Origin of the sequence: Xanthobacter sediminis (assembly GCF_043195015.1) — a bacterium.
GTDB lineage: Bacteria > Pseudomonadota > Alphaproteobacteria > Rhizobiales > Xanthobacteraceae > Xanthobacter.
Map to the genome: position 1 here is coordinate 343857 of NZ_JBAFWH010000002.1, position 54801 is coordinate 398657.

The 54801-nt window shown below is 68.4% G+C and carries 55 protein-coding genes, 2 tRNA genes and 1 riboswitch (1 of these 58 cut by a window edge); of the genes, 23 read left to right on the forward strand and 34 right to left on the reverse strand.

The features are described from left to right. Positions 1 to 51: 51 nt before the first annotated feature. Both V5F61_RS03505 and folB read right to left on the reverse strand, forming a co-directional pair. A complete protein-coding gene (locus V5F61_RS03505; protein ID WP_393987456.1) occupies positions 52 to 1044 on the reverse strand; it encodes a class 1 fructose-bisphosphatase in 993 nt (330 codons plus the stop codon). 98 nt (positions 1045 to 1142) lie between these two features. Continuing rightward, a complete protein-coding gene (folB, locus tag V5F61_RS03510; protein ID WP_393987374.1) occupies positions 1143 to 1583 on the reverse strand; it encodes a dihydroneopterin aldolase in 441 nt (146 codons plus the stop codon). A 292-nt stretch (positions 1584 to 1875) separates the two neighbouring features. On the opposite strand from folB, the gene V5F61_RS03515 reads away from it, so the two are divergent. Beyond that, the gene (locus tag V5F61_RS03515; RefSeq protein ID WP_393987375.1) at positions 1876 to 2568 is read left to right on the forward strand and encodes a HisA/HisF-related TIM barrel protein; all 693 of its coding nucleotides are present in this window, start codon (positions 1876 to 1878) and stop codon (positions 2566 to 2568) included. Positions 2569 to 2581: 13 nt separating this feature from the next. Here the strand turns inward: V5F61_RS03515 and V5F61_RS03520 are convergent, their stop codons facing one another. Together V5F61_RS03520 and V5F61_RS03525 are read right to left on the reverse strand one after the other, a co-directional pair. Next, positions 2582 to 3241 carry a hypothetical protein gene (locus V5F61_RS03520; RefSeq protein WP_394104002.1) on the reverse strand — a complete coding sequence of 220 codons (660 nt, stop codon included), beginning with the start codon at positions 3239 to 3241 and terminating at the stop codon, positions 2582 to 2584. Continuing rightward, a complete protein-coding gene (locus V5F61_RS03525) occupies positions 3238 to 4107 on the reverse strand; it encodes a ParA family protein (RefSeq protein WP_393987377.1) in 870 nt (289 codons plus the stop codon). The genes V5F61_RS03520 and V5F61_RS03525 overlap by 4 nt, the downstream gene beginning before the upstream one ends. Before the next feature lie 151 nt (positions 4108 to 4258). On the opposite strand from V5F61_RS03525, the gene fabD reads away from it, so the two are divergent. From fabD to gmk, 7 genes are all read left to right on the forward strand, one after another. Next, positions 4259 to 5242: an ACP S-malonyltransferase gene (gene fabD / locus V5F61_RS03530; protein ID WP_393987378.1), complete on the forward strand. Its 984-nt coding sequence runs from the start codon at positions 4259 to 4261 to the stop codon at positions 5240 to 5242. A 197-nt stretch (positions 5243 to 5439) separates the two neighbouring features. Next, a complete protein-coding gene (gene fabG / locus V5F61_RS03535; protein ID WP_393987379.1) occupies positions 5440 to 6183 on the forward strand; it encodes a 3-oxoacyl-[acyl-carrier-protein] reductase in 744 nt (247 codons plus the stop codon). Between the two features lie 285 nt (positions 6184 to 6468). Next, positions 6469 to 6705 (forward strand): acyl carrier protein, encoded by a 237-nt coding sequence (locus tag V5F61_RS03540; protein ID WP_234050244.1) that lies wholly within the window; start codon positions 6469 to 6471, stop codon positions 6703 to 6705. Positions 6706 to 6877: 172 nt separating this feature from the next. Then, on the forward strand, positions 6878 to 8140 hold the full coding sequence (fabF, locus tag V5F61_RS03545) for a beta-ketoacyl-ACP synthase II (RefSeq protein WP_393987380.1): 1263 nt from the start codon (positions 6878 to 6880) through the stop codon (positions 8138 to 8140). Between the two features lie 82 nt (positions 8141 to 8222). Continuing rightward, positions 8223 to 9386, forward strand: coding sequence for an endolytic transglycosylase MltG (gene mltG, locus V5F61_RS03550; protein WP_393987381.1), 1164 nt, complete (start codon positions 8223 to 8225; stop codon positions 9384 to 9386). Between the two features lie 38 nt (positions 9387 to 9424). Then, entirely contained in the window at positions 9425 to 10351 is a 927-nt protein-coding gene (locus V5F61_RS03555) for a YicC/YloC family endoribonuclease (protein ID WP_393987382.1), read from the forward strand. Positions 10352 to 10443: 92 nt separating this feature from the next. Further along, positions 10444 to 11049, forward strand: a complete 606-nt coding sequence (gene gmk, locus V5F61_RS03560) for a guanylate kinase (protein ID WP_393987457.1) — start codon at positions 10444 to 10446, stop codon at positions 11047 to 11049. Positions 11050 to 11391: 342 nt separating this feature from the next. On the opposite strand, the gene panB is transcribed toward gmk, so the two are convergent. Together panB and V5F61_RS03570 are read right to left on the reverse strand one after the other, a co-directional pair. Continuing rightward, on the reverse strand, positions 11392 to 12231 hold the full coding sequence (gene panB / locus V5F61_RS03565) for a 3-methyl-2-oxobutanoate hydroxymethyltransferase (protein WP_393987383.1): 840 nt from the start codon (positions 12229 to 12231) through the stop codon (positions 11392 to 11394). 83 nt (positions 12232 to 12314) lie between these two features. After that, positions 12315 to 12881: an NnrU family protein gene (locus tag V5F61_RS03570; RefSeq protein WP_393987384.1), complete on the reverse strand. Its 567-nt coding sequence runs from the start codon at positions 12879 to 12881 to the stop codon at positions 12315 to 12317. Between the two features lie 203 nt (positions 12882 to 13084). Between V5F61_RS03570 and V5F61_RS03575 the strand changes: the two genes are divergently transcribed. Then, entirely contained in the window at positions 13085 to 13573 is a 489-nt protein-coding gene (locus tag V5F61_RS03575; protein WP_393987385.1) for a L,D-transpeptidase, read from the forward strand. A gap of 263 nt (positions 13574 to 13836) precedes the next feature. Then, on the forward strand, positions 13837 to 15348 hold the full coding sequence (gene guaB, locus V5F61_RS03580; RefSeq protein ID WP_393987386.1) for an IMP dehydrogenase: 1512 nt from the start codon (positions 13837 to 13839) through the stop codon (positions 15346 to 15348). Positions 15349 to 15436: 88 nt separating this feature from the next. On the opposite strand, the gene V5F61_RS03585 is transcribed toward guaB, so the two are convergent. The 4 genes from V5F61_RS03585 to V5F61_RS03600 all read right to left on the reverse strand — a co-directional run bounded on the left by V5F61_RS03585 (position 15437) and on the right by V5F61_RS03600 (position 17410). Then, positions 15437 to 16126 carry a hypothetical protein gene (locus V5F61_RS03585; protein WP_393987387.1) on the reverse strand — a complete coding sequence of 230 codons (690 nt, stop codon included), beginning with the start codon at positions 16124 to 16126 and terminating at the stop codon, positions 15437 to 15439. A 192-nt stretch (positions 16127 to 16318) separates the two neighbouring features. Next, entirely contained in the window at positions 16319 to 16801 is a 483-nt protein-coding gene (locus V5F61_RS03590) for an ion channel (RefSeq protein ID WP_393987388.1), read from the reverse strand. Between the two features lie 99 nt (positions 16802 to 16900). Continuing rightward, positions 16901 to 17200: a hypothetical protein gene (locus V5F61_RS03595; protein WP_393987389.1), complete on the reverse strand. Its 300-nt coding sequence runs from the start codon at positions 17198 to 17200 to the stop codon at positions 16901 to 16903. Positions 17201 to 17335: 135 nt separating this feature from the next. After that, a tRNA-Gly gene (locus V5F61_RS03600) sits at positions 17336 to 17410 on the reverse strand. Positions 17411 to 17717: 307 nt separating this feature from the next. Here V5F61_RS03600 and ettA point away from each other — a divergent pair. Then, positions 17718 to 19373, forward strand: a complete 1656-nt coding sequence (gene ettA / locus V5F61_RS03605) for an energy-dependent translational throttle protein EttA (protein WP_393987390.1) — start codon at positions 17718 to 17720, stop codon at positions 19371 to 19373. Between the two features lie 70 nt (positions 19374 to 19443). Here ettA and V5F61_RS03610 read toward each other — a convergent pair whose 3' ends face one another. The 3 genes from V5F61_RS03610 to V5F61_RS03620 form a co-directional block, all read right to left on the reverse strand. Then, positions 19444 to 20751, reverse strand: coding sequence for a sensor domain-containing diguanylate cyclase (locus tag V5F61_RS03610; protein ID WP_393987391.1), 1308 nt, complete (start codon positions 20749 to 20751; stop codon positions 19444 to 19446). 198 nt (positions 20752 to 20949) lie between these two features. Next, positions 20950 to 21873: a homoserine O-succinyltransferase gene (locus V5F61_RS03615; RefSeq protein ID WP_393987392.1), complete on the reverse strand. Its 924-nt coding sequence runs from the start codon at positions 21871 to 21873 to the stop codon at positions 20950 to 20952. A gap of 37 nt (positions 21874 to 21910) precedes the next feature. Further along, positions 21911 to 22023: riboswitch (SAM-I-IV-variant riboswitch) on the reverse strand. A 49-nt stretch (positions 22024 to 22072) separates the two neighbouring features. Then, positions 22073 to 23209 carry a M23 family metallopeptidase gene (locus V5F61_RS03620; RefSeq protein WP_393987393.1) on the reverse strand — a complete coding sequence of 379 codons (1137 nt, stop codon included), beginning with the start codon at positions 23207 to 23209 and terminating at the stop codon, positions 22073 to 22075. Positions 23210 to 23339: 130 nt separating this feature from the next. On the opposite strand from V5F61_RS03620, the gene tam reads away from it, so the two are divergent. Next, complete coding sequence (gene tam / locus V5F61_RS03625; protein WP_393987394.1) at positions 23340 to 24116, forward strand: trans-aconitate 2-methyltransferase; 777 nt, start codon at positions 23340 to 23342, stop codon at positions 24114 to 24116. Between the two features lie 3 nt (positions 24117 to 24119). Here the strand turns inward: tam and V5F61_RS03630 are convergent, their stop codons facing one another. The 12 genes from V5F61_RS03630 to V5F61_RS03685 form a co-directional block, all read right to left on the reverse strand. Then, positions 24120 to 24902, reverse strand: a complete 783-nt coding sequence (locus V5F61_RS03630) for a MetQ/NlpA family ABC transporter substrate-binding protein (protein ID WP_393987395.1) — start codon at positions 24900 to 24902, stop codon at positions 24120 to 24122. Between the two features lie 62 nt (positions 24903 to 24964). Next, complete coding sequence (locus V5F61_RS03635) at positions 24965 to 25651, reverse strand: methionine ABC transporter permease (RefSeq protein WP_393987396.1); 687 nt, start codon at positions 25649 to 25651, stop codon at positions 24965 to 24967. After that, entirely contained in the window at positions 25644 to 26804 is a 1161-nt protein-coding gene (locus tag V5F61_RS03640) for a methionine ABC transporter ATP-binding protein (protein WP_393987397.1), read from the reverse strand. The genes V5F61_RS03635 and V5F61_RS03640 overlap by 8 nt, the downstream gene beginning before the upstream one ends. Positions 26805 to 27101: 297 nt before the next feature. Beyond that, positions 27102 to 28040: a CDF family Co(II)/Ni(II) efflux transporter DmeF gene (gene dmeF / locus V5F61_RS03645; protein WP_393987398.1), complete on the reverse strand. Its 939-nt coding sequence runs from the start codon at positions 28038 to 28040 to the stop codon at positions 27102 to 27104. A 30-nt stretch (positions 28041 to 28070) separates the two neighbouring features. Further along, the gene (locus V5F61_RS03650) at positions 28071 to 28352 is read right to left on the reverse strand and encodes a metal/formaldehyde-sensitive transcriptional repressor (protein WP_393987399.1); all 282 of its coding nucleotides are present in this window, start codon (positions 28350 to 28352) and stop codon (positions 28071 to 28073) included. A 251-nt stretch (positions 28353 to 28603) separates the two neighbouring features. Next, positions 28604 to 29104, reverse strand: coding sequence for a MarR family winged helix-turn-helix transcriptional regulator (locus V5F61_RS03655; protein WP_394104003.1), 501 nt, complete (start codon positions 29102 to 29104; stop codon positions 28604 to 28606). Between the two features lie 86 nt (positions 29105 to 29190). Next, positions 29191 to 29445: a hypothetical protein gene (locus V5F61_RS03660; protein WP_393987401.1), complete on the reverse strand. Its 255-nt coding sequence runs from the start codon at positions 29443 to 29445 to the stop codon at positions 29191 to 29193. Between the two features lie 69 nt (positions 29446 to 29514). Next, positions 29515 to 30921, reverse strand: coding sequence for an LLM class flavin-dependent oxidoreductase (locus V5F61_RS03665; RefSeq protein ID WP_393987402.1), 1407 nt, complete (start codon positions 30919 to 30921; stop codon positions 29515 to 29517). 30 nt (positions 30922 to 30951) lie between these two features. Next, positions 30952 to 32160: an acyl-CoA dehydrogenase family protein gene (locus tag V5F61_RS03670; protein ID WP_393987403.1), complete on the reverse strand. Its 1209-nt coding sequence runs from the start codon at positions 32158 to 32160 to the stop codon at positions 30952 to 30954. A gap of 29 nt (positions 32161 to 32189) precedes the next feature. Continuing rightward, entirely contained in the window at positions 32190 to 33056 is an 867-nt protein-coding gene (locus tag V5F61_RS03675; protein WP_393987404.1) for a MetQ/NlpA family ABC transporter substrate-binding protein, read from the reverse strand. A 196-nt stretch (positions 33057 to 33252) separates the two neighbouring features. Continuing rightward, positions 33253 to 33855 (reverse strand): nitroreductase family protein, encoded by a 603-nt coding sequence (locus V5F61_RS03680; RefSeq protein WP_393987405.1) that lies wholly within the window; start codon positions 33853 to 33855, stop codon positions 33253 to 33255. A gap of 36 nt (positions 33856 to 33891) precedes the next feature. Beyond that, the gene (locus tag V5F61_RS03685; RefSeq protein ID WP_393987406.1) at positions 33892 to 35268 is read right to left on the reverse strand and encodes an LLM class flavin-dependent oxidoreductase; all 1377 of its coding nucleotides are present in this window, start codon (positions 35266 to 35268) and stop codon (positions 33892 to 33894) included. 203 nt (positions 35269 to 35471) lie between these two features. Here V5F61_RS03685 and V5F61_RS03690 point away from each other — a divergent pair, with 203 nt between their 5' ends. Beyond that, positions 35472 to 36443: a TauD/TfdA dioxygenase family protein gene (locus V5F61_RS03690; RefSeq protein ID WP_393987407.1), complete on the forward strand. Its 972-nt coding sequence runs from the start codon at positions 35472 to 35474 to the stop codon at positions 36441 to 36443. Positions 36444 to 36544: 101 nt separating this feature from the next. Here V5F61_RS03690 and V5F61_RS03695 read toward each other — a convergent pair whose 3' ends face one another. Together V5F61_RS03695 and V5F61_RS03700 are read right to left on the reverse strand one after the other, a co-directional pair. After that, a complete protein-coding gene (locus V5F61_RS03695; protein WP_393987408.1) occupies positions 36545 to 37636 on the reverse strand; it encodes a cytochrome-c peroxidase in 1092 nt (363 codons plus the stop codon). Continuing rightward, positions 37633 to 38469 (reverse strand): transporter substrate-binding domain-containing protein, encoded by an 837-nt coding sequence (locus V5F61_RS03700; protein ID WP_393987409.1) that lies wholly within the window; start codon positions 38467 to 38469, stop codon positions 37633 to 37635. The genes V5F61_RS03695 and V5F61_RS03700 overlap by 4 nt, the downstream gene beginning before the upstream one ends. Before the next feature lie 179 nt (positions 38470 to 38648). Here V5F61_RS03700 and V5F61_RS03705 point away from each other — a divergent pair, with 179 nt between their 5' ends. From V5F61_RS03705 to V5F61_RS03720, 4 genes are all read left to right on the forward strand, one after another. Beyond that, the gene (locus V5F61_RS03705) at positions 38649 to 39719 is read left to right on the forward strand and encodes an ABC transporter substrate-binding protein (RefSeq protein ID WP_393987410.1); all 1071 of its coding nucleotides are present in this window, start codon (positions 38649 to 38651) and stop codon (positions 39717 to 39719) included. Positions 39720 to 39801: 82 nt separating this feature from the next. Then, entirely contained in the window at positions 39802 to 40647 is an 846-nt protein-coding gene (locus V5F61_RS03710) for an ABC transporter permease (protein WP_393987411.1), read from the forward strand. Positions 40648 to 40671: 24 nt separating this feature from the next. Next, positions 40672 to 41457 carry an ABC transporter ATP-binding protein gene (locus V5F61_RS03715; protein ID WP_393987412.1) on the forward strand — a complete coding sequence of 262 codons (786 nt, stop codon included), beginning with the start codon at positions 40672 to 40674 and terminating at the stop codon, positions 41455 to 41457. After that, complete coding sequence (locus tag V5F61_RS03720) at positions 41454 to 41927, forward strand: tetratricopeptide repeat protein (protein WP_393987413.1); 474 nt, start codon at positions 41454 to 41456, stop codon at positions 41925 to 41927. Before V5F61_RS03715 ends, V5F61_RS03720 begins: the two co-directional genes overlap by 4 nt. Before the next feature lie 270 nt (positions 41928 to 42197). Here the strand turns inward: V5F61_RS03720 and V5F61_RS03725 are convergent, their stop codons facing one another. The 3 genes from V5F61_RS03725 to V5F61_RS03735 form a co-directional block, all read right to left on the reverse strand. Further along, on the reverse strand, positions 42198 to 43424 hold the full coding sequence (locus V5F61_RS03725) for an acyl-CoA dehydrogenase family protein (protein ID WP_393987414.1): 1227 nt from the start codon (positions 43422 to 43424) through the stop codon (positions 42198 to 42200). Positions 43425 to 44096: 672 nt separating this feature from the next. Continuing rightward, on the reverse strand, positions 44097 to 44768 hold the full coding sequence (locus V5F61_RS03730; protein ID WP_393987415.1) for an SGNH/GDSL hydrolase family protein: 672 nt from the start codon (positions 44766 to 44768) through the stop codon (positions 44097 to 44099). Positions 44769 to 44998: 230 nt separating this feature from the next. After that, positions 44999 to 45379, reverse strand: a complete 381-nt coding sequence (locus V5F61_RS03735) for a FlxA-like family protein (protein WP_393987416.1) — start codon at positions 45377 to 45379, stop codon at positions 44999 to 45001. A gap of 328 nt (positions 45380 to 45707) precedes the next feature. Here V5F61_RS03735 and V5F61_RS03740 point away from each other — a divergent pair, with 328 nt between their 5' ends. Next, a complete protein-coding gene (locus V5F61_RS03740) occupies positions 45708 to 46037 on the forward strand; it encodes a hypothetical protein (RefSeq protein ID WP_393987417.1) in 330 nt (109 codons plus the stop codon). A gap of 524 nt (positions 46038 to 46561) precedes the next feature. Then, positions 46562 to 46771, forward strand: coding sequence for a cold-shock protein (locus V5F61_RS03745; protein WP_393987418.1), 210 nt, complete (start codon positions 46562 to 46564; stop codon positions 46769 to 46771). A gap of 577 nt (positions 46772 to 47348) precedes the next feature. Here the strand turns inward: V5F61_RS03745 and V5F61_RS03750 are convergent. The 3 genes from V5F61_RS03750 to gph all read right to left on the reverse strand — a co-directional run bounded on the left by V5F61_RS03750 (position 47349) and on the right by gph (position 49352). Next, positions 47349 to 48005 (reverse strand): methyltransferase domain-containing protein, encoded by a 657-nt coding sequence (locus V5F61_RS03750; RefSeq protein WP_393987419.1) that lies wholly within the window; start codon positions 48003 to 48005, stop codon positions 47349 to 47351. A 336-nt stretch (positions 48006 to 48341) separates the two neighbouring features. Continuing rightward, positions 48342 to 48416 (reverse strand) — tRNA-Val (locus tag V5F61_RS03755). A 186-nt stretch (positions 48417 to 48602) separates the two neighbouring features. Continuing rightward, positions 48603 to 49352 carry a phosphoglycolate phosphatase gene (gene gph / locus V5F61_RS03760; RefSeq protein WP_393987420.1) on the reverse strand — a complete coding sequence of 250 codons (750 nt, stop codon included), beginning with the start codon at positions 49350 to 49352 and terminating at the stop codon, positions 48603 to 48605. 148 nt (positions 49353 to 49500) lie between these two features. On the opposite strand from gph, the gene V5F61_RS03765 reads away from it, so the two are divergent. The 3 genes from V5F61_RS03765 (at position 49501) to V5F61_RS03775 (ending at position 51376) form a co-directional block, all read left to right on the forward strand. Next, positions 49501 to 49962 (forward strand): hypothetical protein, encoded by a 462-nt coding sequence (locus V5F61_RS03765; protein ID WP_393987421.1) that lies wholly within the window; start codon positions 49501 to 49503, stop codon positions 49960 to 49962. A 137-nt stretch (positions 49963 to 50099) separates the two neighbouring features. Beyond that, positions 50100 to 50804: a ribose-5-phosphate isomerase RpiA gene (rpiA, locus tag V5F61_RS03770; protein ID WP_393987422.1), complete on the forward strand. Its 705-nt coding sequence runs from the start codon at positions 50100 to 50102 to the stop codon at positions 50802 to 50804. Positions 50805 to 50833: 29 nt separating this feature from the next. Next, complete coding sequence (locus V5F61_RS03775) at positions 50834 to 51376, forward strand: DUF2059 domain-containing protein (RefSeq protein WP_394104004.1); 543 nt, start codon at positions 50834 to 50836, stop codon at positions 51374 to 51376. 238 nt (positions 51377 to 51614) lie between these two features. Here V5F61_RS03775 and V5F61_RS03780 read toward each other — a convergent pair whose 3' ends face one another. Then, a complete protein-coding gene (locus tag V5F61_RS03780; RefSeq protein ID WP_393987424.1) occupies positions 51615 to 53789 on the reverse strand; it encodes a glycosyltransferase family 2 protein in 2175 nt (724 codons plus the stop codon). A 175-nt stretch (positions 53790 to 53964) separates the two neighbouring features. On the opposite strand from V5F61_RS03780, the gene gor reads away from it, so the two are divergent. Beyond that, a protein-coding gene (gene gor / locus V5F61_RS03785) for a glutathione-disulfide reductase (protein WP_393987425.1) crosses the window boundary here: on the forward strand, positions 53965 to 54801 show its 5' portion. Its footprint extends 537 nt past the window's final position; the window shows 837 of its 1374 coding nt (coding positions 1-837); the start codon lies at positions 53965 to 53967; its stop codon lies beyond the right edge, outside the window.

Consider the following 54801-nt stretch of genomic DNA (forward strand, 5'->3'; position numbering starts at 1 on the left):
GGCGCCGCGCGACATGACGGAAGAGGAGGGGGCGCGAAAGCCCGCCCCGGCTCAGTAATAGGACGCGATCTTCTCCACCTCGGCGCGGGAGCCGAACACCAGCGGAATACGCTGGTGGATGTGGTGGGGCACGATGTCGAGGATGCGGGTCTTGCCGTCGGTGGCGGCGCCCTTGGCCTGCTCGGTGAGGAAGGCTACCGGGTTCGCCTCATAGATCAGGCGCAGGCGACCGTTCTCGTAGCCCTTGCGCTTGTCAGAGGGGTAGATGTAGACGCCGCCGCGGGTGAAGATGCGGAAGGCGTCGGCCACCATGGAGCCCACCCAGCGCATGTTGAAGTCCTTGCCCCGCGGGCCTTCCTTGCCGGCGAGGCAATCGGCCAGATAGGCCTGCATCGGCGCGTGCCACTGGCGCACGTTGGACTGGTTGATCCCGTATTCCTTGGTCTCAGCCGGGATTTCCACCTGCTCGCGGGCCAGGAAGAACTCGCCCTTCTCCCGGTCGTGGACGAACACCTGCGTGCCCGCGCCCAGGGTCGAGACCAGGATGGTCGCCGGCCCGTAGGCCAGGAAGCCCGCCGCCACCTGGTGGCTGCCGGGACGCATCACCGCCGCCGCCGGGTTGGGGTGCTCGCCGGCCTCATAGGGCAGGATGGAATAGATGGTGCCGACGGACACGTTGGTGTCGATGTTGGAGGAGCCGTCGAGGGGGTCCACCGCCACCACCAGCCGGCCGCCTTCGTTCACCGCAATGAGCTCCTCGCTCTCCTCGGAGGCGAGGAACGCCACTTCCGTGCCCTTCAGGGCCGAGACGATGCGCTCCTCGGCGATGACGTCGAGCTCCTTCTGCGCGTCGCCGCCGGCATTGGGATCGGTGCCGCGGATCTTGGCGAGCCCCTCTTCCAGCGGCCCGCGCGCCACCAGGTCGGCGATGCCGACGCCGGTCGCCGCAATGGTGCGCACCGCGCCGGCGACGGCCTTGCGCCCCGCGTCCGCTCCCGCCCAGCGATCAAGATAGGCCTGAAGGGTCACGATCTCACTCACCATCATCTCCCTGGCACGACCGGCGGCCCGCGCCGCCGGCGCCCTTATGGCCCAAGGCGCGCCGCGCGGCAAAGCAATTACCGTCAAGCCGGCGGTTGCGCTCAGCGCCGGCGGACGATCTCGATGCCCACGTCGCCGAACACGCCCGTCACCGGCGCACCAGGCTTGTGCACCACCACGCGCACCTGCTCCAGCAGGGCGAAGTGGTCGAGCATCCGGGTGGCGATGCGCTCCGCCAGGGTCTCGATGAGGTGCACGGGGTCGTCGTTCACCACCGCCGCCACATGCTCGTACACCTGCTGGTAGGAGATGGTGAGCGCTTCGTCGTCGGCCCAGGCGGCGGGGCGGGTGTCGAGCCACCAGTCCACGTCGATCACGAATCGCTGGCCGAGCTCCCGTTCCGCCTCGTGCACGCCGTGGCGGGCGAAGAAGGGCAGGGCGCGCAGGAACAGCCGGCCGGACTGAGCCGGTTTGCCGGCGGGAAGCGCCTCCGTGGAGACGAAAGCGTCAGCCATCATTTCGGGATCGTCAGGTGGTGTCATTCACGCCTCGCGCGCGCAGCAGAACGCCGGATCGCGCGGAAGCTCGGCCGCAATGGGGGTCGTCATGCCCCACGCGCCTCGCGTGAGGCGGGGAGGGGCCGGCCCGGGGTGCCGCGCGCACCGTGGGTGTCGTGACTTCCTATTGTTTTCCGCTCCGGCTTTCAACGGATCAGCGTCGCCGTCCCGTGCTGCGCCGCACGCGTCCGCGGGAGGCGATGCCCTCCCGGCCGGCTGGCGCGAGGCACGGACGAAATGCGATGCTGCCATGCGTCTTCCGGCTCGGGTGAGGTGAATGCTGCTGATTCCGGTCATCGATCTCAAAGGCGGCATCGTGGTTCACGCCCGCCGCGGCGCGCGTGAGAGCTATGCGCCCCTCGCGAGCCCGCTCTGCGCTTCCTCGGGGGCTGTGGACGTGGCCGCCGGCTTCCTCGCGCTCGCGCCCTTTCGCGCTCTCTATGTGGCGGACATCGACGCCATCACCGGCGCCGGAGGCAACGCCCCCACGGTCGCTGCCCTGCGCCGCGCCTTCCCGCAGGTGGAGCTTTGGGTGGATGCCGGCGAGGCGCGCGCGGAGGCGGTACGCGCCCGCGCCGCGGCCGGGCTCGGCACCAGCGTGTTGGGTACGGAATCCATCAGTGAGGGCAGCGATGCGCGCGCGCTGCTGCGCTCGGGCGCCATCCTTTCCCTGGACCACGACGGCACCGGCCCCCTCGGCCCCCGCGCGGTGCACGAGGAGGCCTCCCTGTGGCCGGAGCGGGTCATCGTGATGACGCTGGCGCGGGTGGGCTCCGGCGAGGGACCGGACCTCGATGCCCTGCGCCGGGCCAGGGCGCTGCGTCCGGATGCGGCTGTGTTCGCCGCCGGCGGCGTGCGCGGGCCGCAGGACCTGGACGCCCTGGCGGCGGCGGGCGCCGCCGGCGTGCTGGTGGCGAGTGCCCTGCACGACGGGCGGATCGATGCCGCATGCGCGCGCAGGTGGGCGTGAGCCCGGAGCGCGATCACGCCCCGTCCGCGTCATCCTTCTTGCGCGCGACAGCGCCGATCCAGTCGCCGCGCACGCCCAGCTCGTCGCGAACCGCCGTCTGGATGCTTTTCAGCAGATCGTCCTTCTTGGCGCCGGCCTTGGGGGGCACCTTGAGGTTCTGGTCCGCGATGACGGCGCGCAGTTCCGCCACCTTCAGCGGCTTGATCGCCTTGTAAAGCGCTTCCGTGCCGCCGGACCGGTAGAGCGCGCGCGCGTCGGGCAGGGGGGCCTGGGGCTTCGGCTCGCGGCTGGGGGCGGTCTTCGGCGTCCGCGCGGCGGGCGCGGAGCGGGAGGGGCGGGGCTCCGGCGCGTAAGTGTCGCGCGCGCCTGAAGCAAGCTCATCCAGAAGGTTCCGGATCTCGACGCCCGACAGCGGCTTGATCGCGGCCTTCCCGCAGCCGCATGCCTCGAGAACCTTCCTGACCTTCGCATCGGCCATGCGCATCGCGTAGGCACGAAACGGCGCGGGGCCGAGCGCCTTGAAGCCGGCGCGAGCGGCATCGAGGCCGGAGATCGCCTCCAGCTTCGGAAGAATGAACTTCTGGATCAGGAGGTCGTTCAACTCGCGCTCGCCGTCGTGGACGGCGGCGGCCAGGGCGCGGGCGGCTTCCAGGGCGGACATGGGGCTGCTCATCTCTCACCGTCCACAAGGCTCATGACTTCCTCTCCGAAGGAGATGACGTCATCGATGGCGGTTCCGTACTTCTGCCTGAAGGACTGGAAAAGCTCACCCTCCTCAACGATCCGGCCGAGATCCGCACGGAGCTGGATGACCGTGCTCATGAGCGAGAAGTCTGCCGTTTCCTGGAACGTCGGATCGCTGAACTTTTCCATGCGGGGATAATGGACGCCGGAGCGGATCTTGGTGCGGCAGGCCCAGAGCGGCGGGCGCTCCTCGGGCCGCAGGCGCGGGATGATCTCGCGGCCGAGCAGGTCGAGGCCGATGGCGGAAAGATAATCGGGATTGACGGGCGCCACCACGATGTCGGAGGCCTTGAGGGCGGCCATGGCGAAGCCGGAGATGCCCGGCGGGGAATCCACCACCACATAGGTGCCCTTGCCGGTCAGGTCGGCGAAGCCACGCCGCAGGGCCGAGCCCGCGCGGCCTTCCAGCTCCTGGTCGAAGACGTTGAGGCGGGCCAGCTTGATGAGCAGCGAGCGCTCCACCATGCGCAGGCGCGGGTTCGACGGCACGAGGGAGACGCGCCCGCCCCCGTCCTCCAGCCGCGAGGCTTCGTCGAGAATGTAGTCGTCCAGGCTGTCGTCCTTGAAGGGCTTGCCCTGGTCGAGGAAGAAGCGGTCGATGGTCGCATTCTGCTCGATCAGAGCCTCGAAGCGCTCCTCGCCCAGCACGGCGTAGCTGGCGTTGGCCTGCGCATCGAGGTCCACCAGGCATACATTCTGCTGCAGCACGCAGCCGATGTAGTCGGTCAGCGCCACGGCCAGGGTCGTCTTTCCCACGCCGCCCTTCATGTTCACGATGGAGATGACTTTGGACACCCCTGCTACCCCCGCGATTCCACAACCTTGGATATATCGCACGGATTGCAGACGGTTTCGCAACAGCGCCCCGCCTTGACTCGCCCACATTCCCGGTGTCTCTGCGCTCCCCAATTTCAACCCTGCTTCCAGAGCACCGGAGGGCCGCCCCATGAGCGAGGGACAGCGCTTGACCTCTCAGACCGCCTTCATCTTTCCCGGCCAGGGCAGCCAGGCCGTGGGCATGGGCAAGGCGCTCGCCGAGAACTTCCCCGCCGCCAAGGCGGTGTTCGACGAGGTGGATGCCGCGCTCAACGAACACCTCACGCGCATCATGTGGGACGGCCCGGCCGAGACGCTGACCCTCACCGCCAACGCGCAGCCGGCGCTCATGGCCGTCTCCCTCGCTGCCATGCGCGTGCTGGAGGCCGAGGCGGGGCTCGACCTGGCGCGCGACGCGGCGTTCGTGGCCGGCCACTCGCTGGGCGAGTATTCAGCGCTGGCGGCGGCTGGCGCGCTCACCATTACCGAGGCGGCGCGCCTGCTGCGCATCCGCGGCCGCGCCATGCAGGATGCCGTGCCGGTGGGCGAGGGCGCCATGGCGGCGCTGCTCGGGCTCGATTACGAGCAGGCGGTGGCGGTGGCGGCGGAAGCCGCCGGCGACGACGTGTGCGAGGCGGCCAACGACAACGCCCCCGGCCAGGTGGTGGTGTCCGGCAGCAAGGCGGCGGTGGAGCGGGCCATCGTCATCGCCAAGGAGAAGGGCGCGCTGAAGGCGGTTCTGCTGCCGGTGTCCGCCCCCTTCCATTGCCGGCTGATGGCTCCCGCCGCGGAGGCGATGGAAGTCGCCCTTTCCGGCTCCACCGTGATGTCGCCGCGCGTGCCCGTCGTCTCCAACGTGCGCGCCTCGCCGGTGACAGACCCGGCCGAGATCGTCCGCCTGCTGGTGGAGCAGGTGACGGGCACGGTGCGCTGGCGCGAGAGCATCATCTACATGGCGGGCGCGGGCGTGAACCGCATGGTGGAGGTGGGCGCCGGCAAGGTGCTGTGCGGCCTCGTGAAGCGCATCGACAAGTCGATCGCCTGCTCCAACGTGGGCGCCGCCGAGGACGTGGCGGCCTTCATCGCCGCCCGCAGCGCGGCCCCGGTCGCCTGAGACACGCGGATATTTTGTCCCTTCCGGCCTCCCGCGCTTGCGGCGCGCGGCCGGGAGGGGGCAGAAGCTTCCCCAAGGTTTCGACGTGGACGCCGCGCGCCGGCGGCCACGGGCGCGCCCCGGCCCGGACGGGCGGGACACGTCGTCGTCAATGACCGGCCCGCAGCCGGAGCAATCCAACAGAGGACTGGGGTTTCATGTTCGATCTGACCGGCAAGACCGCGCTCGTCACCGGCGCCACCGGGGGCATCGGCGGCGCCATCGCCAAGGCGCTGCACGCCCGGGGCGCCACCGTCGCCGTCTCCGGCACCCGCCGCGAGGCGCTGGAGGCCCTGGCGGCCGAGCTCGGCGGGGCGCGCGTGGCGGTGCTGCCCTGCAATCTCGGCGACGCCGAAGAGGTGGAGAAGCTGGTGCCCGCCGCCGAGGAGGCGCTGGGCGGCCACATCGACATTCTGGTGAACAACGCAGGCATCACCCGCGACAACATCTTCATGCGCCTCTCCGACGAGGCCTGGGACCAGGTGATCGCGGTGAACCTCACGGCCGCCTTCCGCCTCTCGCGCGCGGCGGTGCGCACCATGATGCGCCGGCGCTCCGGCCGCATCATCTCCATCACCTCCATCGTCGGCGTCACCGGCAATGCGGGGCAGGGCAATTACGCGGCGGCCAAGGCGGGCATGATCGGCATGTCCAAGTCGCTGGCGCAGGAAGTGGCCTCGCGCGGGGTGACGGTGAACTGCGTCGCCCCCGGCTTCATCGCCACGCCCATGACCGACGCGCTCAACGAGAAGCAGCGCGAGAGCATCCTGAAGGCCGTGCCTGCCGCAAAGCTGGGGACGCCGGAGGATATCGCCGCCGCCTGCGTCTATCTCGCGTCCGATGAAGCCGCCTACGTGACGGGCCAGACCCTGCACGTGAACGGCGGCATGGCCATGATCTGAATGCTGCGATGCGACGCCTTTGCCCTCGCTGGTCAGGGCGTCGCGAGTATGGTACGAGCCGCACAGCCGGTCCGGATTCGGGAGCGCCGCCTGGCATTCCCGGTCCGTCACGCAACGTCAGGAGACGTGCGGTGCGGCGCCATGCCGGTGGGCTCAAGCGCCGGCGGCGCCGGCCCCATGCACCGGATGTGGACGAGGGGGCTGGGCACGGCGGAAAAAAGGCATTATGCCCACCTCCAGCCGCCGAACGGCAACGGGATTATCCGAACAACGAGGGTTGCATCGATGAGTGACATCGCCGAGCGGGTGAAGAAGATCGTCGCTGAGCATCTGGGCGTCGAACCTGAGAAGGTGACCGATGGCGCCTCCTTCATCGACGACCTCGGCGCCGACAGCCTCGACACCGTCGAGCTCGTGATGGCGTTCGAGGAAGCCTTCAACTGCGAGATCCCCGACGACGCCGCCGAGACCATTCTGACGGTCGGCGACGCCATCAAGTTCCTGGAGAAGAACGCGGCCTGAGCCGCGGCTCGAAGTTCAGGCTCCGGTCGCGTGGCGCCCTGCGCCCGCGGCCGTTCTTGTGATCGGCCCGTCGCGGCTGCTGCGATGGGTCCGGAAGCGGGCGTGGAAGGCACGGCATTGGCCTTCAGCCGGGATGTTTGCACGCTTTCGAGCGTCTGCCGGAGTTTTCCCCATGAGACGTGTCGTCGTCACCGGTCTCGGCATGGTGACGCCCCTCGGCTGCGGCGTGGAGCCCACGTGGCGGCGTCTGCTCGCTGGCGAAAGCGGCGTTACGGCCGTCACGCATTTCGATGTTTCCGATCTTGCCTGCAAGATCGCGGCGAACATTCCGCGCGGTGACGGCTCCGACGGCACCTACAATCCCGACCAGTGGATGGAGCCAAAGGAGCAGCGCAAGGTCGACGAGTTCATCGTCTTCGCCATGGCTGCCGCTTCCCAGGCGCTCGACGATGCCGGCTGGCATCCGTCCACCTATGAGGAGCAGATCACCACGGGCGTGCTGATCGGCTCCGGCATCGGCGGCATCGAGGGCATTGCGGAAGCCTCCCTCACCCTGAAGGAGCGCGGCCCGCGCCGCATCTCGCCCTTCTTCATTCCTGGCCGACTCATCAATCTGGCGGGCGGCTACGTCTCCATCGCGCACGGCCTGAAGGGGCCGAACCACGCGGTGGTCACGGCCTGCTCCACCGGCGCCCACGCCATCGGCGACGCCGGCCGCCTCATCGCCCTGGGCGATGCGGACGTGATGGTGGCCGGCGGCACCGAATCGCCCATCAACCGCCTTGCGCTTGCGGGCTTCGCCGCCTGCAAGGCGCTCTGCACCGCCTTCAACGACGAGCCCACCCGCGCCTCGCGCCCCTACGACAGGGATCGCGACGGCTTCGTGATGGGCGAGGGCTCGGGCGTGGTGGTGCTGGAGGAGCTGGAGCACGCCAAGGCGCGCGGGGCTCGCATCTATGCCGAGCTGGTGGGCTACGGCCTGTCCGGCGACGCCTACCATATCACCGCCCCGTCCATGGACGGCGACGGCGCCTATCGCTGCATGTCGGCCGCGCTGAAGCGGGCCGGCCTCTCGGCCGGCGATATCGACTATATCAATGCTCACGGCACCTCCACCATGGCGGACGAGATCGAGCTGAAGGCGGTGGAACGGCTTCTGGGCAACGCGGCGGGCAAGACCGCCATGTCGTCCACCAAGTCCTCCATCGGGCACCTGCTCGGGGCGGCGGGCGCGGTGGAGGCCATCTTCTCGGTGCTCGCCATCCGCGACCAGATTGCCCCGGCGACGCTTAATCTCGAGAATCCATCGGTGGAAACACCCATTGATCTGGTGCCCCTGAAGGCGCAGCCCCGCAAAATCGACACGGTGCTGTCCAATTCCTTTGGTTTCGGTGGCACCAATGCGTCGCTGATCTTCCGGCGCTACGCGGCCTGAGCCGGCGCGGCGCGGCCTGCGTCCACGGCGTGGCCGTGACAGCGGTCGCGCCAGATCGTCCGGCGCCGTGCGTGGGAGGCCCATGATGGAAACGCCAGAGAACGAGAATCCTGATCGCGGGGTCGCGCCCACCTATCACGTCCGGCGCCGCGACAAGGGCAAGGCCCGCAGGCCCTCTCAGGCCGCGCGCCACCCGGCGGTGACCATCGGCAGCGGCATCTTCACCTTCCTGCTGTTCGTGCTGCTCGGCGGCGGCCTCGCCCTCTGGTACGGCGAGCACGCCTATAACGGGCCGGGCCCACTGGCCGCGGAGAAGACCGTTCTTATCCCGCGCGGCGCGGGCGTGCGCGACATGGCGGAGACGCTGGAGCGCGAGGGCGTCATCGACAATTGGCTGGTGTTCATCCTGGGCCAGAAGATGACGCGCCCGGATGCCAGCATGAAGGCCGGCGAATATCTCTTCAAGCCGGGCCAGTCCATGGCGAGCGTGGTGGATGCCATCGCTTCCGGCAAGGTGGTGGTGCACCAGGTCACCATTCCCGAGGGGCTCACCAGCCTGCAGGTGGTGCAGCGCCTGCTCGCGAACGACCTGCTCACCGGCACACCGGTGGTGCCGCTGGAAGGCACGCTGCTGCCCGAGACCTACCGCATCCATCGCGGCATGTCCCGAGACGAGGTGTTGAAGCAGATGGCCGACGCCCAGCAGAAGCTGGTCAAGGCCCTGTGGGAGAAGCGGGACCCCGACCTGCCCCTGAAGAATACGCAGGAAATGATCATCCTCGCCTCCATCGTCGAGAAAGAGACGGGCGAGCCGGAGGAGCGCGCCAAGGTGGCGGCGGTCTTCGTCAACCGGCTCAACAAGAAGATGCGGCTCCAGTCGGACCCGACCATCATCTACGGCATCGTCGGCGGCAAGGGATCGCTGGGGCGGCCCATCAGCCGCACGGACATTGTCGCGCCCACCGCCTACAACACCTACACGGTGGACGGCCTGCCGCCCGGGCCCATCGGCAATCCCGGCCGCGACGCGCTGGCGGCGGTGGCCAATCCCGCCCACACGAAGGATATCTACTTCGTGGCCGACGGCACGGGCGGCCATGCCTTCGCCGAGACCCTGGCGGACCACAACAAGAATGTGGCGCGCTGGCGCGCCATCGAGGCGGCTCAGTCCGGCTCGGCCCCCCAGCCGGCCGCGCCGACGCCCGCGTCCCCCCAAGGCGGCGCCGCCAAGCCCGCCGGCAACTGAAGAAGGCGCGCGGCGGCTCATCCCCCGCGTGAGCACCCATGACCGCGCTCTCCTCCGCCCCCGCGGCCACGCGCCCCGCATCGCTGGCGAGCATGACCGCCTTCGCCCGCGCCTCCGCGAGCGAGGGGCGCTGGCGCTTTGCATGGGAAGTGCGCTCGGTGAACGGCAAGGGGCTGGACCTGCGCCTGCGCCTGCCGCCGGGTTGCGAGGATATCGAGGCCCAGGTGCGCGCCCGCGCGGGCGCCGTGCTGGCCCGGGGCTCTGTCTCCGCCACCCTCACCGCGGCGCGGGAGGGGGAGGACGTGGCCATCCGCGTCAATGAGGCGGGGCTTGAAAGTCTCGTGCGCGCCGTGCGCCGCACCGCCGAGAGGCTCGGCGTTCCGGAACCGGGGCTCGACGCTCTGCTGGCGGTCAAGGGCATCGTCGAGGTGACCGAGGCGGAGGAGGACGAGGCCGGGCGGCATGTCCGCTCCGTCGCCTGCCTCGCGGCCTTCGAGGTGGCGCTGGCCGAGCTCTGCACCATGCGCGAGCGGGAGGGGCAGGCGCTGCAGGTGGTGCTGCTTGGCCGTCTCGACGCCATCTCGGCCCTGGTGGAGGCGGCGGAGCGTCTGCCCGAGCGCAGCGTGGAGGCGATTCGCGCGCGGCTCGCAGAGCAGGTGCGCGTCCTGCTGGAGGCAGGGCCCCAGCTCGACCCCGAGCGGCTGCACCAGGAGGCGGTGCTGCTGGCCACCAAGGCGGACATTCGCGAGGAGCTGGACCGGCTGGCGGCCCACGTGGCCGCCGCGCGGGAGCTGCTGGGGGCCGGCGGGCCGGTGGGCCGGCGGCTGGATTTCCTGGCCCAGGAGTTCAACCGCGAGGCGAACACGCTGTGCTCAAAGTCCAACACGGTGGTGCTCACGCAGATCGGCCTTGACCTGAAGCTGCTGGTGGATCAGTTCCGCGAGCAGATCCAGAATCTCGAGTGACCGCGGTGACGACGCCTTCTTCCCTCTCTCCCCATTTCGCTCTGCCCGGCTGGAAGCCGGGGGCCGGCGCGGGCCTTGCGCGGCGCGGGCTGATGCTGGTGCTCTCCTCGCCCTCCGGCGCGGGCAAGACCACCCTGTCGCGTCGCCTGCTGGAGGTGGACGCGCGCATCACCATGTCAGTCTCGGTGACGACGCGCGCGCCCCGGCCCGGCGAGGTGGAGGGGAAGGACTATTTCTTCGTGGACGTGCCCACCTTCGAGCGGATGCGCGAAGAAGGCGAGCTGCTGGAGCATGCGGTTGTCTTCAACAACCTTTATGGCACCCCGCGCCGCGCCGTGGAGGATGCGCTTTCCGCCGGGCGGGACGTGCTGTTCGACATCGACTGGCAGGGCACCCAGCAGCTCGGCGAGAGCGCCCAGCAGGATCTCGTGAAGGTTTTCCTGCTGCCGCCCAGCGCGGCCGACCTGGAGAAGCGCCTGCGCACCCGCGCCCAGGACACCGACGAGGTGGTGCATCAGCGCATGGCCAAGGCCTCCGACGAGATCAGCCATTACGACGAGTATGACTATATCCTCATCAACCATGAGGTGGAGGACAGCCTCGTCAAGCTGCAGTCCATCCTGCAAGCGGAACGGCTGAAGCGCCGGCGGCTCACCGGCCTCGCGACCTTCGTGAAGCACCTGCGCGACGCGCTATAGAGGCGTTTTCCGTGCGCGCCGACTCGGCGGCAAGCGCTCCGGGTTCTCGCAATGACGCGTTCTCTTCGTGCGTGCAGGCTTCATATCGCTCGAAAACGCGTCAATGCCCGCGCTTTCGCAGGTAGGGCGTGCAAGCGGGCAGGCGGGATCGGACCCAGCTCCTGGGCGATGGCCGAGAGCGCTCTCCCAGCACTGAAGCTCCTGCACGGCGGCAGGGCCGGGAGCGACGCCTCGCCCCGGCGGCAGGCCGCGCTGTTCGCCCGTGCCCCTGACGCCACGCGTGCTCTCGCACCGGGATTGCCGATGGTGGGCGGCCCTCCTGGGAAGGCCGCCCGCAGCGTGTCAGGATGCCTTCGCCTTCTGCACGAGGCGCGGGGCGTAGACGTGCTCCGGGCCCGGGAAGGTGCGCGCGCGCACCTCTTCCGCATAGGTGGCGACGGCCTTCTCGATCTCCGGCCCCATGTTGGCGTACTTCTTCACGAACTTGGGCACCCGTTCGCCGAGGCCGAGCATGTCCTCCAGCACCAGGATCTGCCCGTCGCAGGCGGCCGAACCGCCGATGCCGATGGTGGGCGGCGCCACTTCCTGGGTGATGCGGCGGGCGAGAGGCTCGGCGATGGCCTCCAGCACGATGGAGAAGGCGCCCGCCTCGGCGATGGCGCGCGCATCGTCGAGGATGACGGAGGCCTCCGCATCGTCACGTCCGCGCGCCTTGAAGGAGCCGAGCGTGTTGATGGCCTGGGGGGTGAGGCCCACGTGGCCCATTACCGGCACGCCGCGGTCCACCAGGAAGCGCACCGTCTCGGCCATGCGGCGGCCGCCTTCCAGCTTCACGGCGCCGGCGCCGGTTTCCTTCAGCACGCGGGCGGCGGTGTGGAAGGCCTCGGTGGGGCTCGCCTCGTAGCTGCCGAAGGGCAGGTCCACCACGATCAGCGCCCGCCTGGTGCCGCGCACCACGGCGCGGCCGTGCATGATCATCAGCTCCACGGTGACGGGCACGGTGGTTTCCATGCCGTGCATCACCATGCCCAGGCTGTCGCCCACCAGCACCACGTCCACGTGGCGGTCCAGCAGACGCGCGGTGTGGGCGTGGTAGGAGGTCAGCGAAACGATGGGGTCACCCCCCTTGCGGGCCTGGATCTCCGGCGCGGTGATGCGGCGGCTGTCTGCCTGGCTGGACATGACGTTCCTCTAGATTTTGGCGCGGGCATCTTTGCCCTGGGCTCGCCGGGCACGCGCGGCCGCGGCTCCCGTTCCCCGCCCGTTCACGTCACGGGCACCCCGATCACATAGGGATGGAACAGGAAGGCGAGAAGCGCATAGAGCACCACCCCGGCCACCACCGCAAGGGCATCGCCCGCCCACCCGGCCGGCGATGCCGGCACCGGCGCGCCGCGACGGCGCAGGGCGATGCGGTCATAGACCGCCCAGGCGAGCACCGCGCCGAACAGCATCATGGATGCGGCGTCGCCATTGGCCAGCAGGTGGGCGACGGCCCAGGTCTTCACCGCCACCAGCAGCGGATGCTTCAACCGCGTACGCAGATGGCTGGGCACATAGGCCGCTACGGCGCAGATGCAGGCAAGGAGCATCAGCAGCAGCGTGACATGCCGCAGCGCGAGCGGCGGCTCCCACACCATGGCCGGCCCGGCCGCCCGCCACAGGGCGAAGCCGTAGACCGTGAGCGCCAGCCCGCCGGCCGCGAGGAGAGAAAATAGGCCCTTGTAGGCCGCCTCGCCGATGGCGCCGATCAGCTTCGCGCGAAGCTCCCTCAGGCTCGCCACCACATGGATACCGATGAAGACGATCAGGCCCAGAACCATCACCATCATGGCAGTGTCTCCACCGGAGCATTTTGCGCCTCCGCCTCAAGTGCACGAGACGCGGTGATGCGGCAAGAGCAGGCGGGCAGGGGAAGAGCGGCGCGGGCCCTCGCCATCCGCCGGCGGCGTACAGCGCGGAGAGGTAGCCTCATCCATGTTCACCCTTGCGTTGCGAAAGCGCCGTGGCAGTATGGCTGACGGAGGGGAACACCATGGGCGCGAGGGGCAGGGCGCGTGCGGCTGCGCGCATCTTCCGCATGAAGGGCTTCGGGTCCGTCTGCCGGCTCTTTCTGGTGCTCGTCGGCGCGGCCCTGTGGGCGGGGGGGACCGCGCCCGCGCAGGCCGGCGTGGTGGCGCGCGTGGACCTTTCCACCCAGCGCATGACGGTGCTGGTGAACGGTGTGCCGCGCTACAGCTGGCTGGTTTCCACCGCGCGGCGCGGATATGTCACCCCCACCGGCACATACCGGCCGCAGCGGCTTCACCGAAGATATTTCTCCCGTAAATACTACAACTCGCCCATGCCCTACTCGGTGTTCTTTCGCGGCGGCTATGCCATCCATGGCAGCTATGCCGTGAACCAGCTCGGCGCGCCCGCCTCGCACGGCTGCATCCGCCTTCATCCGAGCAATGCAGCCACGCTCTACGGCCTGATCGAGAGCCATGGGCCCGGCGACACGCTGATCCAAATCACGCGCTGAGGGGCTTCATCGAGGGGATGTCTGCCCCCTCTCTGCGGGGCTGGAAAAGGCTGCGGCGGGCAGGGGTGGCGCCCCACGCATGTGCGGCGTGCATGGCCCACTTGCGTGAAAACTCTGCATGCCGGGTCTTCTTTTCGTCGCGCACCCATGGTATCGGCCACTGCCAACTCGAAGCGGGAGCCGAGACGAAAGTCGTCCACCTCCACCCGTTCCGACCCAAGTCGCGCGACGCGCATTCCGGGCGTCGCCAACAGGAGTTGGCCATGACTGCGCCCCTCTCGCCTGCCCCCCTCTCCGGCCCGTTTCGCGAAGCGCTGACCTTCGACGACGTGCTGCTCACCCCCGGCGCCTCGGAGGTGATGCCCGGTGAGGTGGACACGGTGACCAAGCTCACCAAGTCCATCACCCTCAACCTGCCCATCATCTCCGCCGCCATGGACACGGTGACCGAGGCGCGCCTCGCCATCGCCATGGCCCAGGCCGGCGGCATCGGCGTGATCCACCGGAACCTCACGCCCGAGCTGCAGGCCGAGCAGGTCAAGATCGTGAAGAAGTACGAATCGGGCATGGTGGTGAACCCGGTCACCATCCATCCCGACGAAACCCTCTCCGACGCGCTGGCGCTCATGAAGCGCTATGGCATCTCCGGCATTCCGGTGGTGGAGCGCGCGGCCGACAGCATGCCGGGCCGCCTCGTGGGCGTGCTCACCAACCGCGACGTGCGCTTCGCCCATAATCCGGACCAGCCCGTCTCCGAGCTGATGACCCGCGAGAACCTCATCACGGTGCGCGAGGGTGAGGTGACCCAGGACGACGCCAAGCGCCTCCTGCACCAGAACCGCATCGAGAAGCTGCTGGTGGTGGATGCCGGCTATCGCTGCGTCGGCCTCATCACCGTGAAGGACATCGAGAAGGCGGTGGCCTATCCCAGCGCCGCCAAGGACGAGCAGGGCCGCCTGCGTGTCGCCGCCGCCACCACGGTGGGCCCCGACGGCTTCGAGCGCACCGAGCGCCTCATCGACGCGGGCGTGGACCTGGTGGTGGTGGACACCGCCCACGGCCACTCCCGGAAGGTGCTGGACCAGGTGGAGCGCATCAAGCGCCTTTCCAACCGCACCCAGATCCTGGCCGGCAACATCGCCACCGCCGAGGGGGCGAGGGCCCTCATCGACGCCGGCGCCGATGCGGTGAAGGTGGGCATCGGGCCCGGCTCCATCTGCACCACCCGCATCGTGGCAGGCGTGGGCGTGCCCCAGCTCACCGCGGTGATGGACGCCGTGGAGGCCGCCTATGCCACCGGCACCCCGGTGGTGGCCGACGGCGGCATCAAATATTCCGGCGACCTCGCCAAGGCGCTGGCGGCGGGCGCCTCGGCCGCCATGGTGGGCTCGCTGCTCGCCGGCACCGAGGAGAGCCCCGGCGAGGTTTTCCTGTACCAGGGTCGCTCCTACAAGGCCTATCGCGGCATGGGCTCTGTGGGCGCCATGGCGCGCGGCTCGGCCGATCGCTACTTCCAGGCCGAGGTGCGCGACACACTGAAGCTGGTGCCTGAGGGCATCGAGGGCCAGGTGGCCTACAAGGGCCCGGTGGGGGCGGTTCTGCACCAGCTCGCCGGTGGCCTGCGTGCCGCCATGGGCTATGTGGGCGGGCGCAACCTGCAGGAGTTCCGCGAGAAGGCGCGCTTCGTGCGCATCTCCTCGGCCGGCTTGCGCGAGAGCCACGTGCATGACGTGCTCATCACCCGCGAGAGCCCCAACTACCCGACCTCCATCTGAGGCCGGGCCACAGGTGACGCAAAAAAGCCGGCGGGGCATCCCGCCGGCTTTTTTCTTTATACATCCATGTCGGTGCTGCCGGGCGTTCTCAGAAATCGTAGCCGAAGGCCTCGATCTCGTTGCGATACCAGGAGGCCACGAGATCCCGCGTCTCGGGGGTGTAATAGTCGCGGTAGCTGCCGTCCGGCCGCAGGTTGCCCTTGGCGTGGGGCAGTTCGGGCAGCTTCAAGCCCCGCTCGTGCGCGAGTGCGATGAGATCCCCTGCAAGGTGCTCGTAGCGCAGCACCTTGTGCACGACCACGCGGCCGTCCATGGCGTAGATTTGCCAGTTGTCGATCTTCAGCCCTGGACCGTCGGCGTGCAACCATGCGGCGAAGGAGGGCTTGCGCTCGGCCGGAAGGGCGCGGGTCTGCCAGAAGTAGTTGGAGACCTGCCGGTCCCACGGGTTGCGCTCGATCGAAAAGCGGTAGGCCGCATCGAAGGCCTTGGGCCCCACCAGCCGCCGCGCCTCCGCAGCGTGGATGTGGTCGGGGATGGGGATGTAGGGGCTGAAGCGGGGCGCGCGCAGGCCCAGGATCCAGCGGACGCGGTGCTTTAGCCGCCAGTCGGGGCGCCGCATCAGGTAGTTCTGCTCGGTGACGTCGGAGGGGCCCTGCTCATCCACGGGGGTAATGATGTCGCGCGGGCCGCAGACGGCGCGCAGTGCCAGCTCGACACTGGTGCCCGCGGTCTTGCGGGTCTTCAGGAAGAGGAAGTTATTGAGCCTGGAATAGATCATCGGGAAGAAACGCCTCGAAGACGCGCCATCCGGCATCTGCCTTTCCGCATGCCGGCGCAGGCGAAAGCCGCGACCACAGCGCGCCGCCCCGCCCCGCATGTGCCCTGTCACCTTACCCTGTGGCACGTCTGGCGCCCCGGCGCAATTTGGCTGCGGGAGTGATCCGCCTGGCCGTGAGGAAGGCCCCCGTCTTCAGGAGGGATTGCGCGGCCTGGCGCGCCGGTCCGCCTCCCCTTGGGGATCGGGGGTGATGACGCGCGTCACATATTCCACCATGAACGCGGTGGACCACGCCACCATCATCGGGCCCAGCAGCGATTCGAAACCCGCGATGCCGCGAAAGACGCGGGGGATGGAGACGCCGTCCGGTCCCACCGTGGTGTAGGTAGCAAGGGAAAAATAGAGCGCGTCATTGAACGACGCGAGGGCGCCGATGCCCAGGTAGCCCCACGCCCATGCGAGTATCTCCGTGAGGTGCACGACGCAGAGGCCGATCACGAGGGCACTCACCACGAACGTCTCGCGCATCACGTGGTGGCTGAAGCTGCCGCTGCGCAGCAGGCGCCGGATCCAGTGCCGCAGCACAAACAGTCCGGACATGTGAATGACGACCGTGAGGAAGGCGAGCCCGAGGCAGATCAGGATCAGGTGGGCATAGGCGATCCCCTCGTTCATCGCGAACGTCTCCTCCGCAGGTCTTGATTCGGCCTTGGAGGGACATTAGCAGCCGCGGCACACCGATGGGCGCGGCTGCCGTCTTCGACGGTGGAGGCCTCAGCGGTCCTTCGGCGCCTTGGGCGGGGTGACGTCGATCATCTCGTTTTCGAAGGAGGCATCAACCGGGCGGCCGGTGCGCAGGTCGAAGATGCGCACGCCTTCGAAGCTGCCGCGGCGCACCGTGAACCCGCGTCGCCCGCTGACGAGGGCATAGACGCCCCCGCCCAGCAGCAGGGCCGACACGACCACCCCTGCGACGATGAGGAGCCCGCCCACCAGGGTGAACAAGGCGAAGCCCGCCAGGGCCGCCACAGCGAGGCCGGCGAAACCACCGAAGACGTTGAGGAGCTGTTTCATGCGCGCATCCTCCCCCAACATTCCGGCGGACTTGGGGCGCATCGGCACTGAGGTGCCAGCGGCCATGACCTCCGGTCCCAAACGCATTAAGGGTGAGCCTGGAGTCGGATACGTTCTTATTGTCTTGAGAGGAACTGGAGCGGGCGAAGGGATTCGAACCCTCGACCCCAACCTTGGCAAGGTTGTGCTCTACCCCTGAGCTACACCCGCATCCATCTCGCCGCGCTGTGGTCAGCGCCAGCGGTGCGTTCATATGGCAGGAGCCGGCGGCGAATGCAAGAATCTTCGTGCCAAGTGCGCACCCGGCTGTGGATTGCGTATCCGGCGAAGCTTCGTATGCCATTATATTTGCAGGGAAAAAGTGGTTCGCTGCGACGGTGTGGGTGCGGCGCGCGGCGGCTTCTGCTGCCGGCTTCGGCCGTGCCGGGCCACGCCGCCGAAGGCGCTGCTTGCCGCATCCCGGCCGCGCCGCTAGAACGGCCCCAACTTCCGCGAACCCCAATGGAGCCGGCGGCTTATGGCCTCCTACCAATACGCATATCACATGCACGGTCTCACCAAGACCTATCCGGGCGGTAAGAAGGTCCTGGATAATGTGCACCTCTCCTTCTACCCCGATGCCAAGATCGGCGTGCTCGGCGTCAACGGCGCCGGTAAGTCCACTTTGCTGCGCATCATGGCCGGCACGGACAAGGATTTTTCCGGCGAGGCCAAGCCCGCCGAGGGCGTGCGCGTCGGCTACCTGCCCCAGGAGCCCCAGCTCGATCCGGAAAAGACCGTGCGTGAGAACGTGATGGACGGCGTGGCCAAGCAGAAGGCCATCCTCGACCGCTACAACGAACTCGCCATGAACTATTCGGAAGAGACCGCGGACGAGATGACCCGGCTCCAGGACGAGATCGAGGCCCAGGGCCTTTGGGATCTCGACTCCAAGGTGGAGCAGGCGATGACCGCGCTCGGCTGCCCGCCCGACGACTGGGAGGTCACCAAGCTCTCCGGCGGCGAGCGGCGCCGCATCGCGCTCTGCCGCCTGCTGCTGGAGCAGCCTGAGGTGCTGCTGCTGGACGAGCCCACCAACCATCTCGATGCCGAGACGGTGAACTGGCTGGAAGGCCATCTGCGCACCTATCCCGGCGCCATCCTCATCGTCACCCACGATCGCTACTTCCTCGACAACGTGACGGGCTGGATCCTGGAGCTCGATCGCGGCCGGGGCATTCCCTATGAGGGCAACTATTCCTCCTGGCTCGGCCAGAAGCAGAAGCGCCTGCAGCAGGAGGGCCGCGAGGACGAAGCCCGCCAGCGCGCGCTGGCCCGCGAGCAGGAATGGATCGGCGCCTCGCCCAAGGCGCGCCAGGCCAAGAACAAGGCCCGCATCCAGCGCTATGAGGAACTGGTGCAGAAGGCCTCCGAGCGGCAGCCTTCGGCGACTCAGATCGTCATTCCTGTGGCCGAGCGGCTGGGGCAGAATGTCATCGCCTTCGACCACCTCAACAAGGCCTTCGGCGACAAGCTGTTGATCGACGATCTGTCCTTCAAGCTGCCGCCCGGTGGCATCGTCGGCGTCATCGGTCCCAACGGCGCGGGCAAGACCACCCTGTTCCGGATGATCACGGGCCAGGAGCAGCCGGACGGCGGCTCCATCTCGATCGGCGATTCGGTGAAGCTCGGCTATGTGGACCAGAGCCGCGACGCCCTCGACGACAAGAAGACCGTTTGGGAAGAGGTCTCCGACGGCAATGAGGTGATCTACGTCGGCAAGAAGGAGATCCCCTCGCGCGCCTATTGCGCCGCCTTCAACTTCAAGGGCGGAGACCAGCAGAAGAAGGTGGGCATGCTCTCCGGTGGCGAGCGCAACCGCGTGCACCTTGCCAAGGTGCTGCAGCGTGGCGGCAACGTGCTGCTGCTCGACGAGCCCACCAACGACCTCGACATGGACACCCTGCGCGCGCTGGAAGAGGCGCTGGAGGATTATGCCGGCTGCGCCGTCATCATCTCCCATGATCGCTTCTTCCTGGACCGTGTCGCCACCCACATGCTGGCCTTCGAGGGCGACAGCCACGTGGAGTGGTTCGAGGGCAACTTCGCAGACTACGAGGAAGACAAGAAGCGCCGGCTGGGGATCGATTCCACCATTCCGAAGCGCATCCAGTACAAGAAGTTCTCGCGCTGAGAAAAAAAGGGCCCGGCGACCGCATGTCGCCGGGCCCTTGATATTCAACGGAAGCGGGCTGCCGGGGCGCTCAGTCCGCGCCGAGGGGTGGCTCGGCGATGCGCACGGTGTTGCGGCCGCCCTGCTTCGCCTCGTAAAGGGCGGCATCGGCCGCCATGAGCAGGGCTTGGCGGAAGCCCAGGATGTCGCCGTCCTTCGGCATCTGCGTGAGTGTCGAGCCGCCGATGCTGACGCTGATCTGGCCGAAATCGCTCATCTCGTGAGGCAGTTGCAGGTCAAGGACGGCGCGCCGCACGCGTTCGGCCACCACGCCGGCGCCCGTGTGGTTGGTGCCGGGCAGCACCACCACGAATTCCTCCCCGCCGTAGCGGCACACCGAATCCCGCGGGCGGGAGCAGGCGCTGGCGAGCGCCTTGGCGACCTCCCGCAGGCTGCGGTCTCCGGCGGCATGGCCGTAGTGGTCGTTGAAGCGCTTGAACTGGTCCACGTCCACGATGAGCAGGGAGAGGGGGGAGCGCTCGCGCCGCGCCGCGGCGAGCTCCATGCGGAAGATCTTCTCGAACTGCCGGCGGTTGAACAGGCCGGTCAGGTAATCGCGCTCGGCCAGGAGCTGGAAGCGCCGGTTGGCGGTGGTGAGGCCGCGGATGGCGTTATCGTAGTCGGTGATGTCCACGAGCGCGATGGAGCCGCCGACCACGTCGCCCTCGACGCTGCGCACCGGCTCCACCGACATGCGAAACGAGCGCCCGCGCCATTTCAGCTCCTGCTCGGCGCTCTCGCCGCCCAGGTCAAAAATGCGGATGTTGCTTTCGAAGGTGCGGGCGGCCTCGGGCGAGAGGTCGGCGACCGGCAGGCCGATGATGTCTTCGGGCGGCAGGCCGGCGGTGCGCGCGAACTGGCCGTTGACCCGCGTGTATTGTCCTTGGCGGTTGACGACGCACAGGGCCACTGGCGCCTCGGAATAGAGCGTCTTGGGATCGAGCAGGTTCTTTTCCTCGATAGTCTCCGCCGTAATGTCCGTTGTCACGCCGAAGAAGCCGTCGGGGGCGCCGTCATCGCGGCGCACGGGCGCGCCCGAGACTTCGAGCACGCGTGGTGTTCCATCGGTGTGGCGTGTGCGGTGGGCGAGATTTTCGAGAGAGCGCCCCTCGGTGATTGCGGTGAAGAGGGCATTCTCGAAGTCCATTGAGCCGGCGTTTGGAAGCACGGAAAAATACGTGCGCCCCAAAACTTCGGAGGGGCTCAAGCCAAGGATGCTCTTGCTGGCTGAGGATGAAAAGGTGAACTCACAGTTCTTATTAAGCTGCCATACCCAATATTGAGAGGCTTCCCCGGCGCGCTGTAGCGGCACCTCTTCCAAAACGTTTCTTTCAGCCATGGCAAATTGAAGTCCTGCCGCGCATGCTCCAACTTCGTTGGAAATCAAAACGACTTCATCATATCTTCGTACACATTTACCGTAAAAACTCTAGGTTGGCTTTCCAGGCTTGTCAATGTATACCTCTTACCCCTATTTTCCATTTCGTCTGTAAAATAGTACCTTGGCGCAGGGTGAGATCCCGGCGCTGACGGAGGTTCACGCCCGGCCGCCGATGCGCTCCATTTCGAACGGCGTGGTCTGGTACATCTCATTGATCCAGTTGGCGAACAGGAGATGGGCATGGCCGCGCCATCGGTTTTCCGGGGGGATGGCGGTGTCATCATTGGTGAAATAGTGGGCGGGCAGCGGCGTGCCCGGGTCCTTGGCGGCGTCGCGGGCGTATTCGGCGGCGAGCGTGCCGGCGTCGTATTCCAGATGGTTGAACATGTGCAGGGCGCGGTGGCGGGGATCGTCCAGCAGGCACAGGCCCGCCTCCGGGCTTTCGGCCAGCACGCTGAGGCCGTGGCCGGCGGGAATGTCTTCCGCTCGCGCCTCGGCCCAGCGCGAGACGGGGACGCGGAAGCTGTCCGGGAAGCCGCGCAGATAGGGGGAGGCCGGCTGGAGCATGCGGTGCCTGTAAAGGCCGAACGCCTTGCGCGGCAGCACGTGCTTCTCCATGCCGTGGAAGTGGTGCACGGCGGCCAGCGCCGCCCAGCAGATGTTGAAGGTGCGGTGCACGTGGGTCTGCGTCCAGTCGAACACGCTGGCGAGCTCGTCCCAGTAGGAGACCTCGGAGAACGGCAAATGCTCCACCGGCGCGCCGGTCACCACCAGTCCGTCGAAGCGTGCGTCGCGCACCTCGGCCCAGGGGCGGTAGAAGGCGGACATGTGGTCTTCAGGCGTGTTGCGCGAGACGTGGTCGGTAATGCGCACCAGCGTCAGCTCCACCTGCAGCGGGGTCGCGCCCAGGAGGCGGGCGATCTGCACCTCTGAGGTGATCTTGTCCGGCATCAGGTTGAGCAGCGCGATGCGCAGGGGGCGGATGTCCTGCCGCACCGCATCGCCTTCGCTCATCACCATTACGCCCTCGGCCTCAAGGGTGCGGCGGGCGGGCAGGAGATCGGGGATCTTGATGGGCACGGCGTCGTCCTCGGCTGCGGGGACTGACGCTGGGTGGCTTGATCCGTTGGCTTGCCGGCTCGGCCACATCCTCTCCCTAATAGGGAGAGTACCACCTTGCCCGGATCGGCAGGTTGGTGTTGGGCGTCGCCCCAACTCTTGATGTGAGGCCGTCTCTACCCCGGCGCGTGACGCTTGGCAATGGCGTGGCGGCCGTCGCCTATTCGTAGGTGGCGATGCTGCCCTCCAGCGGATAGGCCGATCGCACCGCCTCGGAGGTTTTCTCGATGTCGAGGCCCTCCTCGCTCACCTTGGAAATGCGCCCGGTGAGGGTGTAGGCAGGAAAGACGAAGGGCACCGCATTGCCGGTGAGAAAGTCGGGCCGGTCAACCAGGCCGAATTGCAGGTGCGGCGCGGCCGAGTTGCCGGAAGAGCCGATCGCCCCCAGCTTCTCGCCGGCTTTGAGCACCGTGCCCGGCTTCGCCTCCACGCTGCCCTGCTTGAGGTGGCCGTAGAAGGCATAGACATCGGGTGCGATGCGCTGCAGCACGAAATTGCCGCCGAGGTCGACCGGCGCGTGCAGGCTGCGGGTCGGCCGGTGCGGCATGGCGTCGGCGATCCCGTCGACCGCGGCCACCACCTCGCCCTCCGCCACCGCCAGCACGGCGTTGCCGAACGAGGGATAGTCCGTGTTCTCGCTGCCGTTGCCGGAGAAGGGCAGGTCCTTCTCCAGCCGTATGAAATCGATGGCGTAGGTTTCCGAGGCGGCGATGCGGGTGCCGGCGGCGTAGCGGGCGCTGCGGTGCACGTTGGGTGCGCAGCATCCGTTGAAGGCCACCCAGCCCTCGCCGCGCACCGGCGGGAGGATGGAGAGGGGGCGATTGGTCCGCACCTTCACCTCGGGCCCGTTCATCGGCTCGCCCGTCAGAAGGGCGCGCAGGGCGCCGTCGGCTTCGGGGGCGGAGACGAGGATGCGGTGGCCGAGACGTTCCGGCACCGGGCCGCCTTCGAGCGCGAGGTCGATCTCGATGATCGCGGCGCTGTTGGCGGGAAGGGTGCGCAGCTTGCTCCGGTCCAGGATGTAGCTGGTGGATTCGGCCAGCGCCGGCTGGGCGAAGCGGCCCAGTTCGCGGCCGGAGGAGTCGAGGACCTCGATGGCGTTCACCGTGACCGAAACCGGGAAGGTGTTCACGACCAGCAGGTCGTATTCCACATGGAGCTTTCCGTCGTCCGCGGGCACCCAGCTCGCCTCCTGGAGGGGGGTGACGACGAGCGCGGTCGATTCCGTGCGCAGGCCCTCGGCGTGCAAGGGAAGGGCGGCGAGGAGAAGGAGGGTGGCGAGCGCGGCTCGAAGCATCGGGGCGAGACTCCGCGGTCAGAAGCGAGGATGAACCATAGTCCCGCTCACGTCACTGCGATAGTGAGCGGAGGCGCGTTCCCGTGCGGCGGGTGCTAATGTGGCGTTTCGACCCTGCGAGGAGACCCACATGGCCGAATGGAACGTTCGCCAGTATCTGAAGTTCGAGGATGAGCGCACTCGGCCGGCGCGCGATCTCCTGGCGCAGGTTCCGCTTGCGCGGGCGGCTTTCGTGGTGGACCTCGGCTGCGGGCCGGGCAACTCCACGGAACTCCTCGCCGCCCGCTTTCCCGATGCGCAGATCCTGGGCATCGACACGTCCCCCGACATGCTGGAAGCGGCCCGCGAGCGCCTGCCGGCGGCGCGATTCGAGGCGGGAGACGCCGCCACCTTCACCCTGCCGCGCCCGGCCGACCTCATCTTCGCCAATGCGGTGCTGCAATGGGTGCCGGACCACGAGATGGTTTTCCCGCGCCTGCTCTCGCTGCTCGCGCCCGGCGGGGTGTTGGCGGTGCAGATGCCCGACAATCTCGACGAGCCCTCCCACGTCGCCATGCGCGAGACGGCCATGATGGGTCCCTGGGCAGGGAAGCTGCGCAACGCCATCGCGGCGCGCACCACCCTCCCGCCGCCCGCCGCCTATTACGACCTCATGATCGACGCGGCGGCGCGGGTGGACGTGTGGCACACCATCTACAACCACCCGCTCGACGGCCCGGCTGCCATCGTGGAGTGGGTGAAGGGCACCGGCCTTCGGCCCTTCATCGACCCGCTGGTGGGCGACGAGAAGGCCCAGTTTCTGGAAGAATACCGCCAGCGCCTCGTGGCACCCTATCCGGAGCAGCGGGATGGCAAGGTGCTCCTCGCCTTCCCGCGGCTGTTCATTGTCGCACGGCGCCCCGGCTGAGGCTCACCAGCTCGGCAGCACGGCGCCCTTGTAGGTGTCGACGATGAACGCCTTCACTTCCGGCGACTGGTAGCTTTCCACCAGGGTCTTCACCCAGGGCTTGTCCTTGTCCTCGGTGCGCACGGCGATGACGTTCACGTAGGGGCCCTTGGGGTCCTCGCGCAGGATGGGGTCCTTCACCGGGTCGAGGCCGGCTTCCTTGGCATAGTTGGTGTTGATGCCGGCGGCGTCCACGTCCGGCAGCGAGCGCGGAAGCTGGGCGGCGTCGATCTCCACGAACTTGAACTTCTTCGGGTTCTCCAGGATATCCGCCACCGAGGCCTTCACGCCGGCCTTGGGGTCGACCTTGATGAGGCCCTTGTCGGAGAGCAGCAGCAGCACGCGCCCGCCATTGGTGGGATCATTGGGAATGGCGATGGTGGCGCCCGCGGGGATCTCCTCGAAGCTCTTGTACTTCTTGGAATAGACGCCGATGGGGAAGTTCACCGTGTAGCCCACGGGCGTGATCTTGTAGCCGCGATCGGCGATCTGGGCGTCGAGATAGGGCTTGTGCTGGAAGGAGTTGGCCTGGATCTCGCCGGACGCGAGGGCGGCGTTGGGCACCACGTAGTCGGAGAACTCGATCACCTGGATGTCGAGCCCTTTCTTGGCGGCGACGGGCTTCACCGCCTCCAGGATCTGCGCATGGGGGCCGGGGGTGGCCGCGACCTTGATGGTCTCGGCGCCCGCGGCCGAGAGGCCGGCGAGCCCGAACGCCGTGGCGAGGGCGAATGCGGTGAGCTTCATGGATGTCTCTCCATCGGAACGAACGGGCGGCCAGCGGGCCGCCGGGGGATGTCTCGGGGGCGTCAGCCGCGGTGGCGCTTGTCGAGCCGGCGGGCGAGGCTGTCGCCCAGCGTCTGCACGCCCTGCACCAGCACGATGAGAACGACCACCACGATGGCCATCACCTCCGGCATGAAGCGCTGGTAGCCGAAGCGGATGCCCAGGTCTCCCAGGCCGCCGCCTCCCACCGCGCCCACCATGGCCGAGTAGCCGAGCAGGGAGACCACGGCGAGGGTGAGCGCAAGGCTGATGGAGGGCAGCGCCTCCGGCAGCAGCACCTTGGCGACGATCTGCAGCGGGCTCGCCCCCATGGCGCGGGCGGCCTCCACCAGGCCCTGGTCCACCTCGCGGATGGAGGCCTCGATGAGCCGGGCGATGAAGGGTGCCGCCGCCACCGTGAGCGGCACGATGGCCGCATTGGTGCCGATGGTGGTGCCCGCCACCAGCCGCGTGAAGGGGATGATGGCCACCACCAGGATGATGAAGGGCGTCGAGCGCGCGGCGTTCACCACGAGGCCGAGGGCCGAGTTGAGCCACGGCGCGGCGAACAGCTCTCCGGGGCGGCTGGTGGCCAGGAACACGCCCAGCGGCAGGCCGACGGCGGTGCCCAGCACGCCGGAGACGAGCACCATGTAGAGGGTCTGCTTGGTGGCCTCGACGATGAGGTCCGCCATGGCGGGGGAGACGAGGCCGAAGGTCAGGTCAAACATAGCCGAGCACCTCGGAGCTGAGATTCAGCCGCTCCACGGCATTGGTGACGGCGGAAATGGTGGCCTCGTCCCCGGGCACGGAGATGACGATGACGCCGAACGGCTTGCCGGCGATCTCGTCCACCTGCGCCTGGATGATGTTGATGTCCACCGACAGCAGCCGCGCCACGCGCGAGAGCACGGGATCGGTGGCATGGCCGCCGGTGAAGACGATCCGCACCAGCGCGTCGCGGCCCGGTCCAGGCTCGGTCTTCAGCCGGTCCGCCACATAGGGCGGCAGGCTGGCGCCGGTGAGGGCGGACAGGAAGGCGCGGGTGGTGGGGTGCCGCGGCTGGGCAAACACGTCGTAGGTGGAGCCTTCCTCGACGATGCGACCGCCGTCGATCACCGCCACCTGGTCCGCCACCGCCTTGATGACCGCCATCTCGTGGGTGATGAGGAGCACGGTGAGCTTCAGCTCGGCATTCACCTTGCGCAGCAGAGCGAGGATCTGGTTCGTGGTCTCCGGGTCGAGGGCGGAGGTCGCCTCGTCGGAGAGCAGCACGCGCGGCCGCGTGGCGAGGGCGCGGGCGATGCCGACGCGCTGCTTCTGGCCGCCGGAAAGCTCGGCGGGGTAGCGGTCGCGCTTGTCGGCGAGGCCCACCAGCTCCAGCAGCGGCTCCACCCGCGCCTTGATCTCGCGCGCGGGCAGGCCGGAAATCTCCAGCGGCAGCGCCACGTTGTCATAGGCGGTGCGGCGGGCCAGCAGGTTGAAGTGCTGGAAGATCATGCCGATGGAGCGGCGCTGGGCGCGCAGTGCCTTCTCGGAAAGGGCACCGATGTCCACCCCGTCCACCACCACGCGGCCGGCGGAGGGGGTCTCCAGCCCGTTCACGAGGCGGATGAGGGTGGACTTGCCCGCGCCCGAGCGGCCGATGACGCCGACAATGGCGCCTTCCGGAACGGAAAGGGAGATCTCGGAAAGGGCGGTCACGGGCTGGTGCCCGCGCCGGGCGGCATAGGTCTTCTCGACCTTGTCGAACAGGATGACCGGCGCGGCCGTGGCGGCCTGCGGCTCGGGATCTTGGGAAAGGCGGGCGTTCACGGGAGGCTCCGTGGTGGAACCCTGGGCGCGTTCGTCAGAGCGGATGTTCGGGGAAGGTGGTGTCGACATCACGCGCGGCCACAGGGCTGGAAGGAAAGTCCGCCGGCGCGCGCTGGAGGCGACGGCTTTGCAGCGTCATGGCCTCGCTTGCGGCTGGCAGCCGGATCACAGGAAGAAGCGACACATCGACATGATCGGCCCGGATGCTTTGGCAGCTGGATTGACGCGAGTATTGTTCTGTTTAACGAACGCGTCAAGCTGAATGTGGATAAAGATGATAGTCGCGATTGTGATGTGAAAAAGGCGCCGCGCGCATCCCGGCGCGGCGCCCTTGCGGAAGTGACGGCCCTGTGGGGCGGGAGCGCTTCAGCGGCACTCCACCGTGAGATGCGCCACCTCGTCCACCGGGACGAGGCGCGCGCGGATCGTTTCCGGGTCGAGGCCGGTTCCGCGCACGCTGACGATGGCGGCGCGCGCCTGCGGGCCGATCCGCCACACGTGGAGGTCCTGGATCACGGCATCGCCGGGGCCTTCCACCGCCTCGCGCACCTCCTCGGCCACATGGGCGTCGGTGGCGTCGAGCAGCACCGTGGCGGTGTCGCGCATGAGGGTCCACGACCAGCGGCCGATGACGATGCCGCCCACGATGCCCATGAGCGGATCGCACCAGGCCCAGCCCAGGTAGCGGCCCGCCATCAGCGCCGCGATGGCCAGCACCGAGGTGAGCGCATCGGCGAGCACGTGGAAATAGGCCGAGCGCAAATTGTTGTCCGCCTCGTGGTGATGGCCGTGGGCGTGCGCCCCATCGTGATGGTGCCCGCCGTGGCCGTGATCTTGGCCGTGGTGATGATGGCCGTGGCCGCCGCTCAGCAGCAGCGCGCTCACGATATTGACGCCGAGGCCGAGCACCGCCACCGCGATGGCGTCCCCGAACGCCACCTCCACCGGTTCCAGCAGCCGCGCCAGGGATTCCACGGCGATGCCCAGCGCCACCAGCCCCAGCACCAGCGCCGAGGCGAAGCCGGCGAGGTCGCCCACCTTGCCGGTGCCGAAGGAGAAGCGCGGGTCGCCGGCGTGGCGGCGCGCATAGACATAGGCGATGGCGGCCACGCCGAGGGCACCGGCGTGGGTCGCCATGTGGAAGCCGTCCGCCAGCAGCGCCATGGAGCCGGTGAGGGTGCCGGCGATGATCTCGCCCACCATCATCACGGCGGTGAGGACCACCACCCACACGGTTCGCCGCGTGTTCTCCTCATGGCGCGCGCCGAGGAACACGTGGCTGTGGGCGGCATGGGTATGGGACATGGCGGGTTCCTTCATCCGGACGGCGGCGGACTATCTGGCGTAGCGGCGGAGCACCGTGGAGAGCTCGTCCGCCCCCCGCGCGCGCTCCTCGTCGGAGAGGCCGGGCCGGGCCACGTGCTCGTTGAGGTGGGCCTCGAAGATCTCATCCATCAGGCCGTTCACGGCGCCGCGCACCCCGGCCACCTGATGCAGCACGTCGGCGCATTCCATCCCCCCTGAGAGGGCGCGCTCGATGGCCTCGATCTGCCCGGCGATGCGCTTCACGCGCATCAGCAGGGCTGCTTTCTGCTTGGGGTCTTGGGTATGTGCCATGGGATAGGGTGGTACCCTATATGGAGCAGCCGCGCAAGGCGTCGGCGCCGCAGGCTCAGCGCGCGGCAGCCTGCGGTTCCGGCGAGCCGGAGGGCGCAAGGGGAGGCCCCCTCGCGGCGGAGGGCACCACCGTGTGCTCGTCTGAAGAGATGGGCGTGCCGATCCGTCGGTCCCGGCGGCGCGTGCCGGTCGTCATCGCGTCCAGCCAGGAGGGCAGGCGGCCGGGGCCTGCCGCTTGGCGTTACGCGTGCTCAGCCGGCGTTGAGCCCGCCCTTCAGGCGGTCGAGCAACTGCACCAGCAGCACCTGCTCGGCTTCGCTGAGGGGGGAAAGGGCGTGGTTGTAGAAGGTCTCAATGGGCCCGCGCATGGCCTGCCAGCTGCGGTCGCCTTCCTCTGTGAGGCGGATAAGGCGGCTGCGGCCGTCCTCCGGGTCCTTCACGCGCTCCACCCAGGCCCGTGCTTCCAGGCGGTCGAGCACGGCGGTGAGATTCTGCCGGCTGAGCAGCAGAAACTCGATGAGGTCCTTCACGCTCATGCCCTTGGCGGCCACCAATGGCCGCGCCAGCGCGCCCAGCACCGCCCATTGCTGGGTGGTGGCGCCGAAGTCGCCCATCTGGCGGGTGCCGTTCTTATGCAGGAGGTTGGAGCACTGGTAGAGGCGAAGGAACAGGCGGTTCGCCACCTCGAATCGCTCGGCCTCCGGGGAGGCTTCGCGGCGGACAGACACGCCCGAGGAATCTGGCGGGCACATGGAACAGGTCTCTCCTGCGGGGGAGTCTCTGCTCACCAGCTATATCAACAGGTTGATAAAATCAACGGCCTCGAGGGGCGCCCGTCTCAGGACTGGGAGCCGTCCGGCGCGTCCGCCGGGGGGCGGCGGCGCGGCACCCAGGGGGCGGCCGTGCCATCCATCAGCGGGTCCAGGGGGGCAGCCTGGAACAGGACGCTCACGCCCTTGTTCGGGTCGTCGCGAATGATCCAGGCGCCGCCATCGGCCTGCATGATGCGCAGCTCGTTTTCGGTCTCGGTGGCCACTTGGCCCCATTCAAGATCGAACTTGTAGCCGTGCCAGTTCACCTGAAATCCCGACATCGCCAGTGAGCCCCCGCGGTCGCATTCAGAATACTTAGCACCGGCAAGCGTCTTTTCCCAGGCGCCCGCTCACGCCCGCGCGGCCGCCCGCTCCGGCTGCGGCGCCTCCAAGTGGCGGAAGGACGCGCCCGGATGGGTGTGGTGAAGGCGCGGCCCGCGGCCGGGGAACAGCTTCTCGCGCAGGGTGCCCTCACCATAGGCGGTGCGGTAGACGCCGCGCGCCTGGAGCTCCGGTACCACGAGGTCCACGAAATCGGCCAGGGTCTCGTGGGAGACCACCCGGTTGAGGTTGAAGCCGTCCACATCGGTCTCCTCCGCCCAGGAGATGAGCGCGTCCGCCACTTCCGAGGGCGTGCCCACCACGAACGGCGCGCGCGCGCCGGTGGCCGAAAGGGTGGCGAGATCGCGCACCTTGAGCGGCACCTCGCTGCGCAGGGTGAGGTTCTCCAGCGTGGACTGGATGGCGTTGCTCTTCACGAAGGCGATGGCATCGTCGGGATCGACCTTCGAGAGATCGACCCCGGTCCAGCCGGAGAGCAAAGCGAGCTGGCCGGCGGTGTCGATATAGCCGGCATATTCCGCGAGCTTGTCCTCGGCCTCCGCGCGGGTGCGCGCGACGATGACGGTGGCGCCCACGAACATGCGGATATCGTGCGGGTCGCGGCCGAACCCGCGGGCCGCCGCGCGTACCGCCCTCACCGTATCGGAGAGGATGGGTTTCGTCTGCCCGTTCAGGAAGATGGCTTCCGAATGCCGGGCCGCGAACAGCCGCCCGCGCTCCGAGGTGCCCGCCTGGTAGAGCACCGGCGTGCGCTGGGGCGAGGGCTCGGCGAGCTGGATGCCGTCCACCTGGTAATAGGGCCCGTCATGGTGCACCCGGTGCACCCTGGAGGGATCGGTGAAGACGCGGGCCGCCCGGTCGCGCCGCACCGCGCCGTCCTCCCAGCTGCCTTCCCAGAGCTTGTAGACGGCGGAAAGGAAATCCTCGGCGGCGTCATAGCGGGCGTCATGGGCGCGATTGGCGTTTTGGCCCATGCCCTTGGCGCCGCTGTCCAGGTAGCCGGTGACGATGTTCCAGCCCACGCGCCCGCCGGTCAGGTGGTCCAGCGTCGCGAAGCGCCGGGCGAACTGGTAGGGGTGCTCGTAGGTGAGGTTCGCCGTCACGCCGAAGCCGATGTGCCGCGTGGCGTGGGCCATGGTGGGCACCACCAGCGCCGGGTCGATCTGCGGCGCCTGCGCCGCCGAGCGCAGGGCCACTTCCGGGCTGCCGCCGTAGACATCGTAGATGCCCAGCACGTCGGCGATGAAGACGCCGTCGAACAGGCCGCGCTCGGCGGTGCGGGCAAGCTCGATCCAGTAATCGAGCTTGTTGTAGTTCGCCGCCTTGTCGCGCGGATGGGCCCACAGGCCGGCCCAGGTGTGGCCGGGCGCGGCCATGTTGAAGGCGTTGAAGCGGAGCTGCCTGGGGGCGCCCATGGTCTCGTCCTCCGTTGGAGCGCCGGCGGCTCAGCTGTAGAGCGGCAAAGCGGTGAGCTGGCCGTTGAGCGCGTAATTGCCCACCTCGCGGGACTTGTACGTCACCGGGTCGTGCAGGGTGTGGGTGCGGATGTTCCGCCAGAAGCGGTCATAGGCATGGCGGCTGGCGGTGGCGCGGGCGCCCATCAGCTCGAAGATCCTGGAGGTCACCTCCAGGCCGGTGCGGGTGGCGTGCACCTTCGCGGCGTAGATGGCGGCGGCGGCCAGGTTGCGCTCCGCGGGGGTGATGGCGTCGCCGCGTGCGAGGGCTTTCTCCAGCTCCTGGGCCGCCACGTCGCCGAGGGCGACGGAGGCGCGGACCTCCACGTCCAGGTCGCCATAGTGCTCGAGGATGTAGGGGTCCTCGCTCGCCCGCGCGACGCCGGAGGCCTGCCAGGGCCGGGAGACCTCGCGGATGTAGCGGCTCGCTTCCGCCAGCGCCCCCTGGGCCGTGCCCAGGTAGATGTTCACGATGAGCAACTGGTGGAACGGCACGACGAGGCTGGTGCGCGCCGGCGGCGGGGCGGCGGGATCGCCCAGGATCTCGTTCTTCTCCACCCGCACGTTCGAGAAGCGCACGGTGCCGCTCTCCGAGAGCCGCTGGCCGATGGCATCCCAGTCGTCGCCGTGGCTCACGCCCTCCCGGTCTCCCGGCACCACCAGCACCGCGAAGCCGTCGCCGAGCTGCGCGCGCAGGGTGATGCGGTCCGCGAGGGAGGCGTTGGAGGCGAAGGTCTTCGCGCCGTTGAGGCGGTAGCCGTCCTCGTCCGCGACCAGGGTCGATTCCGGATCACGCGGGTTGGAGGCGCCGCCCCAGAACCATTTGCCCGCCACCGAGGCGCGCGAAAGCGCTTCGCCCTGTTTCGCGCCGGCCCGCCAGACGGCGTTGGTGAGGTGCAGGTAGTGGTAAGCCAGAAGCTGGCTGATGGAGGCATCCGCCCGCGCGATCAGGCGGACCGCGCCCAGAGCGTCGGTGAAGCTGCCGCCTGCGCCCCCATGCTCGCGGGGGCTGAGGAGCGACAGGAGCCCCGATGCGCGCAGCAATTCCAGCTCGCGCCGGGGCGTGGCGCCGGCGCGGTCGCGCGCGGCTGCGTCCTTGGCGAGGTCCACCGCCACCTGCCCGGCGGCGGCGGCCCAGTCGAAGGCGGGGGCCTGCCGGTTGCCGGCATCGGGGATATTGAGGACGGTCACGTTGGTCATGGCATGCTCCCGCTTCGCCGCAGCTCTGCTCACCAGGTGGGCAGGATGGTTCCGTTGAACTTGGTGGCGATGAAGTCCTTCACCGGCTGCGAGCGGTAGACCTCGATGAACTTGCGGATGCGCGGATCATCCTTGCGGTCGTCGCGGGCGGCGAAGACGAGGGTGAAGTAGGGCTTGGCCTCGGCGTCCGAGGTCTCTGCCACCAGCGCTTTGTTGAGGTCGAGGCCGGCGAGATAGGCGTAGTTGGAGGAGACGAAAGCGGCGGCGACATCATCCAGCGAGCGCGGCAGCTGGGCCGCGTCCAGCTCCACGATCTGGAGCTTCTTCGGGTTCTCCGCCACATCGAGCACGCTGGCGGAAAGGCCCGCGCCGGGCTTCAGCTTGATGAGGCCGGCCTTCTCGAACAGCAGCAGCGCGCGCGCCGCATTAGTGGGGTCGTTGGGAATGGCGATCTTGGCCCCGTCGGGGATCTCGGAGGCCTTGGCATACTTCTTCGAATGGATGCCCGCCGGCACCAGGATGGAGGGTTCGAGCGCCACCAGGTGATAGCCGCGCGCCTTCACCTGATTGGCGAGGTAGAATTTGTGCTGGAAATTGTTGAGGTCGATATCGCCCGCCTCCAGCGCCGCGTTCGGCTGGTTCCAGTCGGTGAACTCAATGATCTCGGCCTTCACGCCCTCCTTCTCGGAAAGCCGCGCGGCCTCGCGCAGGATGTCGCCGTAGGGGCCGGCGGAGACGCCCACCTTCAGCGGCTTTTCGGCCGCGGGAGCCTGCGCCTGCGCGGTGGCGGAAAGGGACAGGAGGGCAAGGCCCGAGAGTGCGGCGGCGACGACGCGCGACAGGAACGGCCGCGAGAGGACAGGCCGGGAACGGGGGGAGCGGGCGAGGAGGGGCAAGGCGATGGGTCCGTCGTTGGGGGGAGACCGGGCGGAAATCCGGAAGCGCGGGGCGCTTCGACGGATAAAATAAATTAAATCGATTAAATAAGTAAACTATATTGTGCGTGCCACCGCGGTGGCGATCGGCTGTGCGAGCGGTGCCGGCGCGGGGCGTGGCGGCATGCGCACCTCGCCCCGTGCCGTGAGAGGGGGCTCAGCCGGCCGGGAAGGCGCCCTCGAAGGCGGTCTCGGAAGCCGGGCGTCGGCCGTTGGGCGCCTCGCCCTTGTGGAAGCTCTCGGGCAGGAGGGACTTGTCGCCGCGCCGCCCCACGGCGATGGCGATCTCCACCTCGTATCCGTCGGGCACCTTGAGGTCGGCGCGGGTCTTCTCGATGTCGAAGCCGCCGATGCCGTGGGCGTGCCAGCCGAGCTTCGCCGCCTGAAGCGCGAGGTGCGCCCAGGCCGCGCCGGTATCGAAGGAATGGGTGCGGGCGGCGATGACCTCGCTCGTCCCCGGACGCACGAAGGTGAGCGCCGACAGGGCGATGATGAGCGCTGACGCGTTCTTCGCCCATTGCTGGTTGTAGGGGTTCAGCAGCGCCAGGAAGGTCTCGAACTGCGGGGTGCCGCGCTTGGCGTAAAGGAAGCGCCAGGGCTGGGAATTGTAGCTGGAGGGCGCCCAGCGCGCCGCCTCGAACAGCGAATCAAGCACCTGCTGCGGGATCTCCTCGCCGGTGAAAGCGCGGGGCGACCAGCGGTCGAGAAAGAGCGGCTCCACCGGGTGGGCGGCCGCGCGGAGGGGGGTGGCGATCGTCATGGTTCTTGCGTTCCTTTTCTGGGGATGCGGGCCGCCTCAGGCGGTGGCGCGGGCCTGCGCGGCGTAGGCGCTGGCGGGACGCGGCAGGCCGTAGTGCTCGCGCAGGGTGCGGCCGGTGTAGTCGTGGCGGAACAGGCCCCGCCTGCGCAGCAGCGGCACCACCTCCGAGGCGAACAGGTCGAAGCCGCCGCGGAACCAGGGCGGCATCACGTTGAAGCCGTCTGCGGCGCCGTTCTCGAACCAGAGCTGGATCTCGTCCGCGATCCGATCCGGCGTGCCGGCGAACACATAGTGCCCGCGCGCGCCCGCCAGCCGGTCGATGAGCTGGCGCAGGGTCGGCCGCTCGCGCTCCACGATGCCGACCACGAGCTGGAAGCGGCTCGCCACCTGCTTGGCCGGCGCGGCATCCGCGAAGGCGTCCGGCGGCACCTCGGCGGAGAGCGGATGGCCGGTGAAGTCCACGCCGGTGATCTGCTGGAGCTGGGCGAGGGAATAGGCGGGCTGGATGAGGTCGTTCAGCTCCTCCTGGAGCCGCTTCGCCTCGGCCTCGGTGGCGCCGATATAGGGGCTGATGCCGGGCAGGATCTTCACATGGTCCGGGTTTCGCCCGAGCCCCGCCGCCTGCCGCTTGATGTCCGCATAGAAGCGCTGGGCGCTCTCGAGGGTCTGGTGGGCGGTGAAGATGGCCTCGGCATAGCGCGCGGCGAAGGAGCGGCCGTCGTCCGAGGAGCCGGCCTGCACGTAGACCGGCCGCCCCTGCGGGCCGCGCGGCAAATTGAGCGCGCCCTTCACCCGGAAATGGCGGCCCACGTGCTCGATGGGGTGGATGCGGGCATCGTCCGCGAACAGGCCGGAGGCGGCATCCGCCACCAGGGCCTCGTCCTCCCAGCTGTCCCACAGCTTGGTCACCACATCCACGAACTCAGCGGCGCGGGCGTAGCGCTCAGCGTGGCTCGGGGGCTCGGAGAGGCCGAAGTTGGCGGAGGCCTGCGGCACCGCGGTGGTGACGATGTTCCAGCCCGCGCGCCCGCCGGAGATATGGTCGAGCGAGGCATAGAGCCGGGCGAGGTTGTAGGGCTCGTAATAGGTGGTGGAGGCGGTGCCGATGAGGCCGATGCGGCTGGTGGCCGCCGCGATGGCGGAAAGCCAGGTGAGGGGTTCCAGCCGGAAGCGCGAAGCGTAGCGGATGTCGTCCACCTGCGCCGGGCCATCCGCGAAGAAGACGGCATCGAGCTTGGCGGCCTCGGCCGAGCGGGCGAGGTCCTGGTAGAAGCCGATGTCGAGCAGCCGTTCCGGCGTTGAGCCCGGATAGCGCCAGCCGGCTTCGTGGTGTCCGCCCGGATAGATGAACAGGTTGAGGACCAGCTGGCGGCCCGGACGGGCGGGCGCAGCGCTCGATTGCGCGATGGCCATGGATTTCTCCTTCGATCGTTCAAGGCGCGGGCCGGGCCGTGGCAGGCCTCGGCGGCGCAGGCCGGATCGCGGCGGCTCGGAGCGGACGATAGGCCGTCGGCTCATTTCGTCAATTGCTTTTCTATAAAATCGATGTTTTGAATTAAATAAAGGACGGGCGTGCGCCGCCGGCGCCGCCACCCCGTGCCACGACAGGAGAGGCCATGAGCACCGCGACCGCCCTTGCCACCGCTGCGCCTCCAGAGGTGCCGGAGCCGCGGCACATTTCCGTGCACCCGCTCACCGGCCACATCGGTGCCGAAATCGAGGGCGTGGATCTCTCCCGCCCCCTGGCCGCGGAAGCGGTGGGCGAGATCCGCGCCGCGCTTTCGAAATGGAAAGTGGTGTTCTTCCGCGACCAGCCTCTGACCCATGCGCAGCATGTGGCGCTCGCGAGCACGTTCGGCGCGCCTACGGTCGGCCATCCGGTGTTCGGCTTCGTGGAGGGCTATCCGCAGATCTATTCCATCGCCCGCGATCGCTTCGCCACGCGCTTCACCGGCGAGCCGCTCATCCGCCCCTGGACCGGCTGGCACACGGACGTGACCGCCGCGGTGAACCCGCCGGCCGCCTCCATCCTGCGCGGGGTCGAGATCCCGCCCTATGGCGGTGACACCTTCTGGACCAACCTTGTGGTGGCCTATGAGGCGCTTTCGCCCGCCCTGCGCGGCTTCGTGGACGGCCTGCGCGGCATCCATGCCTTCTCGCCGCCCGAGGGGCTCGGCGCCACCGAGGATTTCAGGGACAGGAACCAGCGCCGCCCGCTCGTCAGCGAGCACCCGCTGGTGCGCGTCATCCCCGAGACCGGCGAGCGCGTGCTGTTCGTCAGCCCGTCCTTCCTGAAGCGCATCACCGGCCTTTCCCCGCGCGAGAGCCAGCAGATCCTGGAACTGCTGTTCGAGCACGTCACCCGGCCGGAGTTCACCGTGCGCTTCCGCTGGCAGCCGGGCTCCATCGCCTTCTGGGACAACAGAACCACCGCCCACCTCGCCCCGCGCGACATCTACAGCCTCGATTTCGACCGCCAGCTCTACCGCATCACCCTCAGGGGCGATGTTCCGGTGGGTGTGGACGGCCGACCCTCCACCGCCATCGAGGGGGAGCCCCTCGATGCCTTCTCCGCCGGTCTCGCCTGAAGGCTAGCGCCGCCTTTCCGGCCCCCGGTCCCTGCGGCACCTGGGCCGGGCCTCGCGTTCAGCGGGGCCCGGCTTTTTTTCGCATGCTCTGCTGCGTGTCTTCAGAGCGCCCTCAGGAAGGCCGCCAGAGCCTCTTTTTCCTGCGGCGTGAGGTGGAGCGGGCGGATATGCGGTGAAAGGCGAGCGGCGTCCCGGTACAGGGGGCGGGCAGCTTCTGCAGCGTTGCGCGCCCAGACCTCCCCGCCGCCGCGATCGTAGAAATTGACGACGCCTTCGAGGGTGGGGATGAGGCCGTTGTGCATATAGGGCGCGCTGCTGGCCACATGCCGCAGGCTCGCGGTGCGAAAGCGCCCGGCCTCCTCCGCCGCACCCGTTATGCCATACCGGCCAAGATCCTGCGCCGGCTCGCCGTAGAAGGAGAAGCGCAGGTTGTGGAAGCCCTCATCCGTGAGGAGGGGGCCGAAGTGGCAGTTGGCACACCGTGCCTTGGTGCGGAACAGGTGCAGGCCGAGCAGCTCGGTATCCGAGAGGGCCATCTGCACACCGCGCGCGAAGCGGTCGAGGCGGGTTTCCGGGTCGATGGTTTCCAGGTAGGAAACGAGGGCGCGCGCCAGCGTACCTTCCGACAGGCCCTGCGCGCCGAACACGGCCGAGAAGCGCGCCGCATAGCCCGCCGCAGCGAGGCGCGCGACGAGCGCCTGGGGGTCTGAAGGGCCCATTTCGCGCGGGTGGGCGAGGGGCGTGAGCACACGCGCCGCCAGCGCGCCGCCGCCGCCATCCCAATCGAGATGCGCCCGCCGGGCGATGGAGAACAAAGCGGGCGGATTGCGCCGCCCCTGGGCACCGCCGATGCCCGTTCCCACCTTCTCCGGTACGCTGAAGCCGTGGGCGGGATCATGGCAGCTCGCGCATGCCACCGTCCCGTCGGCCGAGAGGCGCGGATCGCCGAACAGGCCGGCGCCGAGGGCGGCCTCCGGCCCGGTCGGCGGCGGGGGAGGTGGCGCGCCGAGCTCCACGAACGCGACGTCGGCGTCGAGCCAGGGCGCCGGCCATGTCTGCGGCGGTCCGGAGTAGGCGCCGCGCAGGTCCGGCGGCGAGATCTCCCCCATGTCGCGGAGCGGCCCGGCGAGGGTGACGCCGGCCAGCAGACAGCAGAGCAGCACCGTCCCGGCGGTGCGGCGGCGCGTGCTCAATGGCAATCCGCCGCCACCTGGTCGCGATAGACCTCGAACGACACCGTGGCGGCCCACCGCTCCTCGCGCCCGCGCCAGCGTTCCCGCGTGTCGAGGGGCGAGAGCGCGGCCGCGACGGCCTGCGCGAGCCCGGCGTCGCCGGGCGGCACGGCGACCACCAGCGTGGTCGGCTCCTGCGGCGGCAAGGTCGCGGAGAATTTCTGCCACGACCGCATCTTGAGCAGGGGGTCCAGCAGAGTCTGGTCGAGGATGGCCGCGTCGCAATCGCCCGTGCGCATGAGAATCAGGGCCGGCGCGGGTGCGCGCAGCACCTTCACGGTCGCCCCCAGCCGCTCCACGAGGGCGCGGGCGCGGGCGTTCGCCTCCACGGCGCAGACGGTCCGGCCCGCCAGCGCGCTCCAGGAATCGAGCGGCCTGTCCGAGCGCATGGCGAGGCTGAGGCCGGAGGTGAAGCCGGTGGTGATGATGCGCGCCTTCCCCCGCATGGGATCGCCGGTGCCCGCGCGCGACACCACGAGGTCCACCTCGCCCGCGGAGAGAGCGCGGTCCGCGTCCTCCGGCTGAACCCGCGCCAGGCGCAGTTCGGCGCCCAGCGCTGCCGCGATCTCGCCGGCGAAGTCCAGCTCGAAGCCCTCCTCCAGGTAGAGGCGCGAATCGGGCGCATCCGGCGGGGGCAGCCAGGGGACGCCGACGCGCAGGGGCTGGCCGGCGAAGTCGCGCCCCGCTGCGCGCGGCTGTTCCGGCGCGAGGAGGAGGAGGGCCGCGCAGCCCAGCGCCGCGATGAGCGAGAAGGCTGCTGTCAGTCGGACCAAGTGCTTGCGGGAAAATGGCATTTCAATACCGAAAATGACCGGGTGGATTGGCGACGCGGGTCTGGTCACCAGCTTCCGTTGGGTTATGGAGCCGTGGCTCTTGCAATTGTATATAAAAAAGGTCGATAATATCAAAATAGCAAGCGGCAAACGCCGTTTCACCACTCCTCCCAAAAGCCTGTCCCATTCGCGAGGAACCCATGTCCCATCGTTCCGTATCCGCCGGCCTGCTGGCGCTGGCTTTGACCCTGTCCGCCGCATCGACGGGCGCCGCCCGCGCGGAGGAGGCCGTGCTGCCCTCCATCAACCTCCAGCTTTCGCCCTGGACGGTGGTGGCGCAGGAGAAGGGCTTCTTCAAAGACGCGTTCGACAAGATCGGCACCAAGCAGGTGAACCTCATCGCTTCCGGTGCCGGCGAGCTCCTGGGTGCCGAGGCCGCGGCGGTGGGCGGCGGGGCGATCGCCATCGCCCAGCGCATGATCTACCCGGCCACCGTGCACCGGGCGAACGGGCTCGATGGTGTGGTGATCTGGGTGTCCGAGCCCTCGAACCGCTATCGCGCGCCCATCCTCGCCCGCGCCGACAACGACAAGATCAATTCGGTTGCGGATCTCGACGGCAAGAAGTTCGGGTCGAGCCGCATCTCCTGCTACTGGTCATCGCCGTTCGAGATCACGCAGAAGGCGGGGCTGCCCTTCGATTCGCGTGAGAAGGAGGGCCGCATCCGCTACACCTCCATCGACAATTCGGCGGTCGCCATCTCCTCGGTGCTGTCCGGCGCCACCGATGCCACCACCGCTCACCTTGCGGCGGGCGCCTTCACCGGCGCGTGGCTTTCCGGCAAGCTGAAGGTTATCGGCCACTCGCCCGATGATGGCGTCTACGTGAACAACGCCGGCCGCGTCACCTACTTTGCCCGCCGCGATTTCGTGAACAAGTATCCTGAGGTGGTGAAGGCCTTCCTCGCCGCCCGCGAGAAGACCCGCGAATGGACCCTCGACCATGTGGACGAGGCGGCACAGATCGTCGCCGACAAGACCCGCGTGCCGCTGGAGGTGGCGAAGTTCCAGATCACCCATGCGGGCGAGTGGGAGTTCATGGCCGGCGAGCCCAATGCCGACCGCGCCCGCAACGCCATCAAGACCTTCCAGGCCTGGTACGTGGACCATGGTGACGACATCCTCGCCGAGCGCGGGCTGACGGCGCCGCAGATCGACGCCTTCATCGACGGCCGCTTCTTCGTCGGTGGCCAATACTCTATCTACAACTGAGCGGACGCCGCCGGAGCCCATGCGCTCCGGCGGCTTCTTCTTTTTCAGGGCGCGCGGGCACCAACACAGCGGAAATGAAGACATGGCGCATACGTCCGACACCATCGAGGCCGCCGCGGTGGAGGCGGGAACGGTGGACCTGCCGGTCGCCGGCGAGGCGGGGCGGGGGTTCAGGATTCCGAACCTCACCGGCTTCATCCTGCCATTCCTGATCCTCGCCCTGTGGCAGACCGCGGCGGCGAACCGATGGATCGATCCGGTGTTCCTGCCGGCGCCGCTCACGGTGGTCACGGCCTTCTGGAAGATGCTGACCAAGCAGCATCTGGCGTTCGATTTCCTGGCCTCCATCAAGATCGTCGGCCAGGCGTTCCTCTATGGCGCGCTGGTGGGGGTGATGCTGGGCATCGCGGCCGGCCTCTCGCGCAAGGTGGAGGAGTTCTTCGGCCCCACCTTCGACACCATCCGCCACATCCCCGGCATCGCCTGGCTGCCGCTGATCGTGCTGTGGCTGGGCATCGGCGCGCCGGCGAAGATCCTCGTCATCGGCAAGTCGGTGTTCTTCCCCGTGTTTCTGAACACCCTGCAGGGCATCCGCAACGTGGAGCGGAACTATGTGGAGCTCGCCAAGGTGCTGACGCTCACGCGCTGGCAGCTCGTGCGCAAGGTGATCCTGCCCGCCGCCATGCCGTCCATCATGGTCTCGCTGCGCTATTCGGCGGGCCTCGCCTGGGCGCTGGTGGTGGTGGCAGAGGGGCTTTCGGGCCTGGAGGGCCTGGGCTTCCTCATCTTCCGCGCCCAGGGCCTGCTGCTGACCGACCAGCTCCTGGTCTGCATGGTCATCATCGGCCTCGTCGGCTTCGCCATCGATCGCTCCATGTATTTCGCGCAGAAGCGGGTCCTGAAATGGAAGCAGGGCTATGAAGGCTGAGCGCGCCCGGAAGGAACATCGTCCATGAGCACCCCCGGACATCTCAAGATCCGCGACGTCTCCAAGACATTCGCCGCGCGCGGGCGGCCGCTGGTGAGGGTCCTCTCCCATGTGAGCTTCGACGTGGCACCGGGAAGCTTCGTTTCCATCGTCGGCCCCTCGGGCTGCGGCAAGTCCACCCTGCTGCGCGCCATCATCGGGCTCGACGACGACTACCAGGGCGAGATCCTGCTGAACGAGGCACGCATCCGCGGCACCTCGCTCTCGCGCGGCATCGTGTTCCAGGACCATCGCCTGCTGCCATGGCTCACGCTGGAGCAGAACATCGGCCTCAGCCTGGAGAATTCAGGCTGGGCGCCGAAGGAGAAGGCCGAAACCGTCCGCGAGCACATCGCTCTCGTCGGCCTCACGGGTTTCGAGAAGGCCTATCCGCATGAATTGTCCGGCGGTATGGCGCAGCGGGCGGCCATCGCCCGCGGCCTTGTCGTGCGGCCGGAGATCCTGCTGCTCGACGAGCCGCTCGGCGCGCTCGATGCGCTCACCCGCGTGCACCTGCAGGAAGAGCTGCAGCGCATCTGGGAACAGGAGGGCACCACCATGATCCTCGTGACCCATGATGTGGACGAAGCCATCTTCCTCAGCGACCGGGTGCTGGTGATGGCGGCCAAGCCGGGACGGGTGGTGGAGGACCTGGCGATCGAGCTGCCCCGCCCGCGCGACCGGGCGGACGTGGCGTTCGTCGCCCTCAAGCGGCGCATCCTGGAAGCCATGGGCGAGGGGAGCGGGCACGTCCCGTCGCGCGCGGCATGAGGCGCCACGACGCGCGCGGGCGGGGGGCGTTCGCCGCCGGCCTCGGCCTCGCCCTGCTGGTGGCGGCCCTTGCCGCCGGGCCGGCGCGGGGCATGGATACCGCGCCTTCCACCGACCTGCCCGATCTTTCCGAGAGCCGGGCTGCCATCTATGCGGGGGATTATGACCGGGCGCTGGCGCTGCTCATGCCGCTTACGGCCACGGTCCACCACGCCGACCTCTACAATCTCATCGCCTTCGCCAACCGGAACCTGAAGCGCTACGGGGAGGCCGAGCGCTGGTACAAGGAGGCGCTCTTCTATGATCCCGGCCACCGGCCGGCGCTCGAGTACCAGGGCGAGCTCTTCATTGCCGAGGGCGATTTCCCGCGTGCGGGGAAGAATCTCGAACTGCTGCGGCTGCTCTGCTACCCGCAGGGCTGCGAGGAATACGACCGGCTGAAGGCTGCCCTCGCCGCCGCCGGGCATTAATCGATATTCCCTCGGCACTCACGCTTCGCCACGTTCGCGCGCGGCGAAGCGTTCCGCCTGCCCACTCGACCGCCCGACGCGGCCTCAGCTTCTTCGTTCCGGATGGTGATACCAGTCGTTGCATGGCTCGCGGGCGCGTTATCGCCCGAGGTCGATGGGCGAAGAGCGTGAGCCACCCGCTTGGCCTGTATCCTGGCCGGTGGGCAGAACGACCGGCCCGGTGATCGCCCGGGCTGCTGCCGTCGGCGGATCACCGGGCTCGGCCTCACCTCAGAAGAAGCCCTTGGAGGGCAGGGGCGTTCCGTTCACCAGCAGGTCGCCGATGGCCCGCGCCTTGTAGCTGGCGGGGTTGTGCGAGGCGATGGTGCGGGCGTTGCGCCAGTGCCGGTCGAGGTTCACGGCGCGCTCCGTGGCTGAGGCGCCGCCGGCCTCGAACAGCAGCGAGGCGGAGCGCAGGGCGAGGTCGTCCACCACCAGCTTGGCCTGGGCCGCCGCCTTCGCGGCCTCGGCGGCCAGCGCCTCAGCCGGCTCGCCCTTGTCGCGGGCGATGCTCGCCCGGTCGAGCGCGCCGGCGGCGGCAAGGATCAGGGCTTCCGCTGCGAACGCATGGGCCGCGATCTGGCCCACCACCTGCTGGAGGAAGGGGTCTTCGGTCACGGTCTGGGTGGGGGCGTAATAGAAGCTGCGCTTGCGCCGCTTCACGAGGGCGATGGCATCGTTCAGGATGCCCTTCACGATGCCCGCCACCACCGTGGTGAGGAAGAGCTGCGCCTGGGTGTTGGAGTAGGCGAGGCCGTATCCCCACTCCGGCGTGTCGAGAATGGCTTCGTCGCGCTCCACCCGCACGTTGTGGAAGCGCGTGGTGCCGGAGGCGGTGAGGCGCTGGCCGGCGCCGTCCCAGTCGTCCACGATCTCGATTCCATCCCGGCCGGTGGGAATGATGACCGAGGCCACGCGCCCCTCCTCATCGGTAGCGCGCACCAGCATGGAATCCGCATAGAGGGTGCCGGTGCTGTAATATTTCACGCCTTCGAGGCGGAAGCCGTCGCCATCGGCCAGGAGCCGGGTGTCGGGCGCGACGCCGCCGGCGGGGCTGGACCCGGATTCGGTGGAGGCGAGGCCGAACACGGCCCCTTCCCGCACCGCGGCCTGCCAGGCCCGGCTGCGATCGTCATAGGGCAGGCGGGTGAATTGCTCGGCCACCGTGAAATGGTTGCGGAAGATGTGCGCCACGTTGGCGTCCACCGCCGCCAGCTCCAGCGCGAGCTTGTAGACCTGCGGGAAGGAGGCGCCGGCCCCGCCGTCTTCCTTCGCCAGGCGCAGGGCGCCGAAACGCGCCTGCTTCAGCAGGCCGATGGCCTCGAAGGGCAGCACGCGCTTGAGCTCCCGCTCTGCGGAGCCCGCGCCGATGCGCGCGAACAGGTCCTGCCAGTCCGCAGGATCGGCGGACGGTGCGGTCGCGGGCGAAAGGGGGAGTTTGGCAACAGCTTTGTTCATGCTCGTTCTCGCGGAAACTGAGGGGATCAGGCCTGGGCCGGGTGGCCGGAGATGACGGGCTCCAGCGGAATCTTGCGGGTGATGGGGCGGCTTGCGGCCCGCTCGTACCCGCGGCGCGCGACGGGGAGGCCGCATCGGCGCCGCTCTGTCCCGGGCGCATGCGGTCGCCCGGCGGAGGCATCCGAGCCGGAGGGGACGTGCTTTGACATCACGGCGAGCTCGCGGTCCCGCCGGCTGGCGCGGGAACCGCGAACCGGTTTTCGGCGCGCGGAGCACGCGAGAGGGAGAGCCATGCGCATCACCGTAATTCATTTAGTCCATAGAAACACTTGTATATAGCGCAAAGTCAAGCGCCACCGTGCATGCCCGTCGTTCCGGCCGGGCATGCACGGTGGCGCCAGAAGGCGCGCTGCCATGGTGTCGAGGGCGGTAAGGGGCCTGGGGCGGGCCGCGAGGGGCTGCACGATGGCGCGCGCCTGGGCGTAAACGGCGCTTTCGGGAGAGAAGGGCGGGGCCGGCGAGGCGTGCCGCCGGCAATGGCCAGCCAACGCAGGCGACCGGGCGCCTGCCTTGATGTCACATGGAAGATGTCCGGCCGCTATCGACGGGCAGCAGCCGGAGGCTCAGGCGCGGTCCGGGCGGGGCCGGCATGACCGCTGTCGCGGCGATGCCTCAGATATCGCACGCCTCACGTGCGAGGCGCGCCCGCCAGAGGATGCCGCCATCCTCGTTCGGGTGAAGGCCGTCCGCCGTCTGCGCGGACAGGGGGGCGGACACGAGGCGCGCGCCGCTCTCGGTGGCGAGGGCGCGGATCACCGCATTCTGCCTGGCGATGAAATCCCGGTCGAACAGCTGCGCCGCCACCGGAAAGCGCGGGTCGACGGGATTGATCTCTACAAGGGTAATGTCCGGCGCGGTGATGCGGTCCAGCAGCCGCCGGTATTGCGTGGTCCATTCCTCGATGTCGGCATGCGGCCGGATGGCGTCGTTCACGCCGATGGCGACCACCGCGCGGGTGGCGTGGATGCGTTCCGTGATGCGCGCGCCCTGCCCCAGAAGATTTTCGAGCCGGGCACCGGGAACGGCGGCGTTGAACACCTCCTCGCCGCATAGCCTGGAGGGGCCGTTGGCATAGGCGATGCTGTCACCCAGCAGCACCACTGGCGCATCGGTGAGAAAGGAGCCCACCTCGTGCCGCATGATGATGCGGCTCACCGGGGGAATGGCGTGTGCGCCATAGGCTGCGGCCACCAGCGCTGCAAGCGCCGCCAGAATCTGCCAGCGCCGAAACGGGAGCCGGCTGGGCCGGGAGGCGGAGGCGCCGGAGACGTGGGCATGTGTCATGAGCGGACCCGAGCGATGGAAAGCTGATGGGTGCATGCTCGGGGGCGCGGGTGTCGCCGGTGAGACCGGGGGGAAACGAATGTTTGCGGGTGGATGTCTCTATGTTTCCGGCCGGCGAAGGGACCATGGAGCGCCGAGAGGGCCCGCCCGCCCGCTCGACCGGCCACCACGAGGGTGGCCGAGCACTGCGCGCCGCGACGATGCGCGACGCGGTGGAAAATCACGTTACCTCAGCCGTTGCTCTCGTTCAGGATCGAGAGATCCGTCTTGGAAAGGATGGCGTAGGGGTTGGTGCTGTCGTCGTCGTTCCGCTGCTGCTGCTGCGGGTTGGTGTTAGAGGTGGCGGAGGATTCCTGAGACCTTTGCGCGGCGAGGCGCGCGGTGAGCTCGGTGATCTGGGCCGCCACCTGCTTCAGGTTCGCCTCCGCCGCCTTGACGGTGCTCTGCTTTTCCTCATCGGAGAGCTCGGTCGAGGCCTGCGCGTCGTCGATCTGCTTCTGATAGGCATCCTGGCTCGCCTTGAGACGGGCGATCTGTGCGGCGAGATCGGATGCGCCGCTGGTGGTGCCGCTGGTGATGGACGTCGTTGAAACCGAAGAAACCGAAACCATGCCAGCCTCCTTATGGCTCAGGTTACATGGTCTTCTGCAAGATGCGGCTGGTGCAAAGCTGTGTTTCCGAATGTTGAAAATAATGTTTCCGAACGTTTCCGAGGGCCATGACAGGCGGCGGACTGCGCAGTGGCATGGTCGCGCCCGGCGATGTCGCGTGCCGCTATTGGAAATACCCCGAGCTGTGCGCCGGGCCGGAAGGGGGGCGTTGCTCCGCCATTGGTGTTTCCCGCAGCGGTTGTTCTTTGACGTGACGTGAGCCTTGCCGTCTTCTGTTGTCTTACGTAAGAAGTGGCGCGATATTTTTCATTTCTCGAAGGCTGCGATAATGTCTCTCGTCCGTACACTGGCTGCTGCAGTTCTCGCCACCGGTTTCCTTGCCTTTCCCGCGCTCGCAAAAGACAGGAAGGTGGATATCGTCAACAAGACCGGGCACACCATGACCTCCTTCTTCGCGTCGAGCGTCGATGAGGAGAGCTGGGAAGAGGACATGCTTCACGGCGACACGCTGAAGAATGGCGAGACGCTGGATGCGGACATCGATGACGGCAGCAGCGCCTGCGTTTATGACTTCAAGGCTGTGTTCGCCGACGGAGACTCTGTGATCAAGCGCAAGGTCAATGTCTGCGAGGTCGGCACTTTCACCTTCCTGCCCTGATCCGTGCCGGGGCTCTTGCGCAAGCCGGGGCCCCTTCCGGCCCGCGCCGCCGTCGGCGGCCGGGGTGCGGCTCCCCGCTTGGCTTGCCCTGCGACAGGCCTCAACGTAGTGCCCGATCTCCTCCTCTTGGATCGCACAGATCCTGGACTCAAGCTGGAGTGAGCGGTGGCGTCGCTCGCGTCCTCCTCGTTCCTATTCCTTGCCCGTTCTGGGGCAGGGGTCTGCTCGTATCCCGCCGCGGGACAAAAGTGCGGCTTCTGGGCAATGTACTCCAGGCGCGGTGCTGTTCTCCGGTGGACGCGGCTGAAGGGCCGGCTGTAGCGGGATGAAATTCGGGAATTCTGCTTATATTTTCCGGCCTTGCAATAAACACAATTGCCTTCTAGTTTGCGACCGTCTGAATTTGACGGCTGATTTTCTGATGCGCATAGACGCATCCGGCGATGACTCCCTTCAATTTCTAACTATTTGCCGGGCTCGATCCTGCGGGCCAGGCGTCCATGCGCGATTGAAAGGATATCGTCATGAATATCGGTACGGTGAAGTGGTTTAACGCCACCAAGGGCTTCGGTTTCATTCAGCCCGAAAACGGCGGCGCGGATGTGTTCGTGCACATCTCTGCGGTCGAGCGCGCGGGCATGCAGACCCTGGCTGAAGGCCAGAAGCTGCAGTTCGACATCGTCCGGGACAACAAGTCCGGGAAGAGTTCGGCGGGCAATCTTCAGGCTGCGTGATCTTTCTCGCCATTGACCACGGATGTACTGGCAATGGCGTAGAACCGCCCTGACGATGACGTGGAAGGCTCCGTCTCCCTGAGGCGGAGCTTTTTTCGTTTGGCACGGCCTCGACCGAGTGTCGTCACTCCGGATCGGTACGCCGGCATCGGCAAGGCGGTGGGCCGGATTCGGGACAGGGGGGGTCAGGCGCCGCAATAGATGCCTGCGATCGTCACCGGGGCCCAGCCGCAGCGCGCCTCGGGAGAGGAACTTCTTCTTGTCCGCCTTGGCGGAGGCATCGTGGGCGGTGCGGGAGCAATCCGACCGGGCCGATGCGAAGCTTTCACTCACGACCAACGTCAGCGGTGGCCTTTCCGGTGTCGATACGGCGGTGGACGCTTCGACGAGATGACGGGCGCCGCCGACAAATCCCTTGTATCGCGTAAAGCCGATTGGGCGTGACCGGCTGGAAATTGCCTGCGATGGAGGGCACGCAGTATGGATTGGAGCCTGAAGCCAGGCCCCATTCCGCGGTTTTTCTCCTGAGCCGGAGGAAAATGAGGCTTGGGCCAGGATCACGCCTTCGGCGCGGCGGTCACGCCTCGCGTTTTTTCGCGATGACCCAGGTAACGATTGGCCATTCTTTTTCGTTGCGCAAGGCGAGGCGGTACAAGGGGTGCGTTTCGTCTTCAGGAATTTTCGCCATGCGGAATCCCGCATGTATAAGCGCCCACGCTTCGCGGTTTCCCCATGATCCGGTCTCCACGACATCGCAGCCAGCACTGGTCGCGAGCAGTGCGAGGGCGTCTGGAGTAAAGCGCCAGAAGTCCTTGGGTACGCCGTGTATCTCATTGATGAAGCATGTCGTGTGGCAAATCAATCCGCCCGGCCTTGTCACCCTCGCGGTTTCGGCGAAGGCAAGGAACGGATTCCCCTCGATATGCTCAAAAACCTGATCTGAAACAACAAAATCGAACGATTTATCATTAAATGAAAGATTTATGATATTTTCTTCCGGGTAATTCGCGTGTGTATATTTCGCTTCTTTCAGTCCAAGTATTTTCCCGAACCATTCGGAGTGTGAAATCGCCAAGCACTCTTTTTCCTTGGCGTCGTGGGCAGAAAATTTTCCTCTGAGCGCCTTGTACATGGCGGTGCGCGTAATGTGCCAATCATTCGGCCCGCCGGCATTCTTCAGGGAGTGAGCGATGAGCTCTTTGATCGTCGAGTCACTGAAGGCAAACTGGGTCACGCAGCTACCTCGAAATAGGGGCGAGTTTTAACGCCACTTGCGCCGGTAAATGGCAAGCCCACGGAGGCGGGGAGCCGCTACGGAATGGGCCATAGCGCCAGACTCACGTCAACTCGTCTGCCACATCCCGCCGTCCGGAGGTTGGGCAGGCGCCGGGGCGGACTGAGTCTGCCGGCGCTGTCGCTTCGATCTTGATGGGCGAAACGGGGCAGGGGATGGCGATGCGTTTCACGAGCGATGCGCATCACAGTCAAAACGCGTTCCTGCACGTCGCTCGAGCGCAGCCGTGCCCTCAATGAGCGTGTGGCTCGCTTGCCCATTTTGTGAGGTGCGGAATGGTGGGCGATGCAGGGATTGAACCTGCGACCCCTCCCGTGTGAAGGGAGTGCTCTCCCGCTGAGCTAATCGCCCATTCCGTCGCGGAGGAGCGCTTGTTAGAGCTTAGGGCCCCTTGGTGTCAAGGGGGGTGTCCGCGAGCCCCTCGGGCACCCCCACTTGTCCACAGGTGCTGTCCGCGCATCCCGGCGGCCGTCTCCGCCAGATGGCCATCAAACCCCTATGGTCGAAGGGTTTTATGGCGCTGCGCTGGGTTTGCGCTCAGGCCGCCGCGCGTGGCAGCAGCGCAGCGACGGCGCGCGCGAGCTCGTCGTAGTGGTGAATCAGCGCGTCGGCGCCCAGCTCGGCCGGGGGTGTTTCCGTATAGCCGAACGAGACGGCGATCACGGGCACGCCGGTGGCGCGGGCGGCGCGGATGTCGGTGATGCTGTCTCCCACCATGATCGCGCGGGTGGGCGCCCCGCCGGCGGCGGCGATGGTGGCGCTCAGGGGCAGGGGATCGGGCTTGGGCCGGGCATAGGTGTCGCCGCCGGTGACCACGGCGAAGCGGCCGGTGAGGTCGAGGGCGTCCAGCAGCTCGCGGGCGAGGCGCTCCAGCTTGTTGGTGCACACGCACAGGCGCGCCCCGGCGTCGGCCAGCCGGTCCAGCGCCGGCAGCAGGCCGGGGAAGGGACGCGATTCGTCCGCGATATGGGCTGCGTAGTGGGCCACGAACTGCTGGTTCAGCTCCGAGAGCTCGGCCTCGGAGAAGGGCACACCTGCGCTGGTGAGCGCGCGCTGGATCAAGAGCTTCGCGCCACCGCCGATCATGTTGCGGGCATTGGCGCGCTCCACCTGCGGCAGGCCGTGGCCGGCGAGGATGGCGTCGAGGGCGTTCAGGAGGTCTGGCGCGGTGTCCACCAGCGTGCCGTCGAGGTCGAAGGCGACGACGGGGTGCGAATCGGCGGCTCCGCCCGGCGCGGAAGGCGCCGAAGTGGAGGAGGGCGGGGCGGACAGTGTCGGGGCTGACATGGTGGGGCGTTCCTCGGCTGTGCTGTGGGGTCGCGGGCCTTTGACGGCGGCCCGCCTTAAATCCTGCCGCTTTTCGGCGCCAGCGTCGCGGCCGTTGTCGTGCCTGCGGCCACACAGCGCGGGTGCCGGGTAGCCGATGGAGGAGTGCATGCGGACGAAGCGGCGGGGGGCATTGGCCCCGGTCGAGCGGGTTGCGGAAGGCGGGCGCAGGGCCGGCGTCACGGCGCTGGCGGCCGCGGGCTTTCTCCTCGCGGCGGCGACGGCCGCGCCCGCGCAGAGCTTCGGGGCCTTTGATTTCGCCGCTCCGCCCTCGGCGGAGGCGAACCGGGTCTACGGCGTCAGCCGCAAGACGGGCGAGGTTTCCGCCTGCCAGTTCGAGCGGCCGGCGGGGTCGTCCGTGGGAGTCACGCGCTGCTTCGCCCAGGGCGAGGGGGCCGGCACGCAGAAGGCGGGGCGCTATGGCCTCGTCTCCACCCATTATGCGGGCGAGACTGGCGTGTTCCGTGTGAATTACGAGACCGGCGAGATGAGCATCTGCTACGTCCGCGACCTGCCGAAGCCGGATGGCAAGACCGAGCCCACGGTGTTGTGCACGCCCCAGTCCCGCTGAGGGCGCGGCCGGGTGAGGCGTCGCGGCGCTTGTCCGCTGCGGCGATCGGGGCTAGAGCCGAAGGCGAAAGGGGCACCTTCGCCTTGCGCGGGTCCGGTGCCCTCGCCCGCATTCGCGCAAAACGACGGAAACGCCCCATGGCTCCTGCCGAAGACTTGAAGCGCCGCGCCGCCGCCGCCGCCCTCGAATATGTGCAGGACGGCATGCGCCTGGGCCTGGGCACCGGCTCCACTGCGCGCCATTTCGTGGAGCTGCTGGCGGAGAAGGTCTATGCCGGGCTCAAGGTGATCGGCGTGCCCACCTCCGAGCAGACTTTAGCCCAAGCGGTGGAGCTGGGCGTGCCGATCGCAACCCTCGACGAGGTGGGTGAGCTCGACCTGTGCGTGGACGGCGCCGACGAGGTGGGCCCGGGCCTCGCCCTGGTGAAGGGCGGCGGCGGCGCGCTGCTGCGGGAGAAGATCGTGGCGCGCGCGGCAAAGGAAATGGTGGTGATCGCGGATTCCACGAAGAAGGTCGACGTGCTCGGCCGCTTCCCGCTCCCCATCGAGATCGTGGATTTCGGCGCCGCCAGCATCACCCGCAGCGTCGACGAGGCGATCCGCTCTGCTGGTTGTGCCGGCGAGCTGCGGCCGCGCCGCGACCGCGACGGCCATCCCTTCATCACCGATCAGGGGCATGTGCTGCTTGATGCCCATCTCGGCCGCATTCCGGACCCGGCCGCGCTCGCGCGCGCCATCTCGGAAGTGCCGGGCGTGGTGGAGCATGGGCTGTTCCTGGGCCTCGCCAGCCGGGCCGTGCTGGCCGGGGCGGAGGGCATCGTGGTCCTCGATCGCCAGGTTTGAGTGAACAATTGCGCTTTCCGGAGAAGATGATGCGTTCTTCCAACTTCGCCTCTCGCCGTTTCGGCCTGCTCATGGCTGCGGCGGTCTCGGTGTCCGTTCTCGGCGGTGCCGTCGCCGGCCCCGGCGCGGCGCTGGCGCAGCAGGCGGCGGCCCCCACTGCGGCGCAGATCGAGCTGGCCAAGCAGCTCGTGGAGGCCAATGGCGAGGTCCGCGCTTTCGACGGCGTCATCGCCAATATCGTGGACGGAGCGGCGCTTTCCTTCCTCTCCACCAATCCCGACCTCGCCAAGCAGCTGCGTGAAGTGGCGGTCGTGGTGCGGCCGGAGTTCGAGAAGCGCAAGCCCGAGCTGCTGCAGATCCTGGCCGTCGCCTATGCCACGCGCTTCAGCGAGGCCGAGCTGAAGGAGGCGCTGGCCTTCTACCAGACCCCCACCGGCCGCAAGCTGGTGGCGGATCGCCCGGCCATCGTGCAGCAGGCGGTGCAGGGCATCCAGGGGTGGGGCGCCCAGCTCAACGCCCAGGCCGTGGAGCGTGTGCGTGCTGAGATGAAGAAAAAGGGCTTCGATCTCTGACGGCGCCCTGTTCCGGCAACGGGCCGGAGCACATCCGTGATATCGCGACGGCCGGCGGGGGCGACCTCGCCGGCCGTTGCCGTTCCGGGGTGGGAGGCCGTGGCTTGGCGCTCGTCTTATCGTGCGCAGCGCCCGCCGCACGGTATCCGAGCGAATCCGCTTGGCACCGGTCGATGAGCGGAGCCGGAGAGCTGAGCCCGCTGGCACACCCTCCGGGGTGGCGATGCCGCTCGCCGGGTCAGATGGCGTCGGTGCGCGCCTCGCGCGGGCCTTCGGGGGCGGCGGCGCAGGCCGCGAGCAGACTGTCGCGCTTCAGGTTCGGGCTGTAGTGGGGGTCCACCAGGGTGGTGGCGTGCCAGATCGCATCGAAGCGCGCGCGCTGGGCCTTCAGCCGCGCCCGGTGCTCGGCGGTGCGGCGGCGCCCGCGCGAGGCAGATTCGTGGTGGATCAGCAGCGCATGGGGGGTCTCAACCACGCCGTAGCCGCCGCGTCGGGCCCGCAGGCACAGGTCGATGTCGTTGCAATCCTCGGCGAAGCGTACTTCGTCGAGGGGACCGATGGCGTCCCACACGTCCTTGCGGATCAGCAGGCAGGCGCCGGTGACGGAGCTGAGGTTCTGCCGGGTGAGCAGGCGCCCCTCGTAGCCGCGCGCCCAGTGCGGGCAATGGGCGAACCAGTGGGCGGCATAGCGGAACAGGCCGGCGATGACGCCCGCGTGCTGGATGCTCCGGTCTGGAAACAGCAGCTTGGCACCGACCACGCCGGTGTCCGCCGCCCCGTCGCGCCGGCAGATCAGGCCCACCATCTCGTCGAGCCAGCCGCCCTCGATGACCTCGATGTCGTTGTTGAGCAGCAGGATCAGCTCGCCGGTCATGGCGGCGACGCCGGCGTTGCAGATGCGGGGGAAGTTGAAGTCGCCGTCGTCGCGCACGATGGTCGTGGCCGGCCAGGCGGCCTTCGTCTCCTCGAACAAGGCGAAGGTTTCCGGCTCCACCGAGCCGTTGTCCACCACGATGATCTCGAAGTTGCGATAGGCGGTGTTGGCGACGAGCGTGCGCAGCGTCATGCCCAGCACGGCCGCGCGGTCGCGCGTGGGGATGACGATGGAGACCTTCGGCGCCACCGCCGGCACCGGGAACAGGGGGCGCAGGAAGCGTCCGTCCGCGCTCACCTCCACCTCGGTGCCCAGGCGGGCCTTGAGGGCGCGTGCCCCCTCGGCCGCCGCCGTGGCATCGGCGAAGCCCGCTTCGCCCTCCGGGCCGACATAGGCGACACGGGGCAGGTGGCGGATGTGCGCGCTGTCGAGCCCCTCCACATAGCGCAGCACGAGATCGTAAATGGCGCCGCCGCCGTGGGCGGGGTCGAGGCCCAGCGCCCGTGCTTTGTCGGCGCGCAGCACCGTGAAGGCGCCCATGTAGGGCCAGGCTTCCAGCAGGTGGCGGTTGAAGGCGGGCTTGAACACGCCTTCGAGCGGCGCGCCCGCCGCGTCCAGGCGTTCCTCGTCGGTGTAGAGGAGCTGGCAGTCCGGGTGCGCGGCGAAGGCGGCGCGGATCATGGCGACAGCGTCGCGGGTGGGCGTGCCGGCGGGGTCGAGCACGCTCACGAGCGTGCCGGGCGCCGTGGCGGCGAGGGCGGCCGCGAGCCCATCTGCCTCTCCCGGCCCCGGCGCGGGCACCCGCCGCGCCAGCTCGTCCACCTCGGCCGGAAGCTGCGGCGCGCCGGCAGGCAGGGCCACCAGCCATTCGAAGGCAGGGTCGCCCTGGGCCTTCAGCGCCGCCGCGCAGGTGCGCAGCCCCGTGGCATCGCAGGCCGGCCCGGCGCTGATGAAGACGAGGCGCGGGGCCGCCTCGGCCGGCGCCACCTCCGCAAAGTCCTCCACCCATCGGGCCCGGAAACGCTGGTAGTCCGCCTGCTGCGCAAAGCGGCCGAAGGGCGAGGAGACGATGAGGGTGGAGAGGCGCGCGCGCAGCTCGCGGGCGGCGTCGGTGGCGATCTTCCAGCGCTGGGAGAGGCCGGCGAGGCCGCCCTTCGCGCCCGGAGGCATCTCGATGCGGCCGCGCAGGAAAGCGTTGAGCTTCAGCACCAGCCGGCCGAGGGGGTAGGAATCCGGCACTGGCAGGAAGCCGGCGCGCAGCTCCGCCCCCGCGCCGGCGACGACGATGCGCGCGGCGCCGCGGGGCAGGGGCACGAGAATCAGCGGCTCCGCCTCCGTCAGGGGGGCGGAGAAGAGGGCGCCGCCGCTGGCATCCTCCACCTTCAGCTGCAGGCCGGGCCGGGCGCCGGTGAAGCGCAGGGCGATGAGCGCATCCTGCCCGCGCGCCTTGAGGCGCACCGCGAGCGGCACCGGGAACACCACGCCCTCAGGCCCCGTCCGCCCGCGCCGCAGGGGAAGGGGAGGGATCTCGTCGGCCATGATGCGCGCTCGCTAAATTGCTTCAGGCCGCCTTACACCACCGAGCCGAGGGCGAAGGCAAGGGCTGCCGGGTGCGGGGGCCTTGAGAGGCATCGCGGCACCGTGCCGACTTGACGCGGGGCAGCGGCCCTGACTTGTCTGAGCGCCATACGGAGCGGCCAGAAGGTGGAGCCCCATGTCGCAGGCGCAGTCGCAGAGGGAAGTGGATCTGTTCGTCATCGGCGGAGGCTCCGGCGGCGTGCGCGCGGCGCGGATCGCCGCCCAGCACGGGGCCAGGGTCATCATGGCCGAGGAATACCGGGTGGGCGGCACCTGCGTGATCCGCGGCTGCGTGCCGAAGAAGCTGTTCGTCTACGCCGCGCGCTACGCCCATGACCTGGAGGACATGGCCGGCTACGGCTGGCGGGTGGACGCGGTGGAGTTCGACTGGCGCACCCTCATCGCCAACAAGGACAAGGAGATTGCGCGCCTCGAGGGCATCTACACCCGCAACGCCCAGTCCGCGGGCGTGGAGCTGGTGGCCTCGCGCGCGGTGGTGGTGGACCCCCACACGGTGCGCATCCTCTCCACCGGAGAAGAGGTGAAGGCGCGCTACATCCTGGTCGCCACCGGGGGCCGCCCGGCGCTCGGGCCGGACATTCCGGGCGCCGAGCTCGCCATCACCTCCAACGAGGCGTTCAGCCTGCCGCGATTCCCGAACCGCATCGTCGTCCAGGGCGCGGGCTATATCGGCGTCGAGTTCGCCTGCCTGTTCCGCGCGCTCGGCGCGGAGGTGACGCTGGTCTATCGCGGCCATGCGCCGCTGCGCGGCTTCGACGAGGATGTGCGCACCCATATGATGCAGGAGTTCACCACCGCCGGCCTGCGGCTGATGCCGGGCCAGTCCATCGCCTCCATCGAGGCGGTGGAGGGTGGCAAGAAGGTGACCTATTCCGATGGCTCCTCCCAGGAGGTGGACGAGGTGATGCTGGCGGTGGGCCGCATTCCCGCCACCCGCGACATGGGCCTGGAA

Coding starts and splice junctions, on each gene's coding strand:
- V5F61_RS03505 (WP_393987456.1), bottom strand. CDS start 1,044: ATGGTGAGTGAGATCGTGACCCTTCAGGCCTATCTTGATCGCTGGGCG.
- folB (WP_393987374.1), bottom strand. CDS start 1,583: ATGACACCACCTGACGATCCCGAAATGATGGCTGACGCTTTCGTCTCC.
- V5F61_RS03515 (WP_393987375.1), top strand. CDS start 1,876: ATGCTGCTGATTCCGGTCATCGATCTCAAAGGCGGCATCGTGGTTCAC.
- V5F61_RS03520 (WP_394104002.1), bottom strand. CDS start 3,241: ATGAGCAGCCCCATGTCCGCCCTGGAAGCCGCCCGCGCCCTGGCCGCC.
- fabD (WP_393987378.1), top strand. CDS start 4,259: ATGAGCGAGGGACAGCGCTTGACCTCTCAGACCGCCTTCATCTTTCCC.
- fabG (WP_393987379.1), top strand. CDS start 5,440: ATGTTCGATCTGACCGGCAAGACCGCGCTCGTCACCGGCGCCACCGGG.
- V5F61_RS03540 (WP_234050244.1), top strand. CDS start 6,469: ATGAGTGACATCGCCGAGCGGGTGAAGAAGATCGTCGCTGAGCATCTG.
- fabF (WP_393987380.1), top strand. CDS start 6,878: ATGAGACGTGTCGTCGTCACCGGTCTCGGCATGGTGACGCCCCTCGGC.
- mltG (WP_393987381.1), top strand. CDS start 8,223: ATGATGGAAACGCCAGAGAACGAGAATCCTGATCGCGGGGTCGCGCCC.
- V5F61_RS03555 (WP_393987382.1), top strand. CDS start 9,425: ATGACCGCGCTCTCCTCCGCCCCCGCGGCCACGCGCCCCGCATCGCTG.
- gmk (WP_393987457.1), top strand. CDS start 10,444: ATGCTGGTGCTCTCCTCGCCCTCCGGCGCGGGCAAGACCACCCTGTCG.
- panB (WP_393987383.1), bottom strand. CDS start 12,231: ATGTCCAGCCAGGCAGACAGCCGCCGCATCACCGCGCCGGAGATCCAG.
- V5F61_RS03570 (WP_393987384.1), bottom strand. CDS start 12,881: ATGATGGTGATGGTTCTGGGCCTGATCGTCTTCATCGGTATCCATGTG.
- V5F61_RS03575 (WP_393987385.1), top strand. CDS start 13,085: ATGGGCGCGAGGGGCAGGGCGCGTGCGGCTGCGCGCATCTTCCGCATG.
- guaB (WP_393987386.1), top strand. CDS start 13,837: ATGACTGCGCCCCTCTCGCCTGCCCCCCTCTCCGGCCCGTTTCGCGAA.
- V5F61_RS03585 (WP_393987387.1), bottom strand. CDS start 16,126: ATGATCTATTCCAGGCTCAATAACTTCCTCTTCCTGAAGACCCGCAAG.
- V5F61_RS03590 (WP_393987388.1), bottom strand. CDS start 16,801: ATGAACGAGGGGATCGCCTATGCCCACCTGATCCTGATCTGCCTCGGG.
- V5F61_RS03595 (WP_393987389.1), bottom strand. CDS start 17,200: ATGAAACAGCTCCTCAACGTCTTCGGTGGTTTCGCCGGCCTCGCTGTG.
- ettA (WP_393987390.1), top strand. CDS start 17,718: ATGGCCTCCTACCAATACGCATATCACATGCACGGTCTCACCAAGACC.
- V5F61_RS03610 (WP_393987391.1), bottom strand. CDS start 20,751: ATGGCTGAAAGAAACGTTTTGGAAGAGGTGCCGCTACAGCGCGCCGGG.
- V5F61_RS03620 (WP_393987393.1), bottom strand. CDS start 23,209: ATGCTTCGAGCCGCGCTCGCCACCCTCCTTCTCCTCGCCGCCCTTCCC.
- tam (WP_393987394.1), top strand. CDS start 23,340: ATGGCCGAATGGAACGTTCGCCAGTATCTGAAGTTCGAGGATGAGCGC.
- V5F61_RS03630 (WP_393987395.1), bottom strand. CDS start 24,902: ATGAAGCTCACCGCATTCGCCCTCGCCACGGCGTTCGGGCTCGCCGGC.
- V5F61_RS03635 (WP_393987396.1), bottom strand. CDS start 25,651: ATGTTTGACCTGACCTTCGGCCTCGTCTCCCCCGCCATGGCGGACCTC.
- V5F61_RS03640 (WP_393987397.1), bottom strand. CDS start 26,804: ATGTCGACACCACCTTCCCCGAACATCCGCTCTGACGAACGCGCCCAG.
- dmeF (WP_393987398.1), bottom strand. CDS start 28,040: ATGTCCCATACCCATGCCGCCCACAGCCACGTGTTCCTCGGCGCGCGC.
- V5F61_RS03650 (WP_393987399.1), bottom strand. CDS start 28,352: ATGGCACATACCCAAGACCCCAAGCAGAAAGCAGCCCTGCTGATGCGC.
- V5F61_RS03655 (WP_394104003.1), bottom strand. CDS start 29,104: ATGTGCCCGCCAGATTCCTCGGGCGTGTCTGTCCGCCGCGAAGCCTCC.
- V5F61_RS03660 (WP_393987401.1), bottom strand. CDS start 29,445: ATGTCGGGATTTCAGGTGAACTGGCACGGCTACAAGTTCGATCTTGAA.
- V5F61_RS03665 (WP_393987402.1), bottom strand. CDS start 30,921: ATGGGCGCCCCCAGGCAGCTCCGCTTCAACGCCTTCAACATGGCCGCG.
- V5F61_RS03670 (WP_393987403.1), bottom strand. CDS start 32,160: ATGACCAACGTGACCGTCCTCAATATCCCCGATGCCGGCAACCGGCAG.
- V5F61_RS03680 (WP_393987405.1), bottom strand. CDS start 33,855: ATGACGATCGCCACCCCCCTCCGCGCGGCCGCCCACCCGGTGGAGCCG.
- V5F61_RS03685 (WP_393987406.1), bottom strand. CDS start 35,268: ATGGCCATCGCGCAATCGAGCGCTGCGCCCGCCCGTCCGGGCCGCCAG.
- V5F61_RS03690 (WP_393987407.1), top strand. CDS start 35,472: ATGAGCACCGCGACCGCCCTTGCCACCGCTGCGCCTCCAGAGGTGCCG.
- V5F61_RS03700 (WP_393987409.1), bottom strand. CDS start 38,469: ATGCCATTTTCCCGCAAGCACTTGGTCCGACTGACAGCAGCCTTCTCG.
- V5F61_RS03705 (WP_393987410.1), top strand. CDS start 38,649: ATGTCCCATCGTTCCGTATCCGCCGGCCTGCTGGCGCTGGCTTTGACC.
- V5F61_RS03710 (WP_393987411.1), top strand. CDS start 39,802: ATGGCGCATACGTCCGACACCATCGAGGCCGCCGCGGTGGAGGCGGGA.
- V5F61_RS03715 (WP_393987412.1), top strand. CDS start 40,672: ATGAGCACCCCCGGACATCTCAAGATCCGCGACGTCTCCAAGACATTC.
- V5F61_RS03720 (WP_393987413.1), top strand. CDS start 41,454: ATGAGGCGCCACGACGCGCGCGGGCGGGGGGCGTTCGCCGCCGGCCTC.
- V5F61_RS03725 (WP_393987414.1), bottom strand. CDS start 43,424: ATGAACAAAGCTGTTGCCAAACTCCCCCTTTCGCCCGCGACCGCACCG.
- V5F61_RS03730 (WP_393987415.1), bottom strand. CDS start 44,768: ATGACACATGCCCACGTCTCCGGCGCCTCCGCCTCCCGGCCCAGCCGG.
- V5F61_RS03735 (WP_393987416.1), bottom strand. CDS start 45,379: ATGGTTTCGGTTTCTTCGGTTTCAACGACGTCCATCACCAGCGGCACC.
- V5F61_RS03740 (WP_393987417.1), top strand. CDS start 45,708: ATGTCTCTCGTCCGTACACTGGCTGCTGCAGTTCTCGCCACCGGTTTC.
- V5F61_RS03745 (WP_393987418.1), top strand. CDS start 46,562: ATGAATATCGGTACGGTGAAGTGGTTTAACGCCACCAAGGGCTTCGGT.
- gph (WP_393987420.1), bottom strand. CDS start 49,352: ATGTCAGCCCCGACACTGTCCGCCCCGCCCTCCTCCACTTCGGCGCCT.
- V5F61_RS03765 (WP_393987421.1), top strand. CDS start 49,501: ATGCGGACGAAGCGGCGGGGGGCATTGGCCCCGGTCGAGCGGGTTGCG.
- rpiA (WP_393987422.1), top strand. CDS start 50,100: ATGGCTCCTGCCGAAGACTTGAAGCGCCGCGCCGCCGCCGCCGCCCTC.
- V5F61_RS03775 (WP_394104004.1), top strand. CDS start 50,834: ATGCGTTCTTCCAACTTCGCCTCTCGCCGTTTCGGCCTGCTCATGGCT.
- V5F61_RS03780 (WP_393987424.1), bottom strand. CDS start 53,789: ATGGCCGACGAGATCCCTCCCCTTCCCCTGCGGCGCGGGCGGACGGGG.